Origin of the sequence: Burkholderia seminalis (genome assembly GCF_001718535.1) — a bacterium.
Lineage (GTDB): Bacteria > Pseudomonadota > Gammaproteobacteria > Burkholderiales > Burkholderiaceae > Burkholderia > Burkholderia seminalis.
Genome location: NZ_CP013399.1, coordinates 1,031,359 through 1,087,994 on the forward strand (window position 1 = coordinate 1,031,359; position 56,636 = coordinate 1,087,994).

Genomic DNA, 56,636 nt, shown 5'->3' on the forward strand with positions numbered 1-56,636 from the left:
GTCGGCGCTCAGGCGCGTGCTTCGTCCCACCGGCTACGACGTCCTGACCGCCGACAGCGGCGAGGCCGCACTCGCGATCCTGGCGTCGACGGAGATCGACCTGATCGTGTCCGACATGCGGATGCCGCACATGAGCGGCGCGGAATTTCTGGCGCGCGCACGGGCGTTGTACCCGGACACGATGCGCATCCTGCTGACCGGTTATGCGGAGATCGCGTCGGTCGTGCAGGCCGTCAACGAAGGCGGCGTGTACCGCTACCTGAACAAGCCGTGGGACGATCACGACCTGCTGCTGACCATCGAGCAGGCGTTGGAGCAGCGCAGTTTGCGCCGCGAAGCGGCCCGGCTGGCCGCGCTGACGGAAGCGCAGAACGACGCGCTGCGCCGGTTCAACACGGAACTCGAAACGCAGGTGCGTGCGCGCACCGAGGAGCTCGGCCAGACCGTGATGTTTCTCGAGGCCGCGCAACGCGACCTGAAAAGCAGCTTCACGGCGATGGTGCAGGTCTGCGCGAGCATGATCGAACTGCGTTGCGGCGCTGCCAGCGGCCACGCGATGCGGGTCGGCGAGATCGCGCGCCGGCTCGCGCTGGCGGCACAGATGAGCGAGCTGCACGCGCAGGACGTCTATTTCGCGGGGCTGCTGCACGGCATCGGCAAGCTGTCGCTGCCGGACGAATTGCTGCACAAGCCGCTCACGCGGATGACGACGGACGAGCAGCGGCTGTTCCACGAGCATCCGTTGCGGGCGCAGATGGTGCTGACGCCCGTCGCGCAATTGCACAAGGTCGCGTCGATCGTGCTGCACCAGTACGAGCGCTTCAACGGGCGCGGCACGCCGGACGGGCTGATCGGGGAAGTGATCCCGCCTGGCTCGCGGATCGTGGCGATCGCCCGCGATTTCGAAGGGCTGCGCCACGGCGAAATCGGCGCGCCGCATTCGATCGAGCAGGCGATCGACGTGTTGCGTTCGCAGGCCGGCGTGCGTTACGACCCACTACTGGTCGAGCGCTTCACCGAGCTGATGCGCGACCCCGCGAGTCTCGGCATCGCGGCATCCGTCGCCGAGATCCGGTCGGCGCAACTGCGCGAAGGCATGCGGCTCGCCGACGATCTGCGCACGCATCGCGGCGTGCTGCTGATGACGAAGGGCAGCGTGATGTCCGCGCATCAGATCGAACTCGTGCGGCGCTTCGAGACGCGCGAAGGGACGCCGTTCGACATCCTCGTGCTGGCCGGCCCGGCGGCGTCGGCGCAGGCGCCCGACGCAGGCGCGCCGCCGGCGTGACGGTCGCGGTGCGCGTTCGACCGCGCACCGCGACGATGCCTTCACCCAGCCTCGGACGCCCGACCATGCACGGCACCTACAACGTCCCGCTTGTCCTGCTGTCGCTCGCGATCGCGACGCTGGCCTCCTACACGACGCTCGACCTCGCGGCGTTCATTTCGCTGCTCGACAACCCGAAGCTGAAGCGGGCCTGGCTGGCGGGCGGCGCGGCGGCGATGGGCACCGGCATCTGGTCGATGCATTTCGTCGGCATGCTCGCGTTCTCGCTGCCGATCCCGCTCGGCTATGCATGGCAGGGCACGGGCATCTCGCTGGCGATCGCCGTGCTCGTGTCGTACTTCGCGCTGAACGTCGTCACGCGCGCGCGGCTCGGCTGGCGGCGGCTGTGCGCGGGCGGCGTGCTGATGGGCGGCGGGATTGCCGGCATGCATTACACGGGCATGGCCGCGATGCACATGCAGCCGGCCATTCGTTACGATGCCGCGCTGTTCGCCGCATCGATCGGCATCGCGGTGATCGCATCGACGGCCGCGTTATGGATCGCGCAGGCATTGCGCGCGCGGCAGGCGCGCCACGCGACCGTGCAGCGCATCGGCGCGGCCGTCGTCATGGGCGCGGCCATCACCGGCATGCACTACACGGCGATGGCCGCCGCGCATTTCGCGCCGGATGCACGGTGCGGCGCCGCGCAAGGGGTCGACGCGCCGTGGCTCGCGACGACGGTCGCGCTGTTTACGATGGCGACGCTGGTTGTCACGCTGATGCTGTGCCGTTTCGATGCGCGCACCACCTTCCTGCGCGGCATGACCGACACGCTCGAGCGGCTTGTGCGGTTGCGAACCGACGAACTCGAACGCGCGCTGCGCCGCTACGAGCAGACGACGCAGATGCTGCAGCGCACGCGCGAGAACATGGCGGCCGAGATCGACGAACGCAAGGCCGCGCACGCGCAGCTCGAACAGGAGAAGGACGAACAGCGGCGCCTGCTGCATGCGCTCGCGGAAACGCACGAGCAGTTGCTGCAGTCGGAAAAGCTCGCGTCGATCGGCCAGCTCGCGGCCGGTGTCGCGCACGAGATCAACAATCCGATCGGCTTCGTCAGCGCGAACCTCAATACGTTGAAGGCATGGGTGCGCAACCTGCTCGACGTGATCGCCGCGCACGAAGCCGTGCTGCCGCAGCTCGATCCGACCACCCGCGACACGCTGACAGCCGTGCGCCGGGCCGCGGATCTCGACTACGTTCGCGACGAGATCGTGACGCTGATCGACGAATCGATCGACGGCGCGCTGCGGGTGCGGCGCATCGTGCAGGACCTGCGCGATTTCTCGCGCCCGGCCAGCGACGAATGGCGCGTCGTCGATCTGCACGCGGGGCTCGAGAGCACGCTCAACGTCGTCCACAACGAACTCAAGTACAAGGCCGACGTCGTGCGCGACTACGGCGATATCCCGCCCGTCGAATGCCTGCCGTCGCAATTGAACCAGGTATTCATGAACCTGCTGGTCAACGCGGCGCAGGCGATTCCCGAGCATGGCGTGATCACGATCCGCACGTCGAGCGACGGCGACCAGGTGTCGATCGAAATCAGCGATACCGGCGCGGGCATGACGCCCGACGTCATGCGGCGGATCTTCGATCCGTTCTTCACCACGAAGCCGGTCGGGCAGGGCACGGGGCTCGGGCTGTCGGTGTCGCACGGGATCGTCGAGCGCCATCGCGGCACGATCGACGTGACGAGCGCGCCGGGGCGCGGGACCACCTTCCGGATCCGCTTGCCGGTCCGGCGTGCCGTCGACCGCGCGAGTGCGGCGGCGCTGGAGCAACGCGCGTGACGCGATCGCCGCCCGCCGCTCGCGTCGTGCGTCACGCCGGTCGCTTGCGGCGCTGACGACGAAAGAAATGCCAGAACATCGCGCTCGCGTCCGGCCCCGTCGCGGAATGGAACGGCTCGCGCGGGTCGCCGCCGCTCCATGCATGCGGCAGCCGGTGGACGATGCACACCCTGACGACGAGCCGCCCGGCCTTCAGATAATCGACGTAAGCGGCATCGTCCCGCGCGTAGCTGTGTTGTTCGCCGACGCGGATCGCGCCGTGTTCGTCGACGAGCCGGTTGAGCCGCGCGAATGCGATGCCGAGCTGCGTCGCGTTCCGGTCGGTGACGACCGTATCGAGCGCACCGTGCACGACGAGCGCCGGCATGCCCGGATAGGACGCGACGTCGGCGCAGGCGTCGAGCGCATCGAGCGGGTCGTCGCGGATGCCGCGTCGCATCAGGCTCATCGCGGCCATCGCCGACGACGGCGGGGCAATGGCCGGCCCCGAGTGCAGGCCCACCGCCGCGAAACGGTCGGGATACCGAATCGCCAGTGCCGCCGCGAGCCCCGCGCCGGCCGACAGGCCCGCCACGTAGATCCGGTCGCGATCGAAGCCATGGTGCCGCACGATCGCATCGACCAGCGACACGACGGCCGCGGCTTCGGACTGCGTCGCATCACCATGCCAGTGCCAGCAGCGGTGCGCATGCGCGGTCTTGGCCTGCTCGGGAAACAGCACGGCGAACCCCGCACGCTCGGCGAGGCGGCACATGCGCGTGCCCGCTGCAAACGATTCGGCGGTCTGCTTGCAGCCGTGCAGCATGACGACGACCGGCAGCGCGGCTGTCGCGGCCGGCGCGGCGGGAAGATAGAGCGCGTACGCCAGATGATTGACGAGGCGGCCGGCGCTCGGGCCGGCGGAGTGAAACGAGCGCAGCCACGTGCCGGGCGGCGTGTCGGACGCCGCGCGTGCAGCATGCGCGGTGCGCGTGCGCTTGGCGGAACGGACGCTGGCCGCCGGCGTGGAGGCCCGTCGAGTGATTTTCCCGGCGGCTTTTTGCGGCGTCTTGGCGGAAGCGACTTTCGGTGCGGCCTTTTTGGCGGCCGGCCGCGGCCTGCCGGCCACCTTCTTCGGCCGTGTACCGGTCGCGATTGAGAGGAGTTCGAGAGGCCGCAGCCAGAGGCTGGATCGTTTCCTGGGCATATGCAGTTTCGTGCCGGCTGCCGGCCGCGGCAGTGCGAGGCGGCCGGATTCGCCGTCGGGATGAAAGTCGACCGGCTGCGGAGCAAGGTTCGTGCTGCCGCCCGCGACCGCAGCGGAACCGGGCGGCCGAGCGCATGCAACGGAAAAACGCGATCCTGCGTCGCGGCGGCGATTCGACCCGGCCAAGCGGAATGGTAACCGTCCGATGTGACTTGTGTGCGAACCGCAATGCCGAAGTCCGCTTCCACCCTGCCGCGCGCAGCGCTACCGGCGATCCAGCAGCGTGTCGCTCAGTACCGCGAACGCCGCGCCCGGCAACGCATTCAGATGTTCGACCACGCGGCTGACCGGATAGAACGACTCGACCGCATCGTCGAGAATGCCGATGCCGATCAGTTCGACGCGCCGTGCGCGCAACGCGTCGACGCGTGCGTGCAGGTCGGTGCGCAGGATCGCCGGGTGGCCGTCGCCGGTGGCCGGGGAGCCGTCGGACAGCACCATCAGGATGCGCCGGCGTGCGCGCGTCGACAACAGCCGTTCCGCGGCCCAGCTCAATGCCTCGCCGTCGGGATTCTCGTGGCCGCATTCGAGGCACGCGATGCCGCTCGGGTTGTCGGAGTCGAACCGCTTGTAGACCCGCAGGTCGAGCCGTTCGACGAACCGGTTGTAGCCGAACGTGCTGTGACCGCCGTCGATCCAGCGCTGGTAGTGCGTGCGCATCGCCGTATCCTCGGCGGAACTGTAGCCAAGCACTTCGCACGCGAAGCCGAGCTGAATCAGCGCGTCGCACAGCGCGGCCGCGCAGAGCGTCGCGAGTTCGATCTTGCTGCCCGCCATCGAGCCGCTGCAGTCGATCAGCAGGCTGACCGCCGCGTCGCGCCCGGGCGTCGCACGCCTGACGCGAAACGGCGTGCGGTAGCCGGGGGACGTCGCGACGCGGGCGAGCGCCGCACGGTCGAGATCGCCGCGCTCCTGTTCGCGCTTCCAGCGGGTGTGCTCGTCCACCTTCAGCGCCCGTTCGAGCTGCCGCTTGAGCGCCCCGGTCTGGGCGCGGGCCGCGCCGAGCAGACGATGCCAGCGCGCCGGTTCGCCGCGGCCGGTGAAGTCCGCCACCGTGTCGAATGCGGTGGTCAGCGGGACCGACAGCAGCGGCCGGTTCTCCGTCGACAGGCGGATCGCGCCGGCGGACGCATCGCACGGCGTCGGCGGTTGCGCCGACGTTGCCGTGTCGGCGATCGTCGCGGCGCCGGATTCGGCGGCGGCAGGCGCGCGCGCATCGTCCGCCGCGCCCTGGCCGTCCGGGTCGAACTCGGCGGCGATCGCGTCGCTGCCGATCGTGCTGCCCGGATCGGCCGTGAACATCATGTTGTTGACGCCGGCCGACGCCAGCGCGCGCACACGTTCGACGATGCGCCGCGCCGCGCGGATGCTGTCGGCCGTCGACGTCGCGGCGCGCGCTTCGTCGACGACATCGTCGCAGGCGGCCAGCGTCGCGTCGAGCGACGGCAGGCGCTCGACGGCTGCGGGCCGCTCGTCCCACAACGCGCGCTCGATGCGCCACAGCAGCTTGTCGCGCCATGCGACGCGCGGCCACCGGCGCAGCGTATCGGCGCCGGTCACTGTCCGCATCCGGCGCAGGAACGCCTGCGCGCCGGGATAACGCGCGACGAGGCACGCGGCTGCGCGGCGGTCGTCGATCGCCTGCGCGAGCGCGCGCACGGCGGGCGATGCGAGCGCGGCCACGGTGTCGCTGGCGCCGAAGCGCAGGCGCGCCGCATGCAGGTCGACGAAGCCGGTGAGGGCAGCGTCGTCGATCTCGCCGGCGAGCCATCTGTCGGGCAGCACCAGCACGTCGTGCTCGACGGCCGGGCCGTGGCTCGCGAACCGCACGTCGATGCCGTGCCGTTGCGCGAGCGTGCGCGCGAGGCGGCCCAGACGCTGCGCGCGTGCGTCGTCGTCCCGGTTCATCGGCTTCACCCGTCCACGTCGATGTAGTGACGGATGATGGTGCGAATCAGGTCGGCGTCTTCCGTGTCGACTTTCGCGTAGATCGTCGGGCCGGCGGCGGCTTCGGGGTCGCCGGTACGCAGCATCAGTTCGGCCCAGTCGAGCAGGCGCCGTGTCGAGAACGCGCTCGCCAGATCCTCGCGAACGAACGCGGCGCGGCAGTCGGCCGCGATCGCGGCGAGCGTGTCGGCCATCGCGGGCGACATCGCCGCGCCGAAGGTCCGCCGCAGCACGTGCGCCTCGTCGGCCGGCGGCAGGTAGTCGAGGTGGTACACGCGCCAGCGGTCGAGGAACGCCTCGTTCATCACGTTGGCGCCCTGGTACAGGTGGCGGAACCGTCCCATCGCCCCCACCGCGTTGGCGGTCGCGAACAGCCGGAACGACGGATGCGGGGCGACGATCTCGTTGCCTTTCTCCTTCAGCAGCAGGCTGCCGCCCGGCTCGAGCACGGCGGTCAGCACCGCGAGGATCGCCGGTTCCGCGAAGTCGATCTCGTCGACGATGAGCCACAGGCCGTCGCGCATCGCCGTCGGCAGCACACCGTCGATCCAGACCGTCTCGCCGCCCTTGACGGTCCAGAAGCCGACGAAGTCGCCCACTGTCGTCTGGCCGTTCATGTTCGAGCGCAGCACGCCGTGGCCGGTCTGTGCGGCGGCCTGTTCGATCAGGCTCGTCTTGCCGGTGCCCGTATGGCCGATCAGCAGGACGCGGCGGTTCTCGACGACATCCTCGAGCGCGCTCGTCGCCCGCGCGGTAAACAGGTAGGCCGGATTCGGCGGCGGTACGAGCGGGCCGCCGGGGCCGCGCGGCATCGGCACGCCGCCGACGCGCACGAGGTGGGCCGCATCGGGGGCCGCGGCCGGTCGCGACGCATGCGCACGACGCAAGTCCTGCATGAATCCGTCGCGATGCGCGGGCGGTGCGCGGTCGTCGGACGCGCGCCGCACGAAGCCTTCCCGAAGCCACTTGTGCAGCTTCGCGTCGAGATTGTCGGCATCGACGACGGTGTCGACCGACGTGCTGCCGTCGGGCCGGTGATGCTGGATGCGGAACAGGTGCGCGCGCTCGGAGCGGCTGACGAGCCATTGTCCGGCGGACGGGTCGGCCGGGTGCCGGTAGACGCCGAGTACCGGCGGCGCGGAGGAGGGGGCGGCGGGTGCATTCATGGTGGCGGACGGGCGTGGTCGGTCAGCGCTTCATGGCTTCGATGCATCGTGCCGATTGTATAGGCTTGCCGAGCGAGAGGTCGTGCTGGCGTTGCCGGGTTTCCCGGGCTGGGGGCGATCGTCCGGACGACCGACCTGATCACGGCGTTGCCGCGTCATGTCGGCCAGACCCTGGCTCAGGCGAGCGGCCTGGCGGTTCATGCCTGCCCGGTCCCGGTCGAAGGCTTCGCGGTACGGCAGCATTGGCAGGCGCGTGATCACCACGAGGCCGGCGACCGGTGGCTGCGCGGCGTCGTGATTCGACCGTTCGGTGCGGCGCCCTGACCGGCGGCTTCGGCGTTCGGGATCGACGCAGGACGTCGCGCGGCGGTGGCGCGGCGGTTTCCGGGCGGTAGCCGTATCAGGCCCGATCCGTCGTTTCGGCGCCGAAGCGGTCCACCACGAATTCGGTGAAGCTGCGCAGCTTCGGTGATTTCCGCGTCTCTCGCAGATAAAGCAGCGTCATCGATCGTTCGGGAGCGGCGAAGTCCGGCAAGATCTCGATGAGGCGCTGCTCGCGAATGTCGTCGCGTATCAACATCGAAGGAAGCATCGCGATACCGAGCCCGCTCAATGCCGCCCGGCGCAACGCATCCGCACTGTCGGTCTTCAGTCTGCCGTCCACGGCGACGCTCATCGGCCCGTCCGGACCTTCGAGCATCCATCGCGATTGCGCCGCGTGCCACGCCGATCGAGGCGGATAGGCATACGTCAGGCATTGATGCTCGCCAAGCGTGTGCGGGGCGGTCGGTGCGCCATGTTCGGCAACGTACGCGGGCGATGCACAGAGCACCAGCCGGTACGGCGCGAGCGGACGCGCGACCACGTCCGCGCCGGCGAACGCGCCGATGCGAATGGCTGCCTCGAAACCTTCATCGAACAAATCGGCGAGCGAATCGGTGGCGACGATATCGAGCTTGATCTCGGGGTAGCGCCGGTAATAGTCCGGGAGCGCGGGAATCAGGCACTCGTTCGTAAACACCACGGGTGCCGTCACGCGCAAGCGCCCGCGCGGCTGCTGCAGATGATCGAGCGCCAGCCGCTCCGTATCGTCGACCAGACCGAGGACTTCGACGCATCGCGCGTAGTAGGCGTGGCCGAACGCGCTGACTTTCTGCTTGCGCGTCGTGCGGTGGACGAGGACCGTGCCCAGGCGGCTTTCCAGCGCCTGCAGGTAGTTGCCGACCATGGTCGGCGACAGATCGGACGCTTGCGCGGCCGCGGTCAGGCTACCCGTTTCCACGATACGGACGAATACGGCCATCGCCTTGAGGAGATCCATTGCGCAATGGTACTGGATTCTGTTTCAAGGCGACGCGCGTTGATCGGCCGCCGCTTCGGCCCGTACATTGCGACATCCACGCGAAAGGAGGGCAGCCATGCTGTATGAACTCACGACGTTGTCGTGTCCGCTTCCGGATCAGGATAGGGTGTCGCGCCGCGCGCATCGCTGGGTATCCGATGCCGGCGCGCCAGGGAGGCTACTGGGCGCATGGCGCACGGAGATTGGCGAGTTGTCGCGGATCGTCGTGCTGAGGGGCTTCGACACGACGGATGAATTGCAACACGAACGCAACCGGGCCTTGAGCGCCGGGCAACCTTTCGGGATTGAAAGCGCGTCCGTTCGATTGACGATGGAAAGCTATGCGCTGTTTCCTTTTCTACCCGAGATCGAACCGCGGGTATTCGGCGATTTCTACGAGATTCGCCGTTACTGGCTGAAAGCCGGCGGTATCGCGCCGACCATTTCCGCGTGGGAACGGGCGGTGGGCCCGGCCAAAGACTATACGTCGCATCTCGTTTGCAACATGTACGCGCTCGATGGACCGCCGCGTATCGTGCACATCTGGGGATTCCCGAGTCTGGAAGAGCGGATGGCGTTGAGAAAACGGCACTACGCGGCGGGTCTCTGGCCACCGGCCGGCGGCCCGGAACAGATCGAAAGGGCGACCTCGACGATCGCGTTGCCGGAGGCGTGGTCGCCGTTGCATTGAACGCGCCGCCGGCGCAGGCCGTTTTGGGGGCAGTGCGCCGATCGGTCACGCGCCGGCTGTATTGCCGCGATTTCCCGACCGGGCGATGAGCGCCGGCCACTCCGCTCGAGCTGGACGGATCGGGCGGAGAAGCGCGGTGCGACGGTGGGCGCCGCTCGCGCGAGCCTCGACGAGCGATGCTAGGCGATCGTGCCGGATACGGCATCGAGCAGCCAGCTTGCGACGCGCCGGCTCGCGTGGCTGCGGCTGCTCGCGCGTCGTTGGATCAACGATGTTTGCGCGAGACATGCGAGCGGCATCGCGTCGAATTTCACCAGCTCGCCGGCCGCCAGATGGTCCGCAACCAGCGACTGGCGCGCGAGCGCGACGCCGGCGCCGCGGCGGGCAGCCTCGATCATCAACCCTGCGTCGTTGAACACGATCCGCCTGCGCGGTTGCCGGATCTCGCATCCGTTGAGTTCATGCCACGTGTCCCACGACTGGTGGCGCGATCCGCCGAGACGGCTGCAGTCGTCCTCGAGCAACCTCATCCCCGCGAACGGCTCCGCGCGACACGCAGGGCTTGGCCGGCTGCCCGGCGCGTGGACCGGTACGAGCACGTCATCGGCTGCCGTCATCCGTTCTCCCGGCATGCCCGCCTTCGGATGCAGGCGGATCGCGAGATCGAATTCGCCGTCGTCGATCGCGACGATCTCGTCCGACACGTGCACCTCGAGACTGATGTCTTCGAATGACAGGGACAGCGCTTCGAGCCGGGGAGCGAGCCAGCAGTGCGCGAACGACGAAACGACGGACAGGCGGACCGTTTCCCGGCGATCGGCGAGCCGGCTGTCGGCCCTCGCGAGCGTTCGCAGCACGCCTTCCGCCGTGGCCAGATAGGCCAGGCCATCACGGGTGAGCGCGAAGCGGCCCTGCTCTCGATGGATCAGGCACGTCCCGAGGCGCGTTTCGAGCGCGGCCACGCGCTGGCTGATCGCACTCTGCGACACGCCTATTTCGACAGCCGCCTGCCTGAAGCTCTTCAGCCGGGCGACCGCCTCGAAGGCCCGAAGCAAGTGCGTTTGGGGCGGATCACGGCGTACGGGCATCATCAGACCTTATAGCTGATAAGAAAAACGCGATCGACAGCGACCATCCGGACCCATAGATTACCCGGACGGAATCAAAAGACAAGGGAACGGCGATGACGAATCAGTTCGAGATGCTGGCGCGCTGGACCGCCTGGGCGAATGAGCGCATGTATCAGGCATGCGCCGGCCTTTCATCGGATGAGTATTTTCTCCCACGCGCATGCGCGTTCGGCTCGATCCACCATACGCTCAATCATCTGCTTGCCACGGACCGCATCTGGCTCGGCCGGCTCTCCGGGGAGGGCCACGCCATCCCGGCCCTGGACTTTGTCGTCTGCGACGATTTCGACAGCCTGCGGACCGAACGGCGAGCCGAGGACGAGCGGCTCGCGCGCATCGTCGGCGTTGTCGCGCGCAACGACCTGAACGCCGACGTGAACTACACGAGCATGGACGGAACGCCGCAGCGCAAACCGCTCGGGCTGGTCCTTTCCCATCTTTTCCTTCATCACGCGCACCATCGCGGTCAGGTTCATGCGTTGCTGTCGCAAACGCCCGTTGCGCCGCCCGCGCTCGACATCACGTATTTTCCGCTTGGGTGATCCAAGCTCGAGTGGAAAGAGCGGCGCGTGCGGGCGGAAAGTGCGACGATCAGGTGTACTGGATGTGCCGCGCCGCTCACGCGATCGGCCACTGCAGGATCACGATCCCGTCGTTGTAGTCGCGGTCGGCGCCGTCTTCGGCGCCGAGCCAGCCGAGCCAGACGGTATCGCCGGCGGACAGCGGCGCGAGCCGCGCATCGGTCGCGGATGGCCGGCCGTTGGCCGACGCGTCGATCCGGATCCTGCCGCCGCGCGAGTTCAGCGTGAACTGCCTGACGCCGTCGTTGCCGTTGCCCGCGAATGACGCGGCCGGTTCCGGTGCGTCGTCGATGAACAGTTTCAGGTCCTGCCGGTCGGCGGCATTCGCGTAGAAGGTCGCCTTGAAATCGGTATTCGGCGGCAGCGTAAAGCTGCCGTTGCGGTCGGACGACGGCTTGAAACCGGGCTGCTTCGTGTCGGGCCGGCTGCCGGCGATCTCGATCGTCGTTTCCCAGCGGAAGTAACCGGACACCGCGCCGTCGCGATCGAGCACCGCGAAATCGGCCGTGCAGGCGGTGGTGCCGGCCGCCAGCACCTCGCTGCGCCACACGTGGTCTTTCATCGGCCGGCACGACGGATGAAGCAGGTCGTCGCCGTCCGGCACCGGCTTGGCGGCATCGCGCACTTCCGCTTCGATCGGCGCGACGATGCCGGCGTCCTTCAACGCGAACCGGATGAACAGCACGCTCAGCTCCGCGCGCAGCGCCAGCGCGGTTTCGCGCAGATGAAGCTCGTCGCCGGGCGACAGGCCGGCAAACAGCCGGTTGTCGTTGTGGCCGACCTGCCCGGCGTCGCCCGGGCTCAACACGTAGATGTGCCGGCCGTCGATCACGGTCGGCGCATCGGCGTTCCGGCTCGCATCGGGGTGGGCCGACAGCAGCGTGACGGCGTCGACGACCGCGAGCACATCGCAACGAAGACCAGACATGAGCACCTCCTGCGCAACAAGGGGGCGGCACGGGCAGCCGTCGCGCGGCCGCCCGCCTGCCGCGATCAGTTATGGATCGAGATGAACGGATCCCACGAGAAGCAGCCCTGGCTCTGGCAGTTGCGATCGATGATCTGGAACTGGAAGTGGTAGGTCACGCGGCCGACCTTCAGGCATTCCGACGACCAGTAGTAGTTCGCGACTTTCTGGCACGTCGGCACTTCCGGCTTGCTGGTGTTCGGCACCGGGATCGACGCTTCCGCCACCCGCGGCGTCGGCGTCGAGATCAGGTCGTTGCCGACGTTGCCGATGAACTTGTAGAACACCACCTGGTTCTCGAAGCCCAGCGACAGGCTCGTTTCACGCCAGCGGATCAGGTCGCCGACCTGCGCTTTCAGATCGAGCTCGCCGCCTGCCTGCCCGGAGATGACGTTGTCCTGGTTGGTCACCATATAAACATAACGCCAGTCGATCAGCGTCGGAGCGGCCGGGTTTTTGCTGGGATTCGGATATTTTTTGAGAATGGTTTCGGTATCGAACGAAACGAGCACATCGGTAACGCGTGACATGGAAGCTCCCGTTTGAAGTAATGGGACTTATCGTTGCGCGAATTGCTTCGTGCGGCCGCCATCGCCTTGTGCCGCAAGGATTTGCTCCGGAGGCGGCAGGTGCTGAAGCGACGGCGAATGCAGATTATCCCGTTCGGTTAATTATGGAAGCTGTAAAAGTAAACAGGTCGTTATGATTAAATCGATTAGTAATTTTAAAATCGGAATCAATCGATTCGATACGCCACATAAATATGGCGACATTGAATCTGTTAATCGTTTGACCGATTATCGGCGGGGAGGAGGAAACGCGGGCGGGCCGTTTACCGGTAGGTCCACAGCCGGTGCAGCACGAACGTCGTCGGCGGGATCAGCAGCGCGATCGTGACGATGCTCATCCCGCGCGACAGGTCGAGTGCTTCGGCGCCGCGCGCCAGCAGCATCGTCTCGACGAAGCCGACCAGCGTGACCGCGAGAAAGCGCACCAGGTTGCGCGTGCGCACCGTCGACGCGAAGCTCCACAGCGTATTCGCGAGATACGAGAACGCGGTCGCGCACAGGAAGGCGACCGCGTTCGCGGCCACCAGCGTCGCGTCGAACAGCGCGAACATCGCCGCGGCGATCAGCGTGTGGAGCGCGGTCGAGCACAGCCCGGACACGCCGAAGCGCACGAGCCGCGTGCGTTCGGCGTGGAGCAGGTCGATCATGGCGGCGCGCATGTGTCAGCGGGCGCCGATCCGCGCGCGGGTCGGCTGCGTGCGGCGGCGGGCGGCCTGGCGGCGCGCGTCGCGCGCCACCGGCAGCTCGATCACCTTGGCGTGCACCTGGTAGCGGCGGCGGATCAGGTAGACGGGCCGTTGCTTCGACTCGTCGTAGATTCGCCCGATGTATTCGCCGACGACACCGATCCCGATCAGTTCGATGCCGCCAATGAACAGCGTGACCGAGATCAGCGACGCGTAGCCGAGCACCGGATTGCCGAACAGCAGCGTGCGGAAGATGATGAACGTGCCGTACAGGAACGCGAGCGCGGCGATGCCGACGCCGATGTAGGTCCAGCTGCGCAGCGGCACCGTGCTGAAGCTGGTGATGCCTTCCAGCGCGAAATTCCACAGCTTCCAGCCGGAGAACTTCGAGTGCCCGGCGCTGCGCGGGTCGCGCTGGTACTCGACGATCACGGTCTTGTAGCCGACCCACGCGAACAGCCCCTTCATGAAACGGTGCCGCTCGGGCAGGCTGCGCAGCGCATTCACGACCCGGCGATCCATCAGCCGGAAATCGCCGACGTTCTCCGGCAGTTTCACGTCCGACAGCATGTTGTGCACACGATAGTAGATCGCGGCGGCGGTGCGCTTCGCGAACGAATCGCACGCGCGGTTGCTGCGTTTCGCCGCGACGACTTCCGCGCCGTCGCGCCAGTGCTCGATCATCACGGGGATCAGGCTCGGCGGATCCTGCAGGTCGGCGTCGAGCGGAATCACCGCGTCGCCGGTGGCTTCGTCGAGGCCGGCCGTCAACGCCGCTTCCTTGCCGAAGTTGCGGGTGAGGTCGATCACGCGCACGCGCGGCTCGGTGGTGCCGATCCGGACCAGGCGCTCGAGCGTGTCGTCGCGGCTGCCGTCGTTGACGCAGACGATCTCGAAGCGGATCGCGTCGATGGCCGTCAGCAACGGCATCACGACGTCGAAGAAGCGCTCGACGGCCTCGCCTTCGTTATAGAACGGCACAACCAGCGAAACGAGCGGTGTGTAGCGTGGTTCCCGCATGATGACTCCCCTTGTCATGTCGCGTCACCGGTCGGCGCCGATGGTCGGGCGGCCGGTGCGGCGCATTCCGTACGCCGGGCGGTGGTGCGGCCGGACCGGATGCGTGAATCCGGTATCGGTCGAGTGGTCGTGCGCGTCGGGCATCGACGGCACGTCGTGTCTTTCCTGAGCGATCCGGCCGACGAGCAGCGCGAGCGACGCCAGCGTGACGAGCGGCATGAACTGGAACGGCAGATGCGGCATGACCGCGAGGCCGGCGAACGGCATCAGCCACAGCAGCATCAGCCATTCGCGATCGAAGCGCCGCCAGCCGTGGGTCCATGCATAGCGGGCGTACCACGCGATCACGAGGCCATACCAGGTCAGGTCGTAGTCGTACAAATACGGGCTGACGAGCAGGCACGCGCATACGAGCGTCGCGGCACGCAGCGCATAGGAGCACGCGCCGCGCCATGCGTAGACGACGGCGATCGCGGCGGCCGCGGCCGACAGCAGTTGCAGGCCGCGCGCGACGAGCACGGGCCAGCCGGCCATCGTCGCGAGCGCGAACACGGACGGCATGCGCGCGAGCTTCGCGTGACCGGTGCCGACGACCGCGTAGACGTTGCCGATCACGTGCGCGAACGTGATCCACGGACCGATGCCGAACGCGAGTGTCGCGAGCGCGACGCTGCCGGCGATCGTCGCGGCCCACGCGGCCAGCGCGCGCCACTGGCCCGCGCACAGCAGCGCGAGCGGGAACAGCACCGCGAGCTGCGGCTTCATCGTCAGCAAGCCGAAGCAGATGCCCGCCACCGCAGGCCGGCGGTTCAGCGCGAGCAGGCCGACGCCGGCGAGCATCGCGGTGAAGAGGCTGGTCTGGCCGACGATCACGGTGAGGAATGCGCCCGGGAACGCGAGCGCGCACAGCCAGGCGGCATCGCGCTGGACGATCGCGTGGATCGTCGCGGCGAACAGCGCATACGTGACGGCGAGCCACAGCACGAGCGCAAGCGTGTACGGCAGCCAGCCGAGCGGCAGCACGAGCAGCAGCATCGTCGGCGGATAAAGCCACGGCAGCGCGCCGCCCGCGAGCGTCATCGTCGGGACGGCCAGCTTCTGGACCGCGAACAGCGCGGGGAAATGCCACGCGTCGGCGCCGTGGCCGTGCGCGGCGAGCCACGCGGCGCTCCAGATCGGCGAGAAGTCCTGCGACAGCGGTTCCAGCGCGCCGTTGTGCGACAGGAGCACGCGCGTCACGTAGATCGCGATGAACAGCAGTTCGGTCAGCAGCGCGGCGGCCGCGTAGAGGCGCACGCGGTCGCGATTGAGCCAGTGCGGGTAGCGGCGCGGGCCGGCGATCGGCAGCTCCGGATGCACGTCGACGGATGCATGCAGGTGGCGGGCGAACGCAGGCGTTTTCATCGTGCGCTCCCGGATGCGAGCGCCGTGCGGCGCACGACGACGAACAGCACCGCGAGCAGCACGATCGGCCCGATCTGCGGCAGCTTCATCAGCCGGTTCAGCATCTCGAAGATCGGCAGCAGCCACGCGAGCACGAGGATGCCCTGGTCGCCCGGCAGCCAGCCCTCGTCGAGACCATGCGCGATCAGGCAGAAGACCGCGATGCCGAGCCACGTCAGTTCGTAGTTCCACAGATACGGCGTGGTCAGCAGCGTGGCGACCGCCAGCACCGCGCCGCGCAGGCGCATGTCGCGCGTACGGCGCCACACGCCGACGGCCGCGGCGATCGCGAGCAGGGCTACCGCCGCCTGTGCCGCGAGCGCGGCGGCCACCGGTGCGCCCGCGAGCCGCAACGCGGCGAACGGCGTCGGCGACGCGAGCCAGTACGACGCGAGCATGAAGTGCTGCTCGCGTACCGTCGACATCGCATGCGACAACCCGTGCAGCGCGGCCGGGCCGGCCAGTGCGACACCGGCCGCCGCGAACAGCGCCGCGCTGATCGCCGCCGCCGCGAACGTGCGCCAGGCGCGCGTCGCGATCAGCACGAACGGGAACACCACGGCCAGTTGCGGCTTGATCGCGAGCAGGCCGATCAGCACGCCGGCCACGACGGGGCGCTTGCCGAGCAGGTGCAGCGCCAGCGCGGCGAGGCCGGCGGTCAGGATGCTGTTCTGCCCGAACAGCGCGGACATGCACACGGCCGAGTACGCGACCACGACGAGCGCCGCGGCGCGCGGCACGGGAAGGTGCGCGCGCAATCCCGACAGCCTCGAGACGGCGAACGCATAGCATAAAAGACTGCCCGCGAAAAAGAGGAAGTAAGCGGGCAGGAAAGGCACGAGGGCAACCGGCGCGATGAACAGCAGCATCGTCGGCGGATAGAGCCAGGGAAGCGGCCGGTGTTGAAGAAACGCACCGAAGTGCGCGAACTCGGCCTGCACGAATGACGAAGGGTCGTAGGCCGATGCGGCATGGCCTTGCAACACGAGATGGGAAGCAGTCCAGAAGACCGAGAAGTCGGTGCCCGGACGGGCGATGGCGCTCGACGTGAAGCCGTCGGTCACGACGCCCCACACCACCAGCAGCGCGGCGAAGAGCATCAGCATGATGCAGCTGTACGGAATGATCCGGTCCGCCGTCAGCCATTGAGCGCAGCGGACGGCGCGATCGCGCGTTTCACGATTGGCTGTGTACATGATGCCCCGTATGTCGTGGTGGCTGCGTGGTCTGTCGCGGCCGTCTGATGTTGTCGTGCCTGCGGATCGAATCGCGTTGAAACCGCGTTGTCCGGTGAATTCATTGTTGAAGAAAAAATCGCGCGATGCAAACCACGCACTGGCAGACGATATAGGGACTGTCGAATAATGGGCTTGAAAACCCCGTTTTCAGGTATGAGAAATCCACGCGATCGGGTTTCATGTTTCCGGCGTGAAACATTCCGCGATTTTTACCGGCGTTGCAGCCCGCCGAACGCGCGGCACGCGACCGGCTTACCGCGTCCGGGAAAGTCCCAACGAAATTTTTTCCGGCCTTTGTGCAGCGCGACGACCGACATTCGGATCAGCCGCACCGGCGTCCCCGGATCGTTCAAATTTGAAACATATCGGTCATCGAGCCTGGGTCAGGGGAAGGCCGACATCGCTGGAACCCTTGACACGCCTCGATTTCGTTGAGCATGGCCTGCTCTTTGCGTAAGCGTTGGCACGGCAGTCGACGATGTGGCGACCGGCGGTTCTGAAGGCAGACACATGGAACCGGCCTCGGCGCCACATGCGGAAAAAATGACCGGAGCGCGCAGGGGAATACACAGCGCTAGGTCGACGAACCGCGCAAACGATCGTCGATCGACTTATCAGACCCGGAATCTTCAGGGCAATAAGACATCGGCATGGCAGCAGACGGGGAATAAAAATGAAAGACCACAGCACATCGCGGCTCGCAATCCGCGTTAAAAACATATTGCGGATTTGCCGGGCATTCGTTTCCCGGTCAACTGGATTCCATGCGTCGAATGGCCGTCGTGCCGTTCCGGTCGCCCGGCCAGCCCGGTTCATCCGGATGGTCGCTCCATATCCGCCTCTCTCGCGCTCCGCTTCACTGATTCCCGTTCGCACGGACGACGGTGTGCATCCCCGTTCCCGCCGCTGAGCGTCGCGTTTCGATTTTCTTGTAGTGCCGGTGGTGCCCGTCCCCGACGTCGCGATCGACGAAGGGAATTCAATAGCAGTCCGAAAGGAGAGTACTCATGTCAAGAGTCATCGAAAAGATCGCGTGGTTGATCCGGGATCAGCGAGGCGTGACGGCCATCGAATACGGCCTGATCGCCGCGCTGATCGCGATCGGCATCGTCGTCGCGCTGACGACGATCGGTACGGATCTGAAGACGGTGTTCAGCACGGTCGCGGCGGATCTGGACTCGATAGTAGCGGGCATCTGATGGACGGTACGGCGAACGGCTCGTCCGCTTCGTTCGTCGGCACCACACGGCATCAACAACCTGCCTCGACGTATCGATGCACGGTCATCCGACCAGCCGGTGCTCGAGGGTTTTGAAAGTCACCACGAAAGGAGATTCACCATGTCCAAGTTCATTCAACAAGCCGGCCGTTTCGTTCGCGACGAGGACGGCGTGACCGCCATCGAATACGGCCTGATCGCCGCACTGATCGCCGTCGGCATCATCCTGGCGCTGTCGACCATCGGGAAGGACCTGAAGACCGTGTTCAGCACGATCGCGGCCGACCTGGATTCCGCGGTTGCCGGTATCTGATGGACCGTGCCGCGGACGGCTCGGCCGGTGCAGTGCTCGAGCCGTCCCCGGCCATTCAGTCAACCTGGAACCGGAGACCATCATGGCAGCCACGATGCGTGCCGTCCGTCGCTGGATCGTCGACGAGCAGGGCGTGACGTCGATCGAATACGCGTTGCTCGCGGCGATGTTCGCCACCGCGGTGCTCGGCAGCGTCGTCACGCTGAAAGGCTCGCTTGCCGATACGTACGAGGTGATTGCAGCGGCCGTGACGGCCGCGGTCACCACCGCGCTGGTTATGGTTTCCTGATTCGACGAATTCGACCCGAGAGGTTCGCCATGCTACCTGTTGCGCCGCCTTACCCGATTCCGTTGTGCGTGACGCTGCTCGCGGTGGCGGCGGCCAGCACGGATATCGCGTCTCGCCGCATTCCGAACCGTCTCGTCGCGGTCGGGCTCGTCGGCGCGCTGGTTGCGCAGTGCATGCTGCACGGCTTGCCGGCCGGCGCACTCGCGTGGCTCGCCGGTGCCGCGACCGGTTTCGGCCTGCTGCTGCCGTTCTACCTGTTGCGCGGAATGGCGGCCGGCGACGTGAAGCTGATGCTCGCGATCGGCGCGTGGGTCGGGGCGGAAATGACGTTCTACATCGTGCTGGCCACGTTCCTGGCCGGCGGGATCGGCGCCGTTGCGTTCGCGCTGTTGCGCGGCCGGATGCGCCAGATGTTGGCGAACGTCCGCGTGCTGATCGCGCGCCGTTCGCAGGGGGCGCACGCGGAGGCCGCCGGCGGCTCCGTGGAAATCGCCTCGGTCGGCACGCTGCCGTATGGCGTCGCGATCGCGGCCGGCACGCTGGGCATGTTGTTCGCGTCGTGCGCATAGTGCGACGCGCAGGCAACGAGGACGGAGCGATCATGAACACGAACCATACCGAACCGAGACGCGACGCGCAGGTGGCGCACCTGCCCGATCCGTTGCCGTCGCGGGAGGCCCATACGAAACTGGGCACGCAGTTGCCGGCGGCGCCGCGCACGCTCGAGGAAACCGGGCTGAGCATGACGTTCGTCGCCGGGCTCGTGCTGAAGTCGACGCTGGTACTCGGCCGCCCGTCGTACGGCGACCTGGTCGAGCGGCACTGCCTGCCGCTCGCGGTGCTCGACGAGGTCTTCGCGTTCCTGGTGCGCGAGCATCTCGTCGAGCTGACCCATCGCGGCGCGACCGATCTCGACGTGACGTTCCGCCTGACCGACGCGGGCCGCGTGCTCGCGCTCGAGGAACGGGCACGCAGCGGCTACAGCGGCCCCGCGCCGGTGACGCTCGACGCGTATCTCAAATGCGTGAGCGCGCATTCGGTCCGCAAGCTGCACATCGGCCAGAGCGATGTGTGGGCCGCGTTCGAAGGGATCGTGATCGACACGTCGGTGCTCGATGCGGCGGCCGCGGCGCTGAACGCCGGCCGTCCGCTGCTGATCTACGGCCCGGCCGGCAGCGGCAAGACCTTCCTCGCCGAGCGGCTCGGCTCGCTGATGCACGGCCGCGTGCCGGTGCCGCATGCGATCTGCGCGGCCGGCGAAGTGATCCAGGTCTACGACCCGCTCGTGCATGTCGAGGCGGGGCAGTCGCCCGGCAGCCGGTCGGTCGATCGTCGCTGGCGCCTGTGCGCGCGGCCGGTCGTGATGTCGGGCGGCGAGCTGACGCTCGACGAGCTCGACCTGCGCCGCGACGAGGCCGCCGGCTTCTACCAGGCGCCCCCGCACATGAAAGCCAACATGGGCATGTACGTTGTCGACGATCTCGGCCGCCAGCGCGTCGAGCCGCGCGACCTGCTCAATCGCTGGCTGCGCCCGCTCGACCGCGGCGTCGATTTCATGACGCTCGAATCCGGCAACCGCTTCGTGATGCCGTTCGACGTGTGGCCGGTGTTCTCGAGCAACCTGGCGCCGGAACAGTTCTGCGACGACGCGTTCCTGCGCCGCCTCGGATCGAAGCTGCATGTCGGCCCGATGTCGATCGACGACTACCGTGCCGTGTACGAAGCGGCCTGCGCGTCGCTCGGGCTGGTGTCGGCGAGCGATGCCTTCGATTACCTGCTGCATCGGCTGCACCTGCCGACCGGCAAGGCGTTTCTCGCCTGTTTCCCGGCGGACCTGCTGCGACTCGTGGCCGCCGGCGCGCGGTATCGCGGCGATCCGCCCGAAGTGACGCACGACGCGCTGTACGACGCCTGGGCGAGCTATTTCGGCGCGGCCCCCGAACGTGACGGCGGCCATCCGCCGCCCATCGAGCGCGGCGGCCGCACGTTCATTACCGGCTGAGCCGATCCTTTCACGATTCGTCGAGGAGCATTGCCATGAAAAACAGTCGAGCGGTCATGATGCTGGTCGTCGCGATGGTCGCGGGTCTTGCCGCGGTCGTCTTCGCGTCCCACTGGCTGGTGCAGACATCCACGAGTTCGGTCACGCCGGTCGCGGTGGCCACCACCGACCTGAACCTGGGCGAACCGCTCGGGCCGAACCAGATCCACATGGTCAGCTGGCCGGCGGGCAGCGTGCCGACCGGCGCGTTCACCGACACGAAGGCGCTCGAAGGGCGCGTCGTGCGCACCAGCCTCGCGCGCGGCGAGCCGGTGATCGAGTCGAAGCTCGCGCCCGTCGGCACCAAGGGCGGCCTGTCCGCGGTGATCGCCGACGGCAGCCGCGCGATCACGGTGCGCGTGAACGACGTGGTCGGCGTCGCGGGCTTCGCGCTGCCGGGCAACTACGTCGACGTGATCGTCAACACGCAGGAACAACAGGGCAAGACCGACGGGCAGAGCATCTCCAAGATCGTGCTCGAACACATCCTCGTGCTGGCCGTCGCGCAGCAGGTCAGCCGCGACGACACCGCACCGAAGGTCGTGAACGCGGTGACGCTGGAAGTCACGCCCGACCAGGCCGAACGGCTCGACCTCGCGCGCAGCGTCGGCACGCTGTCGCTCGTGCTGCGCAACCAGGTCGACCAGAAGACGCTGAACACCGGCGGCGCGACCAAGCTGACGCTGCTGGGCAAGGAACCCGTGCCCGACGCGCCGCCGCCTCCCGCCCACGTGCGGCCGGTGCGCGTGCACGTCGCATCGCACGCGGCGCCGGAAGCACGGCGCGACTGCGTCGGCGTGCTGACGGGCGTGAAGGGCAGCGTCGAGTGTTTCTGAAGCAGATCAAACCAGCCAGACCAACAGATTGGCCGCCGGCCACGCGCGGCGGCCTGGGAAGTCGATAACCGGCACGGCGCCGGCCTCTCGGGGGATCAGACGAAATGAAGATCAAACCGCAATGCACAGGTACCGGCCCACTGCGGACGCGCGTCGCACGGGGCACGATGATGGCCGCGATCCTCTGTTCGGGATGGCTGACCGTTTATGGCGCACTCGCGCAGGAAGGCGTCGAGTCGGCCGCGCTGACGAAGGGCGGCGCCAGCGCGCCGGCCGCGGTCGGCAAGGGGCCGATGCAGATGACGATCAGCATGGGGCCGGTGCCGGCCGCCGCGCCCGCCGCGTCGGCGGGGCCGCTGCGCGGGCCGAACTGCGTCGGCGCCGTGCGCGAGTCGACCAGCGTCAGCGTGCCGCTCGGCAAGTCGCTGCTGGTGCCGATGCCGGAGCCGGTCCGCAATCGGACGATCGGCAATCCGGCCGTTGCGCAGGCCACCATGGTGTCGCCGCAGACGCTGTACATCCTCGGGCTCGCGGTCGGCACGACCAACATGATCGTGCAGGGCAAGAGCGGCGCGTGCCGCGTGATCGACGTCGCGGTCGGCGCGGATGCGGGCGGCCTGCAGGCGTCGCTGCTGCAACTGATGCCGGGCGAGCGCGACATCCACGTCTCGACCGCGGCCGGCACGATCGTGCTGGCGGGCACCGTGTCGAGCTCGCAGGCCGCGCAGCAGGCCGTGCAGATTGCCCGCGCCTACGGCGACAGCGCCGGCGATCCCGCCGCGGGCGGCAAGGGCGGCGGCGGCGTGCTGAACATGCTGAACGTCACGTCCCCGCAGCAGGTGATGCTCGAGGTGAAGGTAGCCGAGGTGTCGAAGACGCTGATCAACCAGATGGGCAGCGCGTTCAACATCCAGGGCGGGTTCGGTTCGTGGAGCGGCGCGCTGGTCAGCAACCTGCTCGCGGGCGTCGCCAGCGGGGCCGTCTTCAACAAGGCGAACAACAAGCCGTTCAGCATCGCGGCCGACGCGCAGAACACCGACAACCTCGTCAAGATCCTCGCGGAGCCGAATCTCGTGACGATCAGCGGCCAGGAAGCGACGTTCCTCGCGGGCGGCAAGATCTTCATCCCGATCCCGCAAAGCAGCGGCAACGGCACGTCGTCGATCACGCTGCAGGAAGAGGAGTTCGGCGTCGCGCTGAAGTTCACGCCGACGGTGCTCGCGAACGGCCGGATCAGCCTGAAGGTCGCGCCGGAAGTGTCGGAGCTGTCGCAGACGGGCGTCACGCTGAGCGCGACCAACATCGGCGGCACGTCGATCCTGCCGCTGATCACGACGCGGCGCGCGTCGACGACGGTGCAGATGAGCGACGGCGAATCGTTCGCGATCGGCGGGCTGATCAAGGACAACGCGACCGGTGCGCTGAAGGCGATCCCGGGTGTCGGCGAAGTGCCGGTGCTCGGCGCGCTGTTCCGCAGCACGTCGTTCCAGCAGGATCGCACCGAGCTGATCTTCCTGATCACGCCGCACCTGGTGAAGCCGCTGCAGACCGCGGACGTCGCGCTGCCGACCGACAGCTTCTCGAAGCCGAACGAAGCCGACGTCTATGCGACCGGCAACATGGAAGGCCGCGGCGGGGTTCGCAAGGCAGGCACGCCACCCGCGAACGGCGCAGCCGCCGCACCGCAGTCACCGGCCCAGGCGCCGGCACCCGCACCGGCGCCGCAATCGGAAGCGCCCGCCGGTCCGGCCGCCGCGCTGCCCGCACCGCGCGCGCCGCAAGGCGCCGATGCGCAGCAGCCGGTGCTGGCCGAGCCGCAGCAGGTGCCCGCGCCGGTGGTGGCCGCCGCACCGTTGTCCGGCACGTCGGACGCCGCGCGCATCGCGCGCATCGAGGCCGCCGCCGCGCGTCTCGCGACGGCCGGCCCCGACACGCCGGCCCAGCCGGCGGCGCGGCCCAGGCACCGGATCCCGGCCGCAGCGCGGGCGCAGGTTGCGCGCGTGAGCGCGGCACCCGAGTCCACCGATCGTTGAAACCCGTCAAGGGGACACTCATGAAAACCGCCTACCTCGTATTCGTGCGCCGCGCGGCGCTCGCCGTCCCGCTCGCGTTCGCGCTTGCCGGCTGCATGTCGTCGACACCGGTGTGGGACAGCCGCTTCGGCGACTCGGTCCGCACCGTGATGCAGGCCCAGATCATCGATCCGCATGCCGCCGAACACGCGGCCTCGGCGTCGGGCGTCGACGGCAGCGCCGCCGCGGCCGCGCTCGACAACTACGACAGGTCGTTCAAGCAGACCGTGCCGCCCGCCAATGCGTTCGTGATCGGCATCGGCAAGGCCACCCAGTAACGACGGCATGCTCAGGGAGAACGCCATGAACAGCGCAGCACGTCATCCGAAAGTCACGCGTCGCGGCCCGCATCGCCAGCGCGGTGCCGTCGCGATCATCGTCGGTCTCGCGCTGGCGGTGATGATCGGGTTCGTCGGTCTCGCGCTGGATCTCGGCAAGCTGTACGTCACGCGCAGCGAGCTGCAGAACAGCGCCGATGCGTGCGCGCTGTCGGCTGCGCGTGACCTGACGTCGGCCATCAGCCTGTCGGTGGCCGAGGCCGACGGCATCGCCGCCGGCCACCTCAATCTGGTGTTCTTCCAGAACAACGCGGTGCAGATGTCGACGAACGCGAACGTCACGTTCAGCGATTCGCTGACCAACCCGTTCCTGACGAAGAACGCCGTCACGACGCCGGCGAACATGAAGTACGTGCAATGCACGGCCAAGCTGAGCAACATCGCGCACTGGTTCATCGAGGTGCTGAACGTGCTGCCGGGCATGAAGCTCGCGAACGCGGCGGAAGTCTCGGCGAGCGCGATCGCGACGGTCGGCGGCGGGCAGACCACCTGCGCGATTCCGGTGTTCGTGTGCCGCGGCCCGTCCGATCCGGCCTACAAGGTCGGCGACTGGATCTCGTCGCCGTCCGGTTCGTCGTCGACCTACGGGCCCGGCAACTTCGGCTGGGCGGCGCTCGACGGCTCGACGGACGAGCCGACGCTCGCGGGCGAGCTGTCGGGCAACACCTGCAACATCACGAGCCCGCCCGACCTGAGCACCACCGGCCTGAAGTCGGCGTCGCTGCGCGCGTGGAATACGCGCTTCGGGATCTACACGAACGGCGCGAACGGCTCGAGCGGCCAGCCGGACTTCACCGGCTACGCCTACGTCGGGCCGAACTACGGGCCGCCGGGAACGGCGGGCATCAAGGGTGACGCCTATACGCAGTTCGTCACCGACCGTACGAATTTCAAGTCCTACCAGGGCGATGGCGCGCCGCCGTCGGGAAGCGGGATTTCCACCAACGGCACGGCCACGGCGAGCAACTACCAGACCTACGGGGGCGACCGCCGCGTCGCGCTCGCACCGGAAGGCGACTGCTCGACGCTGAAGGGGAACAGCGGCAAGGTGCACGTCACGCAATGGGATTGCGTGCTGATGCTCGACCCGCTGCCGTTCAGTCCCGGCAAAGGCGGGGTCGTGGCGCACCTCGAATACCTCGGTTCGTCGGTGTCCGGCAACAATCCGTGCGCGACGCACGGATTGCCCGGCAGCGGCAGCGCATCGGGTACCCAGGTTCCGATGCTCGTTCAATAGCGAGGCGATCATGAACAAGCTCCCGTTGCGCCGTTCGCGTACCCGTGGCGTCGTTGCCGTCGAGTTCGCGCTCGTGCTGATGCCGATGGTCATGCTCGCGACCGGCGTGGCCGAGTTCGGCCGCGCGATCTACCAGTACGAGACGCTGACCAAGGCGACGCGCGACGCGGCGCGCTACCTGTCGGTCTGGCTGCCGACCGACAGCGCGTATCCGGTGTCGCAGGCGCAGTGCCTCGTCGTCTACGGCAGCACGACGTGCGGTTCGTCGGGCACCGAGCTGGTGCCGGGGCTCACGACGTCGATGGTGACCATCTGCGACGCGCAGCGCACGACCGGCTGCGGCGACGCGTCCGATCCGGCGCAGTTCGCGAACCTGCCGACCTACGACTCGAACAACAACGCGGCAAGCGGGACGGCGACGGGCGCGATCAACGTCGTCGAAGTGAAGATCAAGGGCTACCGTTACCGGCCGATTCCCGCGTACCCGTGGCTGCCGTCGATCACCTTCAACAACATCGTCACCGTGATGAGGCAAGTGTCATGAACGCGCGCCATGTTCCGCCGTCGCGCCGGCGCGGTCAACGCGGCTCGGCGATCGTCGAGTTCGGGCTCATCGCGTCGGTCCTGATCATGCTGCTGATCGGCATCTTCGAATTCGGCCGCGTGCTGTTCTACTGGAACACCGCGAGCGAGGCCGTGCGTCTGGGCGCGCGCACGGCGGTGGTGTGCGACGTGAACGCGGCCGGCGTCACGAAGCGCGTGAGGTCGTTGATGCCGCTGCTGTCGAACGCGAACGTGTCGGTGAATTACTCGCCGGCGAGCTGCGACGTGAACTCGTGCGCGTTCGTGACCGTCAGCGTCACGAACGTCACCGTCAAGACCATGATCCCGTTCGTGAACGTCACGGTCAGGATGCCGCCGTTCACGACGACGCTGCCGCGCGAGAGCCTGACCTCCTCGACGGGCGGCGCCGCCTGCAACTGATCGAACACACGAGGCACACGACATGATCAACATCCTCGTAGCTTCCGACGATACCGCGCGGCTCACGCAGATCGCGCGTCTCGTGGCCGACTGCGGACGCTATCGCGCGACGCGCGCGACCGGGCGCCCGTCCCAGATCGAGCATCGCACCGACGGGCTCGACGCGTTCGACATCCTGCTGGTCGACGGCACGTTGCTCGATCCGTCGGAGCTGGCGGCGATCGAGCGGATCTGCCGCGCGCACGCGAACCTGACCTGCATCCTGGTGACGGCCGATGCGTCGCCGCACGTGCTGCTCGACGCGATGCGCGCCGGCGCGCGCGACGTGCTGCAATGGCCGATCGATCCTCAGGCGCTCGGCAACGCGCTCGAACGCGCCGCCGCGCAAAGCACGCGGTGCGACAGCGACGATACGCGGATCGTGTCGTTCATGTCGTGCAAGGGCGGGGCCGGCACGAGCTTCGCGGCCAGCAACGTCGCGTTCGAGATCGCCGAGGGCTTCAAGCGCCGCGTGCTGCTGATCGACCTGAACCAGCAGTTCGCCGATGCGGCTTTCCTCGTCAGCGACGAAACCCCGCCGTCGACGCTGCCGCAGCTATGCGCGCAGATCGAGCGGCTCGACAGCGCGTTTCTCGACGCGAGCGTCGCGCACGTGACGGAGAACTTTCACGTGCTCGCGGGCGCCGGCGACCCGGTCAAGGCCGCCGAGATGCGCGAGGATGCACTCGAATGGATCCTCGGCGTCGCCGCGCCGCGCTACGACTTCGTGATCTTCGACGTCGGGGTCGGCATCAATCCGTTGTCGATGGTCGCGCTGGATCGCAGCGACCAGATCCAGATCGTGCTGCAGCCCGCGATGCCGCACGTGCGCGCCGGCCGCCGGCTGCTGGAGATCCTCGTGTCGCTCGGCTACTCGACCGACCAGTTGCGCCTGATCGTGAACCGCGCGACGCGCGCGAGCGACCGGACCCGCACGGCGCTCGAGGAAGTGCTCGGCCTGCATGCCGCCTGCACGATTCCGGACGACGCCGATACCGTGCTCGAAGCGATCAACCAGGGCCATCCGGTGTCGCGGCTCGCGCGCGGCACGGCGGTCGCGCGCGCGTTGCAGGCCTGCGCGAAACAACTCGTCGACGGCGAAACGCGCGCGGGACGCAGCGTGGCGCCCAGCGAACCGCTGATGTCCCGGCTGTTCGGCCGCAAGGCCACGCCGAAGCTCAAGTCCATGTAATTCTTCCGGGGAACCATCATGTCATTGCGCGAACAGATGTCCTTGCACCGGGCCCAGCCGCTGTCGGCAGGCAGCGAACCGGCCGGTCCGGCTCATTCGTCGGTACGCGACGCCTACCAGAAGCTGCGCCGCGAAATTCACCTGACCGTGCTCGAGCGCGTCGAACTCGAACGCCTGTCGCGGATGCCGCAGGATCAGGTCCGCATGGAGATCGGCGCGCTGATCGCGCGCATCCTCGACGAGGAGCGGCTGCCCGCGAACGACATCGAGCGCCGGCAGCTCGCGATCGACGTGTATGACGAAATGTTCGGTTTCGGCCCGCTCGAAGCGCTGCTGCGCGACCCCGGGATCTCCGACATCCTCGTGAACACGTACCGCCAGGTGTATGTCGAGCGCTGCGGCCAGCTCGAGCTGACCGACGTGACGTTCTACGACGACGCGCACCTGATGAAGGTGATCGAGAAGATCGTGTCGCGCGTCGGGCGCCGCATCGACGAATCGAGCCCGATGGTCGACGCGCGGCTGCCCGACGGCTCGCGCGTGAACGCGATCATCCCGCCGTCCGCGATCGACGGGCCGCTGATGTCGATTCGGCGCTTCGCGGTCAATCCGCTGAAGATGGACGATCTGGTGCGCTTCCACAGCCTGACGCCGCCGATGGCCGAGCTGCTCGACGCGCTGTCGCGCGCGAAGGTGAACGTGCTCGTGTCGGGCGGCACCGGCAGCGGCAAGACGACGCTGCTCAACATCCTGTCCGGCTACATTCCGCGCAACGAGCGGATCGTGACGATCGAGGACGCGGCCGAGCTGCAACTCCAGCAGCCGCACGTGCTGCGGCTCGAAACGCGCCCGCCGAACATCGAGGGCAAGGGCGAGATCACGCAGCGCACGCTGGTGCGCAACGCGCTGCGGATGCGGCCCGACCGGATCATCCTCGGCGAAGTGCGCGGCGCCGAAGCGCTCGACATGCTCAACGCGATGAATACCGGCCACGAAGGTTCGCTCGCGACGATCCACGCGAACACGCCGCGCGACGCGCTGACGCGGCTCGAGAACATGATCAGCGTCGCGGGGCTGTCGCTGCCGCCGAAGACGATGCGCCAGCAGATCGCGTCGGCGATCTCGGTGGTCGTGCAAGCCGCGCGGCTGCCCGACGGCAAGCGCAAGATCGTCAGCATCCAGGAACTGACCGGGATGGAAGGCGACATCATCAACATGCAGGAGATTTTCACGTTCAAGCGCACGGGCGTGGACCGCGACGGTTCGGTACGCGGCCACTTCTGCGCGACCGGGGTGCGGCCGAAGTTCGTCGAGCGGCTGCAGGCGTTCGGCATCAACCTGCCGGATTCGCTTTACGACCCGTCCCAGCGGTACGAGACGAACTGATCACAGCGCGCCGTTTGCTGCCGGGGAGGCTTCATGAACACGATCTTTTACGGTTTTGTGATTCTCACCTTCGTCGCGGTCGTGCTGACCATCGAAGGGGCGTATCAATGGTGGAACGCGCGGCACGGCTCCGCCGCGCGCCGGATCGAATCGCGCATTCGCGCGATGTCGGCCGGCGGCAACGTGCAGCAGGAGCGGCTGTCGATCCTGAAGAAGCGGATGCTCGACGAGTCGAGGCCGTTCGACCGGATGCTGCTGCGCGTGCCGCGCGTGCACGCGCTCGATCTCGTGATCCAGCAATCGGGCCTCGACTGGACGCTGCCGAAGCTGATCGTGCTCAGTGCCGTGTTCGCGGCGTTCGCATGGTTCACGACGAGCGTCGCCACGCGCATGCAGCTCGCCGCGCTGCCGGTCGCGCTGTTGGCCGGCTGCCTGCCGCTGATGTACGTGATGCGCTGCCGCGGGCGCCGGTTGCGCAAGCTCGAGCGGCAGTTGCCGGACATCTGCGACATGATCTCGCGCGCGCTGCGTTCCGGCCACTCGTTCACGAGCACGCTCGGGATGGTCGGCGACGAGTTTCCCGATCCGATGGGCGGCGAATTCCGCGTCACGTTCGACGAGGTCAACTACGGCGTGTCGCTGCACGACGCGCTGATGAACCTCGCCACGCGCGTGCCGGTGCAGGACCTGCGCTATTTCGTGATCGCGGTGCTGATCCAGCGCGAGACGGGCGGCAACCTGGCCGAGCTGCTCGACAGCATCGGCGCGCTGATCCGCGAACGCTTCAAGCTGTTCGACAAGGTGCGGGTGCTGTCGGCGGAAGGGCGGTTGTCCGCGTGGATTCTCGGGCTGCTGCCGTTCGGGACCGCCGCGGTGATGGCGCTGCTGAACCGCGAATTCCTGTCGGTGCTCTGGGAGGATCCGGCCGGGATCCGGATGGTCGGCACGATGCTGGTGTCGATGGCGTTCGGCCTGTTCTGGATTCGCCGCATCGTCCGCATTCGCGTCTGACGCGCGAGCCGAATAACGAACCGTAGCGAGGCTGTCATGCAAAACCTGAGCGTGGTCCAGGCCGTGATGCTGGGCGGCTTGTTCATCTTCGTAGCCGGCGGTGTGCTCGTCGCGATGCTGCTGTTCGCGCCGCGCAACCTGCAGCGCCGGATCCAGCAGGCCGGCGGCGCCGGTGCGGGCGCCGTCGCAGGCCCAGGTACAGGCACGGGCGGCGACGACGACCTGACGTCGCGCTGGGTCGCGAAGCTGGTCGAGCTGTCCACCCCGATCTCGAAGCTGTCGGTGCCGAAGGAGGGCTGGGAGAATTCGCCGCTGCGCATCCGGCTGATGAATGCCGGCTGGCGCAACCCCGGTGCGGCCGCGCTGTATTTCACCGCGAAGACGGTGGCGGCGCTCGCGCTGCCGTGCGCGGTGCTGCCGGTGCTGATCACGACGTCGCTCGGCGACGAGCGCGCGTTGCTGTCGGCCATCCTCGTGGTGCTCGCCTGTATCGCCTACTACATACCGAACATCGTGCTGTCACAGCGGATCAAGGTGCGCCAGCAGAAGATCTTCGAGGATTTCCCCGATGCGCTCGACCTGCTGACCGTGTGCGTCGAAGCGGGGCTCGGGCTCGACGCGGCGCTGATGAAGGTGAGCGAGGAGCTGCGGTTCAGCAGCGAGGTGGTCGCGAGCGAACTCGAACTGCTGCTGCTCGAGATGCGCTCCGGATTTACGAAGGAAACCGCGCTGCGCAATCTCGCGCTGCGCACCGGCGTGGAAGACATCGAGTCGTTCTGCGCGATGCTGATCCAGGCCGATCGCTTCGGCACGAGCATCAGCGAATCGCTGCGCGTGCTGTCGGACATGCTGCGCACGCGGCGGCGCATGCGCGCGGAGGAGCGGGCCGCGAAGATCGCGCTGAAGCTGCTGTTTCCGCTGATCTTCTGCATCTTCCCCGCGCTGATGCTGGTGCTGCTCGGGCCGGCGATGATCCATGTCTATCGCGTGCTGCTGCCGACGTTCGTGGGCATCGCGCAGTGAGCGGCGAGCCGGCATGACGCCGGCCGCGCTGCACAGGATGAACGTGCCGGCCCCGACACCGCCGTCGGCCGGCACGGCAACAGGCTTCATGGAGGCTCCCTCCCCAGGCGCCGCCGCGAGACAGGTCGACCATAGCGGCGTCAACGCATCCTGGACCCATGGTCGGCCATGGAACAAGCCGTAGTCCACCGCCTTCACGGTTGCCCCCTACTGCTAACCATTGAAGCGGCGTGTCGCGCATCGACGCGCCGGGGCGCCCGACGTCACTGGAAGTGATGCACGTAGCGCAGCACCAGCCGCGTCCCCTGCGGCCGGTTGCGCGCATGGGTCTCGAAGTACGTGTTGAACAGCAGGTGGTCGTGCGGCGAGAAGCTATACATCGCGCCCGGCCCGATCGCGAACACGGCTTCCCGCGTGCCGGGCACGTCCTGTCCGTTTGCCTGCATGTCGGTGGTCTGGCGCAGCCAGTAGCCGTTGAGCCCGAGTCGCAGGCCCGGACGCACTTCATACTCGGTCGCGAAGTTCACGTGGATCGCCTGGCCGGCCCGCGTCGACGTCACGTCGGGGCCGAGCGACGCGGCCGGCCGATGGTTGGTCGCATTCCACAGATAGTGCAGCCGCCACGACACGGTCCATTTCGGCGTGAGCCACAGCGTGGCCGCCCAGTACGGATCGAACGACCAGAAATGACTGCCCGGGTTGATCGCGCGCGCCGGATCGTACGCGCCGGTCGGCGCGATGAACTGGAACTCGACGCGCTGCGCGAAACGCGGGCCCTGCGCGCCCATCACCGGGTCGAACTGGATGAACGGGCCGATCAGCAGGTCGCCGAACCCGGCGCGCGCATTCAGCGCGACGTTGCCGATGCCGTCGTCGGTCCGCGCGGATGCGATCCACGGCAGGATCACGTCGAGCCCCGGGTGCATGCCCGCGAACGTCAGCGGCGACTGGTAGACGAGCTGGCTCAGCCCCGCGAACAGGTCGATGTCCTGCTTCGGCAGCCCGACCTTGTTGCCCGCATTGTCGTTGACGCGGCCGGCCGTGTAGTACTGCAGGTACTGCGTGCCGTACCAGCCGGAGCCGGCCGGCGGCATGCCGTCGAGGAAACTGGTCATGCCGAGGTTGACCGACGGCAGGTCGGCCGCGTGGGCCGGCGCGCTGCCGGCGATGCCGGCGATCGCGAGGCCTGCGACGACGAGCAGGCGAGAGCCGAGTTTCATGTTCACCACCTCCTGGGTATTTTTATGGATGACTAATCAAATAGTGCGTAAAAGATCGGGATGATCGGCGATCGCGCGATACTGGCCCGCATGGAACACGAGCGGCGCCTTGCCGAATGCGTCGAACTGCTCGATCTCGCCGATGAAGAGCAGGTGATCGCCGCCTTCGTAGTGGCCGACGTTGCGGCACACGAAGCGCGCGCTCGCGCCATCGAGGCAGGGCACGCCGCCGCTGTCCGATTCGGCATGCGGCACGCCGTCGAACTTGTCGGCGCTCGGCGTCGCGAAACGGCGCGACAGGTCGATCTGGTCGTGCGCGAGGATGTTGATCGCGAAGTGGGTGGCCGCGACGAAATCCGGCCGGCTCGGCGCGACCTTGCGAAGACTCCACAGCACGAGCGGCGGATCGAGCGACAGCGACGAGAACGAATTGGCGGTGAGGCCCACCTTGCGCCCGTCGGGCCCGCAGGTGGTGATCACGGTGACGCCGGTCGGGAATTGCCCGAACGCGGCGCGCAGTTGCATCGGGTCGAGGACGGAACGGTCGGTCATGAGCGTTTCCATGTCGTTCATGCCGCCCGCACGCTGTGTTCGCGGATCGTCGCCGCGCAGGCCGACGGCTCGAACCACCACGGCGAGAACCGGCGCGGATCGTCGAAGCCGTCGACGATCGCCTTCGCGAGCGACGGCAGCTGGCCGGCCGCGCCGAGCAGTTCGAGGATGTGCGGCGGCGGCGGCGTGAGCAGCGAGTTGGTCCAGCGCACCACATGCTGCGCGTACGCCCAGTAGCCGTCGAACGTCTGCTGCATCCAGTCTTCGCCGAACGGCGCGGCGCCGCGCGCGACGATCGCGCCGGCATACGCGTGCGCGCACTTCGCGGCGTTGTTCGATCCCTGGCCCGTGATCGGATCGTTGACGACCACCGCATCGGCCATCCCGAACACCGTGCGGCCCGACGGCAGCCGGAAGAACGGCTTGCGCACCGTCGGCGCGAAGCGCCCGGCCAGCGTGCCGTTCGGATCGGTCAGCTCGACGTCGCGGCAGCGCTCGAATTCCCACGGCACGTATTGCCGCAGGAACGACAGGCTCCGGTCCAGATGCTGCTCGGGCGTCTTCACGTCGGCCCAGCAGTCGAGCGGGCCGCCCGGAATCCCTTCGAACACCATGATTTCGCACGGGCCCGTCGTGGTCAGCGCGGGAAACACGAAATACTCGCCGATGCCGGGCAGCAGGTTGAAGCGCACGCGCGAATACGGCTGGCTCGGCGCCATGCCCTTCACGTAGGTGAGCGCCAGCGCGCGTTGCGGGCGGTCGAACGCGCTGCGCGCGTCGTCGCGGCCCAGCAGGTTGACGATGTCGCCCTTGCCGGCCGCGAGCAGCACGAGATCGTGGCTGCGCGCGAGTGCCTCGAGCTCGGGTACGCCGACGTCGCCGATCCGCACGTCCGCGCCGCGGCGCCGGACGCCGTCGAGCCAGTCGGCCATCTTCACGCGCTGATCGACCGACTGCGCATAACGCGTCAGCCGCGACGACCAGTCGATCGCCTTGCGGCCATTGCCGTCGGGATGCGGCACCGCGATGCCGATGCCTTCGACGGCCGGGCACGCTTCCTCCCATGCATTCAGACCGAGGTCGCGCTCGATCTGCAGCGACGTGTGGAACATGCACTGGCTCGACATGACCTTGCCCGTGCGGATCTGCTCGGCGTCGCGGTTGGTCGAGAGCGTGACGTGATAGCCCTGGTCGAGCAGGGCGAAAGCGAGTTGCAGGCCGGACTGGCCGGCGCCGACGATAGCGATGCGTCTCATGGAATGTCCTTGGTTGGCCGGGTGACGGCCGGAAGGTTGCGGGAAGCGGTGGCGACGCGCGGTCACTCCGCCAGGCGCGGAATGGCCGGCACCGCCTGTTCGGGGCCCATCGCGGCGTAGCCGCCGTCCACCGCGTAGTCGGCGCCGGTGACGAAGCTCGCCGCGTCGCTGCACAGGAACGTGACGACCTGCGCGACCTCGGACGGATCGCCGACGCGGCCGAGCAGGTGGAACGGCGCGGCGACGCGGTCGGTCTTCGCGCGGTCGCCGTGCGTCATCTCGTCCATCACGCGCGACCACGTCCACCCCGGCGACACCGAGTTGACGCGAATGCGGTCGGGCGCGAGATCCATCGCCATGCTGCGCGTGAGCTGGCGGATCGCCGCCTTGGAGGTCGGATACAGCCAGCGGCCCGTCTGCGCGCACTGCGCCGAGATCGAGCTGAAGTTCACGATCGCGCCGCCGCCGCGCCGGGCCATGTGCGGATGGACGGCCTTCGCCAGCATCGCGGCCGACACGACGTTGACGTCCATCGCGGCCAGCCAGTCGTTGCGGGTCGCCTGGATGCCGTTGTCGACGTAGCTGCATGCGAGGTTGACGAGCACGTCGATCGCGCCGAACCGTTCGACGATGGCCGATACCGCATGCGCGATCGCGCGGTCGTCGGTGATGTCGAGCGCGACGAACAGCGCCTGCTCGCCGAGCGAATCGGCCACGCGCGCGCCGTTCCGCGCATCGAGATCGAGGATCGCGACGTGCGCGCCGGCGCGGATCAGGTCCTGCGCGACCGCGGCGCCGATCAGCGTGGCGCCGCCGGTGACGATCGCGACTTTGCCTGCAAGGGCGGTCATGGGGTGTCTCCCGGAATCGTTGAGTGAGTGGGGGGCGGGCCGCGTCAGCGCGCACCCGCCGACGGTTCGCTGTCCTGCCAGCGGCGCATCAGGCCGTTCGACGGCACGGTTTCGTCGAGCAGCTTGCGGGCCGTTTCGACGCCGGCCACCGGCAGTCCGGCCGGTTCGAGCAGGCCGACCTGTACGAGCACGCTCGCCTGGTCCCAGTAGATGTGTTCGTGATACAGCTTGTCGCCGCGGAACTTGACGATCGCGACGAGCGGGATCTCGACGCGCCTGCCGGTCGGCGCGACGCCCGGCAGCATCCAGTCGATCTCGGTCGTGTGCGTGAAGCAGAACAGCAGTTCGTCGACGATCTGGCTCGCGCCGATCGTGCGCGAGATCGGCGTGATCGTCGTGTCGGGCGGATTCGCATGCACGAAATGGTGGGTGTAGAAGCGTTTCAGCTCGTCGTGGCCGACGCCGCCCGTCAGCGTCGGGATGTGGTTGACGTACGGCTCGGCGACCATCGTGGCCATCGTCGCGTCGACGTTGCGCGTGTCGAATTCGTGCTTCAGATGGGTTTCCCACAGGGTGGACAGGTCGTAGTGCGGGCCGAGCGCGGCGCGGAACGCGGCGATCGCGCGCTGGTGGGCCATGATCGCGGCGGCCTTGTCGAAATGATCGCCGCCGGGGCGGGCGAACGCGTGATCGACACCCGGATACACGTAGACCTCGACGCCGTCGCGCGCGGACAGCGCGTCGGCGATGCGCTGCTGCGCGTCGGGCGGACAGAAGCGATCCTGCCCCGCGATCTGCAGTACGAGCCGCCCGCGCAGCGCCGCGGCCTCGTCCAGCGCGTGCTCGATGCCGACGCCGTAGTAGCTGACCGCCGCGGCCACGCCCGGCAGCCGGCACGCGGCGAGGTACGCGAGCTTGCCGCCGAGGCAGTAGCCGAGCACGCCGGCCTCGCCCGTGCATTCCGGCCGTTGCCGGAGCGCGTCCAGCGCGACGCCGACGTCCTCGACGCCCTTGTCCTCGTCGTATTCGCGGTACAGCGCCATCGCACGCTCGACATCGGCCGCCGCGTAACCGAGCTCGAGCCCCGGCGCCTGGCGCCAGAACAGGTCGGGCACGAGCACCGTATAGCCTTCCTCCGCGTAGTAGTCGGCGGTTTCGCGCATCGTCGCGTTCGCGCCGAAGATCTCGTGGCACAGCACGATGCCCGGCCCCGCGCCGCCGGCCGGCGTGCTCAGGTACGCGCGAAACGCGCCGCCGTCCGGCGACGGAATCTCGATGTGACGTCCTTTCATGTGTCCCTCCATTCGGTTCATCTCGGTGACGGGCCCAGTATTGGCGGACGAAACGGGCGCTTCTATCCGCTTTCTTCGGCCGGTATCCGCGAATTCCGGAAACCTGTTGCACCGGCCGCCGCGCGTGGGCAGGCGCGCGGCTGACTGCGGGTATGTGCGGATGCGGAATCCCCGCACAGTTTTCTACGATGCGCGGACGGTCCGCTTCTTGCGTCGTTTGCGCGGGACTTGCGTGTCTTGACGGCCGGACTGTCCGGATACTCCGGGCGCTGTCCGGATCGTGCGGCGGATTCCCCGATCCGGGGAACGGATGCACGGCGCGAGTGCGATCGAGCATGACGGGAGAACTTCGATGGCGCAATTTTCCGAAACCGGCTGGCTGGCCGACGCCGCCTGTTTCAATCACGACAACCTGATGCTGCAGTCGAACGACGTCGACGAGGTGCGCGCACGCGTCGCCGACGTGTTCAAGCCGCACCGGCTCACGCCGACCGGCGAATCGCGTGCGCTGCACAGCTGCATGCATCACGCGCGCTGGGGCAACCTGTCGCTGAACCTGCTCGATTATGGCGGCGGCGTCAGCATCGAGCCCGGGCCGCTCGAACATTTCTTCCTGTTGCAGATCCCGCTGCGCGGCGACGCCGAGATCGAGTGCGGTTCGACGCGCTTCGTGTCGGCGCCCGGCATCGCGTCGCTGATCTCGCCGACGCTGCCGCTGAAGATGCGGTGGGGCGATGCCTGTCCGCAGGTGATCCTGCGCATCGAGCGCGAAGTGATGGAGCGTCATGCGCAGCGGCATTTCGGCGACGACCGGCGTGCGCCGGTCGAATTCGAGCCGGCGTTCAGCCTGTCGTCTTCGCAGGGGACGTGCCTCGCGCAGTTGCTGCCGATCCTCGCCGGCGCGATCTCGACCGACGCGCATCCGCTGCGTCATCCGCTCGCGTTCGAGCAGCTCGAATCGACGCTGCTCAACCTGCTGCTGCACGGCCACCCGAACAGCGCGCGCGCCGGCACGCGGCACGTGCCGGTGGTGCTCGCGCCGTTCTACGTGCGGCGCGTCGAGGAATACATCCGCGCGCATCTCGACGAGCCGCTGACGATCGAGCGGCTCGCCGAACTCGCCGGCGTCAGCCCGAGCACGCTGTTCGCCGGGTTCCGGAATCGCCACGGGATCACGCCGATGGGCTTCGTGCGGCAGTTGCGGCTGCAGCATGTGCGCGAGGAACTGCTGGCCGACGAGACGCCGGGGCTCGCGTCGGTGACGGACATCGCGCTGAAATGGGGTTTCGCGCATCTCGGGCGGTTCGCGATCGAGTACAAGCGGGCGTTCGGCGAATCGCCGTCGGCGACGCTCAGGATGCGGCGCGTGCGGGGGTGACGAAAACGGCGGGACGCGCGCCCGCCGTTGCGTCGATTCGCGTTCCGTCACCGTGCCTTTCTTCGGCGCGTCGATGCAGGGGATGCCGGCACGCCGTTTCGTGCCGCAGGAATGTCGGCGCGGCGGGCGCCTGCCCGACACCGGCCTGACTCGGGTCGAGCCGGGGCTTCTCCGCGACGGGCCGCGCGTTGCGCGGCATCCGGCAACCGCCGGCAGGCAGATCGCCATGCGACTCGTCGACGGCCGCCGCGGAGGCCGCCGGCATCGCGGGCGCGGGTGCTTCCGTTCCGCAAGCAGCCCGGCGTTCTCATCATTCGTTCCTCTTTCCCCCTGACGAATATCGACGCCATGGTCGGCGAGCGATGCGCGCATGATCCGTGGTTCGAAAGCAGTCCCGTGCGGCGCGTTCAGAACAATTCAGTTCGCCGCCATGACTTTCAGATCCCCGTTCCCTAGTCTTGCTTCCGAACCGCCGCACGGGCCGGGCGCCATTCGGCCGCGCCGGGCCGCACGGCGCAACCGGAACGGACCATGCCTTATCTGATCTCGATGGGGGCCGGCATCGCCGTCGGCCTGCTGTACTACCTCGTGCGCGTGCAGTCGCCCGCGCCGCCGCTGATCGCGCTGGCGGGGCTGCTCGGCATCGTCGTCGGCGAGCACGCGATCCCGTTCGTGCAGGCGCAGATGCGCCCGCCCGCCGCGCAGGTGCAGGACGCGAGCGCCGCCAACCCCGCGCAGGACCCCGCGTCATGCAACCGGGGCAAGTGACGGGGAGCGGCGCGGCCGCGCCCGGCGCCGCGTGGAGCGAGGACGTACTGCTCGCATCGATCGCCGGCTACGTCGACACGCTCGGCTTCGTCGCGCTGTTCGGCCTGTTCACCGCGCACGTCACCGGCAACTTCATCCTGATCGGCTCCGGCCTGGCCGGGGTCGGGCAAGGGCTCGCGATCAAGTTGCTCGCGTTTCCGGCGTTCATCGCGGGGATCGTGGCGGCGCGCGTGCTGGATCACCGGATCCGTGCATACGGGCACGGCACGCGGGCGTGTTCGCTGTATGCGCTGCAGGCGGTGCTGCTGGGCGGATTCATGCTCGCCGGCGTGATCGCGTCGCCGATCGCCGACGCCGATGCGCCGGCGACGATCGTCTGCGGCCTGCTCGGCGCCGCGGCGATGGGCGTTCAGAACGCGCACGGGCGCCTGACGGCACGCGCGGTCGTCGCGAACACGGTCATGACCGGCAACGTCACGCAGGCCGTGATCGACGCGTTCGACTGGCTCGTGCCGATCGCCGCACCCGCCGAACGGGAAGCCGCGCGTGCGCGGCTGCGCCGCACGCTGCCGCCGGTCGCGAGTTTCGCGCTCGGGGCGGGCGCCGGCGCGACCGCCTATCTGTACGCCGCGTTCTGGGCGCTGGCGCTGCCGCTCGCGGTGCTGGGCTTCCTCGCGTTTCGCTCCGGCCGCCGCGCCGGGCAACCGGCCTGACGCCGAACGCTGCATCCGGGCGCGGCGTGCCGCCGTGCCCGCCACCCTCAATGAAGGAGAATCCGATGAATGCATTGAACCTGCGCCAGGTGCTGCGCATGACGGCCGCGTCGACGGCCGTGCTGGCCGCGCTGCTGGCCGCCGCGCCGTCGCGCGCCGACGAGACGCACCTGGACGATACGGCGCGCCAGACCGCCGCCGCGCGCTCGCCGAACGTCTCGGTCGGCCCGCAGTACGACACGACGCACGTGTGCGTGGCGCCCGAGGACTTCGACCGCTTCACCGACAGCTTCGTCGCGACCTTCGGCGGCAAGAAGTCGAAGCAGGGCGTGTTCCAGGTCACGCCCACGCCGAGCCAGACGATGTCGCAACTCGTGCTCACGCCGGTCGGCACGATCTCGGTGTTCGGTTTCAAGACGCCGATCCCGTATCCGTTCTGCGCGGAGCGCACCGGTTATCTCGTCACCGATCTCGACGTCGCGATGAAGTCGGCGCGCGCGCACGGCGCGGACGTGGTGGTCGACACGTTCCCCGACCCGATCGGCCGCGACGCGATCGTCCGCTGGCCGGGCGGCGTGAACATGCAGCTGTACTGGCACAACGAGCCGCCGCACTACGACGCGCTGCAGACGGTGCCGGAAAACCGCGTGTACGTGTCGCCGCAAAGCGCGAGCAAGCTCGCGCGCGACTTCGTCGCGTTCTCGCACGGCAAGATCGTGTCCGACGTGCGCCGCGCGCCGGGCATCGAGATCGGCCGGCCGAACGACACGTACCGGCGCATCCGCATCGAATCGGGCTTCGGCAAGATGACGGTGCTCGCCACCGACGGCCATTTGCCTTACCCGTTCGGCCGTGAGATGACCGGCTATGAAGTGGCCGATCTCGCCGCGACGCTGAAGCAGGCAGAGGCCGCGGGCGTGACCGTGCTCGTGCCGCCGTTCGCGTCGGACGGCCGCGATGCGGCGCTCGTGCAGTTCCCGGGCGGCTACGTCGCCGAGATCCACGCGCGGTCGAAATGAGCGTGCGGCGATCGATCGGTCGATCGTGGCGCAACGCGTTGCCGTCCGTCGTGCTTGCCGGCGGCATCGCGACGTGCGCGGGCGCGGCGTCCGGCGCTCAGGCGCCCGCGACGACGGACGCCGCCGGCACGTCGTGCGGCGCGAAGCGGCCGGCCGTGCTGTTCAACCGCTGGCAGGAGGACTGGTCGGCGCTCGCGGCGCCGTGCGTGCCGCGCAAGCCGTTCGACGCGCTGAAGTACCTGCCGATCGGCGGCGACCCGTCGACCTATCTGTCGCTCGGCGCGAACCTGCGCGAGCGTTTCGAGCTGAACAACGCGCCGCTGTTCGGCCTCGGCGCCGCGCACGACGACCACTACGTGATCGAGCGGGCGACGGTGCATGCGGACCTGCGTTACCGCGAGCATCTGCAGGCATTCGTGCAGTTCGCGGATGCGCGTCCGTTCGGCAAGGACACGGTCGGCACGGTCGACCGCAACCTGCTCGATATCGAGCAGGCGTTCGTCGCGTACGTCGGCCAGTTCGGCACCGGCACGTTCAAGGCGCGGGTCGGCCGGCAGGAGATGGCGTTCGACCTGCAGCGCTTCGTGTCGGTGCGCGACGGCCCGAACGTGCGCCAGGCGTTCGATGCGGTATGGGCCGATTACGAAATCGGCCCATGGCGGCTGATCGGCTATGCGACGCGCCCGGTGCAATACCGCGACGACGCGGTGTTCGACGACGTGTCGAACCGGCACCTGCGATTCGACGGCGTGCGCATCGAGCGCAACGGCACCGGACCAGGCGATCTGTCCGCGTACTGGTCGCGCTATACGCGCGACAACGCGCGTTATGCCGGCGCGTCCGGCACCGAGCGGCGCGACGTGTTCGACATGCGCTACGCGGGCAAGGCCGCCGGATTCGACTGGGACGCGGAGGCGATGCTGCAGACCGGGCACGTCGGGCAGGCGACGATCGGCGCGTGGGCGTTCGGCATGCTCGGCGGCTATACGTTCGCGAAGACGGCCGGCACGCCGCGTATCGGCATCCAGATCGACGGCGCGTCGGGCGACACGCACTCCGGCGACGGCCGCGTGGGCACCTTCAACCCGCTGTTTCCGAACGGGTACTACTTCACGCTGGCCGGTTATACCGGGTACAGCAACCTGGTTCACGTGAAGCCGTCGCTGACGTTCAAGCCGGCCAGCAGCGTCACGGTGCTGACGGCGCTCGGCTTCCAGTGGCGCGCGACGACGGCCGACGCGATCTACGGGCAGGGCATGGCCGCGGTGCCGGGCACGGCCGGCCGCGGCGATGCGTGGACCGGCATGTACGCGCAGGCGCGCGTGGACTGGCTCGTTAACGCGAACGTCGCGCTGGCGGTGGAAGCCGTGCATTTCCAGCTCGGTCGCTCGATCCGTGCGCTCGGCGGCCGCAATGCCGACTACGTCGGGATGGAGGCGAAGTTCGGGTGGTGACGCGCCGGGCGCGGCGGCGCGCGTCAGCGCGGTTCGCGCGCCAGCGCGGCGACGAAATCGATGAACGCGGCCACGCGTTTCGAGCCGCGCTGGTTCGGCAGGTAAAGCGCGGTGACGACCGAGCGGGCCGTGCCCGGCGTGACGTCGTGGCGATCGAACAGCCGGCACAGCCGACCCGACTCGACATCCGCGCCGATCAGCCAGTCGGGCAGCAGCGCGATGCCGGCGCCGTCCAGCGCGGCCTCGCGCAGCACCTCGCTGTGATTCGATTTCAGCCGCCCGGTGACGATCACCCGCGTCGTGCGCTGCGCGTCGGCAAACGTCCAGGTCTGCTGGTCGACGCCGAAGTGAAAGCGCAGGCACGCATGGTCGACGAGCTCGCCCGGCGTCGACGGCGTGCCGTGCGCCTCGAGGTAGGCGCGGCTCGCGACGACGTAGCGGCGGAACGTGCCGAGCGGCCGCGCGACGACGTCCGCGGACGGCGCCGCGTCGCCGAGGCGGATCGCCACGTCGATCCGGTTCGCGACGAGGTCGACCCGCTCGTCGGTCAGTTGCAGGTCGACATCGAGTTTCGGGTGGGCCGCGACGAACGCGGCGATGTGCGGCGCAATGCAGCGCAGCCCGTAGGCGACCGGGACCGACACGCGCAACGGCCCGGACGGCGTGTCGCCGCGATCGGCGACGAGCGCGTCGGCCTCGGCGAGTTCCTCGAGCACGCGCCGGGCGCGCGCGTAGTACACGGCTCCCGCGTCGGACAGCGTCACCTGCCGCGTCGTGCGGTTCAGCAGCACGGTGCCGAGCGACGCCTCGAGCGCGTCCACGGCGCGCACGACGGACGACGCCGCGAGCGACAGGCGCCGCCCGGCGCTCGAGAAGCCGCCGGCTTCCGCCACTTCCACGAACGCGCGCAGCGCGGAGAGCTTGTCCATGTCATCGCCTCGTATGCGGGATGCAACGTCGCGTTGCATGCCGTGCGCATTCTAGCGCCGGGCGGCGCGCCCGCCGGCGCGCGGGCCGGGCTTTCAGGACGATTTCAGAACGATTCAGGCGATGCCCCGCGAGCGCGGCTTCACCTGTCAGCGCGACCGTGCGCGCCGCCAGGCGCCGGGCGGATGGCCGACGATCCTGACGAAGACGCGGCTGAGATGGCTTTGGTCCGAGAAACCGCACGCCATCGCGATGTCGGCGAGCGTCATGTCGGACGTTTCGATCAGGTCCCGCGCGCGCATCACGCGCTGTTCGAGCAGCCACTGGTGCGGCGTGCGGCCGGTGGTGCGCGAGAACGCGCGGATGAAATACCCGCGCGACAGCTCGCACTCGGCCGCCACTTCCTCGATCGACACGCCGAGATCGGCCTTTTCCATCAGGAGTTCCTGCGCGCGCGCGACTTTCGCCGGCGACAGGTTCCCCGTGCGCTGCAGGTCGCGTGCGCGCAGATTGCCGTAGCGGCGCACGACGTGGGTGCCGATCGCGAGCCCGACCTGCTCGACGAACAGCGTGTTCAACGGCCCCGTCGCGTCGAGGCCCTCGGCCACCGCGAGCGCGAGGTGGCCGAGCACCGGGTCGCACGCGTCCGGGCGGCAGCGCAGGCCGCCGGTCGCGCTGCCGTCGTGCTCGGGGCCGAGGCCGGCGAGATACGTGTGCGGCAGCTCGACCAGCAGGAAGTCGAACCGGCCGTGCAGGTCCGCCCGGAAATTCCGCGAGAAATCGCGGATGTAGATCGAATGGGGCTGGAACCGGCGCTCGGAGGCGCCCGTGCGGCTGTAAATGGTGCGCGAGTGCCCGCCGTTCAGCGAGACGCCGACCAGGAAGCCGCGGTCGCACGCGGGCATGTCGATGTGCTCGACGAACGCGTCGCGCATGCACTTGCGATGCAGCCGCAGGCCGCCGACGGTCTGCTCGATATCCTTCGACAGCAGGCTCGACACGCATCCGAGCGTGTCTTTCGGGATGGGCGCCGGCGACGGGGCGGGCGGCGCGAGGGCGGGCTCTGGCATGAAGCTTTCCTGGAGGGACTCGGCACGCGAGATGTCGGGTCCAGTTTAGAGGGGCGCGCGATCGTTCAAAAATGATTTTGCACAAACGTCCGCTGCCGCCCGGGGGCGAAGCGACCGCACGCGGTCGTTGCACGCCCCGTTGCAACGCCTGTACACGCGGCCCGGCGGAGTATAGCGCGTCGCCGGCGGCCGGCCGCACGGGGTCCGGCGGCAGTCGCCGGACAGCGCATTATCTTTCAAGATTTTCGTGACACGTGTGTCTACACTCGATCCCGAATTCGACATTTTTCGTCCGGCGCGCCCAGCGGGCCGGACGCGGACTTCCTGCCCGGTGAGCTGCCGCGTTCACCGGGCTGTCATCCCGAGGTACCCGGAGGCGGCCATGATCCAGATCGGAACGTTGTCGGTGGATTTCGAGCAGCGCGACATACGCAGCCAGGGCGCGTCGCTGCGCATCGGCGCGCGTGCGCTCGACATTCTGGAGGTCCTGCATCGCGCGGGCGGTTCGGTCGTGTCGAAAGACGACATCATGGACGCGGTCTGGCCGGGCCTGATCGTGGAGGAGAACCGCCTTCAGGTGCATGTGGCGACGCTGCGCAAGGCGCTCGGCGCGAGTCGCGACCTGATCAAGACGGTCCCCGGCCGCGGTTATCTGCTGGTGGCGGGCGCGGCGCACGCGCCGGCGGCCGAGCCGCCGCCCGCCGCGGCGGCACCCGACGCAGGGGCGGCCGCGGCGTCCCTGCCGGCCCGCCTGATCGGGCGCGAGGCCGACATCGCGCAGATCGTCGACATGCTCGACGGGACGGCGGTCGTCACGCTCGTCGGCGCCGGCGGCATCGGCAAGACGAGTCTCGCCGCGCGGGTCGCGCACGACGTCCGCAGCCGGTCGCGCGAGCGTGTCCTGTTCGTCGAGCTGGCGCGCACGTCGACGCGCGGCGACGTGCTCGCCGCGCTCGCCGCCGGGCTCGGGATCGCGCCCGGCGTCGACACGTACCGGGCGCCCGCCGTCGAGCGCATCGGCGAAGCGCTCGCCGATGCGCGCTGCCTGCTCGTGCTCGACAACGCCGAACATATCGTCGACGTGGTCGCGGATCTCGCCGACACGCTGACCGCGGGCGCGGGTTCGCTGCGGGTGCTGGCGACCAGCCGCGAGCCGCTGCATATTTCGGCCGAAGCCGTGGTGCGCGTGAGCCCGCTCGCGGTGCCGGACAGCGGCGCGGCGGACGACGCGATCGTCCGCAGCCCGGCGGTCGAACTGTTTCTGGAACGGGTGCGCGCGGCCGCGCCCGATTGCCGGATCGACGCCGCCGGCATGCGGCTGATCGCCGACATCTGCCGGCGCCTCGACGGGCTGCCGCTCGCGATCGAGCTGGCGGCCGCGCGGGTGGCGACGCTCGGCCTCGCGGTCGTCGCGTCGCGCCTCGACGACCGCCTGAACCTGCTGACGGGCGGGCTGCGGTCGGCGCTGCCGCGTCACCAGACGCTGCGCGCGACGTTCGACTGGAGCTACGTGCTGCTGGAGCCGGCGGCACGCGCACTGTTTCGGCGCATGGGGTGCTTCGTCGGCCCGTTCACGTTCGATGCGGCGCGCGCCGTCGCGGCCGAGCCCGGTTCGTCGGCCGCCGACATGATCGCCGTGCTCGGCGAACTGGTCGCGAAATCGCTCGTGACGGTCGAATTCCACGGCGCTTCCGCGCGCTACCGGCTGACCGAATCGACACGCGCGTATGCGCTCGAAAAACTCCGCAACGAGGGCGAGTTCGACCTCGTCGCCGAACGCCACGCGCACTACGAACGCGCGCAGACGCAAGCGCAAGCCCACGTGCCGGCTGCGTCGCCGGCGGCGGTCGCGGTGAGTCCGCCGGCCGCCGGCGAGCCGGCGGGCACCGCGCCGGACGTGGCCGGGCCGGACGCGCTGGCGCGCGCGCTGCTCGAGCCGGCGCGGATGCGCGAAAGTACCGTGCAGGCGCGACGGATGCTCGGCGACATCGACGCCGGGACGGCCGGGCCGGTCGATGCGGGCGGCGAGATGCGGCTGCGCTCGGCGTATGCGTCCGCGCTGCTGCACACGGACGGCGACGCGCTCGCCGCCGCCGCGATGTGGGACCGGACGCTCGACCTCGCGGCGCGCGCCGGCGACGACGCGTACGACGCGCGCGCGCTGATGGGGCTGTGGCACACGATGCTGGCGCTGTCCGACATTCACGAATCGCTGCGCTACGCGACGCGCTTCGAGCGGGCCGCCGAGCGGCGCGGCGACCGCGCGCAGTGCCTGCTGGCGAACGCGATGGTCGCGACGTCGCTGCATTACTTCGGCGAGCACGCGCAGGCGCGCGAGCGGCTCGAGGCCGCGACGGCCGAACTGGCCGGCGCGGGCGAGCCGCCGTGCGCGCAGGCGGCGCTGGGTGTCGACATGGCGACGTTCGGCGGCACGATGCTCACGCGGCTCGCGTGGCTGCAGGGCGACCCCGAGCACGCGATGCGGCTGGCCGCGCAAGCGGTGGAGGGCGCGCGCCGCGGCCCGTCGGCCCTGGCGCTGTGCTTCGTGCTCGGCACGGCTGCCGTGCCGATCGCCATGCGCTACGGCGACCACGATGCGACGACCGACTATCTCGCGACGCTGCGATCGGTATCCGACACGCACGGGTTCGACATCTGGCGTACCCATGCGGAATGCCTGACGGGACAGTTCGATATTCAGACCGGCCATCCGGGCGCGGGGCTCGCGCGGCTCGAACCCGCGTTGCGGCGCCTCGAGGCAAGCGGCTTCCGGCGCCTGCTCGCGCCGTTGACCGCCGCGCATGCGGAAGGACTCGCGCGCACCGGCCGCGCGGCCGAGGCGCGCACCCGGCTCGACGCGACGCTCGCGCGCTGCCGCGCGCACGGCGAACATCTGTTCGTGCCCGAACTGCTGCGCGTCAGGGGCGTGGCGACGCTCGAACAGGCGCGCACCGCCACCGCGAGTCTCGCGGCGGCATACGAAGCGGACGGCCATCGTCATCTGCAGCTGGCCATCCAGACCGCGAACGCGCAGGGCGCCGCGATGTGGGCGCTGCGCAGCACGCTCGATCTCGCCGATCACCTGATCGAGCGCGGACGTACCGGGCAGGCATCGACGCTGGTCGCGGGCCTCACGCGGCACTTCGATCCGCATTCGCGCGCGAACGACGTGCGCCGCTTGCTGCGCGTGCAGAATTTCGTCCGCCCGGACGCGATGCCCGCGGCAAGCCGGGCGCGCGTGCGGCGCGATGCCGTCGACGCGGCGCAGCCGGTGGCATGACGATGCGCGAGAACGGCAGGGCGGACAGGCCGCGCACGCACGCGGCACGCAACGGCGCATTCGACGGGGGCGCGGCGCCCGCGTGCCGGCATACGGACGCGCGACGTCGGGCTCGCCGCGTGCCGCCGGACGGCATGCCGGGGGGCGGCCGCCGCGCGCCCGCCGAGCCGCTCGGGAGGGCGCAGGGTGCTTAGGGCCGTGGACTTCGCACGTGCGGCGGACCTCGTCGTCTTCAACGGCAAGATCGCGACCCAGGACGACACGCGTTCGTTCGTCAGCGCGATCGCGGTCGCGGGCGGGCGCATCGTCGCGACCGGCAGCGATCGCGACGTGTTGCGTCACGCGGGTGCCGGCACGACCCGCATCGACCTGAACGGGCGCACCGCGATCCCCGGCCTGAACGACGCGCATCTGGGCGCGATCGGCGGCGGCCTGAGCTTCAACATGGAATTGCGCTGGGACGGCGTGACCTCGCTCGCCGATGCGCTCGACCTGCTGCGCCGCCAGGTGCAGCGCACGCCCGCGCCGCAGTGGGCGCGCGTCGCGGCGGGCTGGACCGCCTTCCAGTTCGCGGAAAAGCGCGGCCCGACGGTGGCCGAACTGAACGCGATCGCGCCCGATACGCCGGTGTTCATCCAGCATCTGGACGACAGCGCGTGGCTGAATGCGGCCGCGGTGCGCGCGCTCGGCTACGGGCGCGATACGCCCGATCCGCCCGGCGGCGAGCTTCGGCGCGACCGCCACGGGCGGCCGACCGGCCTGCTGCTGGCACGCCCGGACCCCGCCGTGCTGCAGGCGGCGCTCGCGCAAGGCCCGACGCTCGGCGGCGGCGACCGGCTGAATTCCACGCGGCAGCTCTTGCATGCGCTGAATCGCGTCGGCGTGACGAGCGTGATCGATGCCGGTGGCGACGGGCTGGCCTATCCGGACGACTACGCGGCGATCGTCGAGCTCGCGCGGCGCGGCGAACTGACGGCGCGCATCGCCTACAGTGTCGGCGCGCAACGCGCGGGACGGGAGCTCGACGACTTCGCGCAGTGGATCGCGCAAATGACGCCCGGCGGCGGCGACGCGTTCCTGCGCACGAACGGCGCGGGTGCGCGGCTCGTATTCTCGGCCGTGGATCTGGGCAATTTCCTCGACCTGCGCCGCGATCTGCCGGCGTCGCTCGAAGCCGAACTCGCCCCGGTCGTCCGGCTGCTCGTGCGTCACCGCTGGCCGTTCCGCCTGCATGCGATCCACGACGAGTCGATCGGCCGCTTCCTGGACGTGTTCGAGGCCGTCGACCGCGAGACGCCGTTCGACGGGCTGCGCTGGTGCTTCGACCGCTGCGAGCGGATCGCGGACGCGAACATCGCGCGGATCGCGGCGCTGGGCGGCGGCGTGACGATTCAGCCGCGGATGGCGTTCCAGGGCGAGGCCTTCGTGGCCCGCTACGGCGCCGGCGCCGCCACGCGCGCGCCGCCAATCCGCGCGATGCTGGACGCCGGCCTGCCGGTCGGCGCGGGGACCGGCGCGACGTGCGCGGCGAGCTACAACCCGTTCGTGGCGCTGTACTGGATGGTATCGGGACGTACCGTCGGCGGCACCGCGCTCTATCCGGCGCGCAACCGGCTCGGCCGGATGGAGGCGCTGCGCCGCTTTACGGTGGGCAGTGCATGGTTCTCGAACGAAGACGCGTGCAAGGGCGCGCTGATGCCCGGCCAGTACGCGGATTTCGCGGTGCTCACCGACGATTACTTCACGATCGATGCGCCGCGCATCCCGTCGCTTGCGTCGGTGCTGACGGTGGTCGACGGCCGGATCGTGCATGCGGATGCGGAATTTCTGCCGCTCGCGCCGCCGCCGCTGCCGGTCAGCCCGGGATGGTCGCCGGTGGCCGGGGCCGCGGCGGGCAGCCGCGACCGCACGGGGGCGGCGGGCTGCGACGAAGCGTGCGCCGACGTCGGCGCGGATGCGTGCCGCGCACGCGGCGCCGCGCGGCGCTTCGCGCGGTCGCGTTATCCGGCGGCGTCCGGCGCGGCCGATCGCTGCGCGGCGTTTGGGCGCCGCTGCGTCGTTTTCTAGCCTGCGCGTGCCGGCGCGCAGGAAACGCCGACGCGCAGGCGCCGCGCGAAACGATCGTTTTTCGGCCCCCGGCGCGGGGCCTGGAGGAGGCAGGATGAAGGTTGCGCGTACGCGCGCTCAGGCAGCGGGCGACGAAGTGGCGGGCGTCGGCATTCCGCGCACGCCGGTTGCGATCGAGGCGGCCGATGCGGCACGCGCCGCGTTGCCGGCCGCGCTCGCCGATCATGCGGGACGCGTGTTCGTCCTCGCGTCGCTCGCCGCGCGTCGCGCGGGCGAACCGTGCGACGCCGATGCGCTGTTCGTGGCCGCGATGTACGCCAACATGGGGTTGAGTTACGCGTACTGCCGTTCGACCGCGCGATACGAAGTCGACGGCGCGGATGCAGCGCGCGCGCTGCTGCTTCGGCATCGCCGGCCGCGGCGCATGCGCGACGACGTGTGGTATGCGATCGCGCTGCATACCACGCCGGGCGTGGCCGCCCGCGTATCGCCGCTCTCGCGCGCGCTGGCGGCGGCCGTCTCGACGGACCTGATGGCAACCGATTTCGACGCGTACACGCTGCAGGAGCGCGACGCGCTGCTCGCCGCTTACCCGCGCGACGGCGGTTTCGCGGAAGCCTTCCTCGAAGCGGTCGCGCGCGGCGTCGAACATCGGGCGCCGTCGACGTTCGGCACATGGAGCGCGGACGTGCTCGAACGCTTCGATGCGGAATTTTACCGGCCGAATTTCTGCGGGCGCGTGCTCGGCGCGCGCTGGAACGACGGTTGACGGCGGGCGGCCGGCGCCGTGCCGGCCGCCTGCGCGGGCCGCGGTGCGGGCGCGGCGGCCGATACGCCGCTCATGCGTGCGCGCCTGCCGCGTCGTACCGTGCGTAATCGACATATCCGGCGCGATCGCCGCCGTACCAGCCGGCCGCTTTCGGCTCGGCGAGCGGTGCGCGCGCGGCAATGCGTTCGACGAGATCCGGATTCGCGATGTAGGCACGCGCGAACGCGACGAGATCGGCGTCGCCCGCGTCGATCAGCGCCTGCGCGGCATCGGGCGCAATGCCGCCGTTGACGATCAACGTGCCGCCGAACGACTGGCGCGCATGCTCGACGATCCGCGGTAGGTCGGGCTCGCCGCTCCAGCCGTTGGTGTCGGCCGCGTGCAGATAGGCCACGCCGGCTTCGTCGAGCATGCGGCCGACGTAGGCCAGCGTCGCATCCGGGTCGGCATCGCGCACGTTGTTGTACTTCGCGTACGGCGAGATGCGCACGCCGACACGCGCGAGCGGCATCACGCCGCCGACCGCCGCGACGATTTCCTCCAGAAAGCGCGCGCGGTTCGCGACCGACCCGCCGTAACGATCGTCGCGGCGGTTCAGCGTCGACGACAGGAACTGGTGCGGCAGATAACCGTTCGCCGCATGGATCTCGACGCCGTCGAAGCCGGCCGCCATCGCGCGCGCCGCCGCGCGGCGGAATTCGTCCACGGCGTCGACGACCTCGGCGGTCGTCATCGCGCGCGACGGCGTCGCGTGAATCTTCGTGTAATAGCCGTTCTGCAACTGCGCCCAGACCTGCAACTGTTCGAGATCGTCGTTGACGCCGGACGGCGACAACGGCGCGGCACCGCCGAGCAGCGTCAGCGAGCTGACCCGGCCGCCGTGCCACAGCTGCGCGAAGATGCGTCCGCCGTTCGCATGGACCGCGTCGGTGATCTTTTTCCAGCCGGCGGCCTGCGCGTCGTCGACGAGCCCCGGCGTCAGCTCGAATGCCGCGGATGCGGCGCTGACGTTGGTCGCCTCGGTCACGATCAGGCCGGCGGACGCGCGCTGCGCGTAGTACTCGGCCATCAGTTCGGTCGGCAGGCCGCGCGACGGCGCGCGCGAGCGCGTCATCGGGCCCATCACGACGCGGTTGGGCAGCGCGAGGCCGCGCAGGTCGTACGGAGCGAGCAGGGAAGACATGAGGACTCCTTCATGGGTGAGGATGGGCGCGGTCAGGACCGCGCGGCAACGATGCCGTGTGACAGGCCGACCGCGCGGTGCCGCGCCGTCGGCGGCGGTTCACGCGTGCGCGTGACGTCGCGCGTGCGGGCGGCCGATCGCGACGTAGTGGGCGAGCGCGACGAGCGGGAACGCCGCCGCGACGGCCGCGACGAGCGGCCAGCCGCCATGCTCGTACAGCGGGCTCGCGAGCGCGGAGCCGGCCGCGCCGCCGACGAAGATGCTCGTCATGTAGAGCGCGTTCAGCCGGTTGCGGCTCGCCGCGTGCAGTGCGTAGATCTCGCGCTGGCCGAGCACCATGTTCATCTGCACCGCGAAGTCGAGCACGATGCCGGTGACGACGAGGCCGTACACGCCGGCGCCATGAACCGGTGCGCTCGCATACGCCAGCGTGCCGGCGACCAGCGCGATCAGCGTGGCGCGCACGGTATGGCCGGCGTCCGCGAGACGGCCCGCGACGGGCGCCGACGTCGCGCCGATCGCGCCGACGAGCGCGAACAGGCCGATCGCGGATTGCGACAGTCCGTAGTGACGCGTCAGCTCGACCGGCACGGCGGTCCAGAACAGGCTGAACGACGCGAACATCAGGCCCTGGTAGAACGCGCGATGGCGCAGCACCGGCATCGTGCGCACGAGATGCAGCAGCGAGCCGATCAGCGCGAAATAGGTGGCGCGATGGTCGGGCTGGCGTGACGGCATCGTCAGCGCGAGCACGGCCGTGACGAGCGTCATCACCACGGCGGCGCCCGCGAACACGACGCGCCAGCCGAACGCGTCGGCCACGACGCTCGACAGCGGCCGGGCGAGCAGGATGCCGAGCAGCAGCCCGCTCATGATCGTGCCGACGACGCGGCCGCGCGAGTGGTCCGGTGCCAGATGCGCGGCGAGCGGTACGAGGATCTGCACCGCCACCGAGCTGAAGCCGATCAGCAGCGAGACCGCGAGGAACAGCCCCGGCGTGCGGACGACCGCGGCGGCCGCGAGGCTCGCGATCGACACGACGGCCGTGACGATCATCAGCTTGCGGTTTTCGAGCAGATCGCCGAGCGGCACGATGAAGAACAGCCCGAACGCATAGCCGATCTGCGTCAGCGACACGATCAGGCTCGCCGCGCCGCTCGACATGTGCAGGCCGGGGGCGATGAGTTCGGTGATCGGTTGCGCGTAGTACAGGTTCGCGACGATCGCGCCGCAACTGAACGCGAACAGCAGGATGAGCGCCTGCGTGAGCTTGACCGCGGGTGCGGGCGAGGCGAGCGTGGGGGTATCCGTTGACATGGTCGGCTCCGGGAAGGAAACAGGGCGGCGACGTAACCGGCCGCGATACCGTGAATGCTATTGACCGGGCGGCCGGCGCGGAATGGGTCCGGCACGCAATCGAGCATTGCGTGCCGCGCAAAGGTGCCGGAACGCGTGCGTTCAGCCGCGCTGGCCCTGCAGCGTCGGAATCTGCGCGAACAGGCCGGCCAGCCAGTCGACGAACACCTTGAGCTTGACCGGGACGTGCCGGTTGGGCGGATACAGCACCGAGATCGGGCGCGGCGGCGCGTTGAAGTCGGTCAGCACTTCGCGCAGCCGGCCCGACTGCAGGTACGGCTCGACCAGGTACAGCGACGTCTTGATCAGCCCGATGCCCGCGACGCCGCACGCGATGTAGTTGTCCGCATCGTTGACCGCGACCGTGCCGCACATCTGCATGACGCGCGGCTCGCCGTCGACGACGTAGTCCCACGGGCGCGGCCGCCCGGTGTCGGCCGAGATGTGGCTGACCGCGACGTGCTGCGCGAGATCGTCGACGGTGGCGGGCTCGCCGAACTGCGCGAGATAGGCGGGCGACGCGCACGTGCAGGTGGTCAGGCTGCCGATCCGCCGGGCGATCATCCCCGAATCGTCGAGCGCGCCGATGCGCACCACGCAGTCGACGCCTTCGCCGACGAGATCGATCTGGCGGTCGGTCACGCCGAGTTCGATCATGATGCCCGGATGGGCGGCGAGAAACGCCGGCAGCGCGGGCACCATGATCTGCTTGGCCATGGCCGGCGGCAGGTTCACCTTCAGCCGGCCGCGCGGCACGTTGCGGGCCTGCGATACCGAGGCCTCCATGTCGTCGATCTCGCGGAGCACCGCGACCGAGCGTTCGTAGTACGCCTGGCCGTCCTCGGTCAGCGAGATCCGGCGCGTGGTGCGGTTCAGCAGCCGGCAGCCGAGATGCTGCTCGAGCCCGCTCAGCAGCGCGGACACGCGCGGCGTCGTGAGGCCGGTGGTGTCGGATGCGCGCGTGAAGCTGCCGGTTTCGACGATGCGCGTGAAGACGCGCATCGAAAGCAAGGTGTCCATCGTCGAGGTTCTCCAGCCTGTCGGCTTGCGGCGCCGGGGCGTGCCGGCGCTGTGTCGTTGATCGGGCCGTCAGGCGTCGATGCGCTTGCGCAGCGCGTCGCCGGCAAACGGCATTTCCCGCAGGCGCTGGCCGGTCGCGTCGAAGATCGCGTTGGCCAGTGCGCCGGCGGTCGGCCCCATCGACGCCTCGGCCGCGCCGAGAAACGGCGCGCCGGGACGATTGACCAGATGAACCTTCACGCTTTGCGGCGCGGCCGAAAAGCGCAGGATCGGGTAGCTGCTCCAGTCGAAGCTGCGGATGCGCTCGGTGTCGTACTTCAGCGCCTCGTACAGCGTCCAGCTCGCGGCCTGCACGATGCCGCCCTCGATCTGGTTGCGGATGCCGTCCGGCGATACGATCTGGCCTGCGTCGACGGCTGCTTCCGCGTGTTCGAGCGTCACCTGGCCCGTTTCCGGGACGACCGACACCTCGACCGCGATCGCGACGTATGCCATCAGGTTCTTGTACTTGCCGAACGCGAAGCCGACGCCGCGATTGCGCGCACGCGGCGGCCTGGGCCAGCCGAAGTGCTTCGCGGCGAGCTGGATCACTTGTCGCGCGCGATGGTCTTCCATGTGACGAAGCCGGAATTCGACCGGATCGACGCCGGCCGCGTGCGCGAGTTCGTCCATGAAGCTTTCGATCGCCCAGACATTGGTGTGCGCGCCGAGCGAACGCATCGCGGACGTCTGCAGCGGCATCGTCGGCGAGAAATTGTTGACGATGTGCTGGTTCGGCAGCGCATACAGCGGGATCACGTTGCGGTCGCCGCCGCCCTCCGGTTGCAGCATCGGCGTCGACGGCGCCGGCACGAACGGCGGCTCGAGCATGCGCGCGGGCAGCAGCCGGCCCGCGTTGACGATCCGTTCGTTGTGCGAGCTGCTCCACAACGCATAGTTCCAGTCGACGATGCGGCCGCCCGCATCGAGCGATGCACTGACCTCCGTCACCATCGCCGGCGTGAAGTGGTCCCACGTGTGTTCCTGTTCGCGCATCCATTGCACGCGAATCGGCTTGCCCGGCATCGCGGCCGCGATCAGCGCGGCGTGCGCCGCCGCGTCGTCCGCGCCGTTGTGCCCGTAGCAGCCGGACCCTTCGGTGTGAATGCAGCGCACGCTCGCCTTCGGCATCGACAGCATCTCGGCGAGTGCGTCGCGCAGCGGATAGACGCCCTGCGAGTGGGTCCACACCGTCATCATCCCGTTATCGAGATGCGCGACCGAACACGACGGTCCGATCGACCCGTGCATCAGGTAATTCTTGAGGAACGTCGCGTTCAGCGTCTTCACGGCCGGCGCGGTTGGCGCATGCGTGTTCGCGATTTCGATGCGCTGCGTCGAAATCCGTTTGAGCTCCTGATGGACGGTGCCGCGCTCGGGCAGCTGGCGGCCCGGCGACCAGCGGCAGGCGGCCGCGAGCGCGCGCTGCGCGACCACCGCCTGCCACTCGCCCTGTGCGACCACCGCAAGCATGCTGCCGTTGCGCACGATGCGCACGACGCCGGGCAGCTTCAGGATCGCGGCTTCGTCGAACGACAGCAGCTTCGCGTCGTACACCGGCGGCATCACGACGCGCGCGTGCAGCATGCCGGGCAACTGCATGTCCTGCACGTAGCTGATGCCGCCCGTGACCTTGTTCGGGATGTCGACGCGCGGCAGCGACGTGCCGATCACGGCGAACGTCGCCGGGTTCTTCAGCGGCGACGTGGGGGCCGCGTTGCGGTGCAGGTCGACCGTGCGGATCGCGTCGCCGTAGGTCATCGTGCGGCCGTCGGGCGCCTTGATCACCGCGTCGGCGGTCGTCAGCACGCGCGGATCGACGCCGAAGCGTTTCGCGGCGCCTTCCACCAGCAGCGCGCGCACCTGCGCGGTCGCGTTCAGCAGCGCGGAACCGCTGTCGGCCATGGTATGGCTGCCGGCGGTCAGTCCTTCGTCCGGCGACGCGCCGGTGTCGGCCGTCAGGAACGTGATCAGCGACGGCTTCATGTCGAGTTCCTCGGCGGCCACCTGCAGCAGCGCGGTGCGCACGCCGGTGCCGAGCTCGACCTTGCCGGTAAACACGGTGACCTTGCCGTCGGGCGCGATCTTGACCCACGCGTCGAGCAGCGGATTGGTCTTCAGGCTGCCGGCGAGCGCCTGGGTGGCTTTCGCCACGTGGACGGCCGCGCCTTCGTCGGCGATCACCAACTGCGCGGCCGCGCGCGACGCGGGCGCGAGACTGAACGCGACGAACAGCGCGCCGGAGACGATGAAGTGCCGGCGGCCTTCGTCGATGTCGTCGTGGGAATTCATCACAGCCCCTTGCTGATCGTGACGGGAGCGGACGCGGGTTCGGGGGCCGGCAGCCCCGCGACCGAGCGCACCGCCGCGAGAATCCGCATGTGCGTGCCGCAGCGGCACAGGTTCGGTTCCATGTGCGTGCGCAGTTCCTGTTCGGTCGGCTTCGGATTGCGTTCGAGCAGTGCCTGCGCGCGCATGATCATCCCGGCGATGCAGTAGCCGCACTGCGCGGCCTGGTGCTCGATGAACGCGCGTTGCAGCGGGCCCGGATGCTCGGCGGTGCCGAGGCTTTCGATGGTGCGCACGCCGCGCGCGCCGACCGCGGCCACCGGCATCAGGCACGAGAAGGTCGGCTTGCCGTCGACGATCACGGTGCAGGCGCCGCATTGTCCGAGGCCGCAGCCGAATTTCGCGCCGTGCAGGTGCAGGTCGTTGCGCAGCGCGTACAGCAGCGGCGTGGACGGATCGATGTCCAGCGTGTGCCGCACGCCGTTGACGGTGAGGGTAATCATCGTGCGGTGTCCTCTTTTCTGAGCTTCGCGGCCATCGCGTCGACGCCCGACCAGGCGGGACGGTCGGTATAGGTCTCGCGCACGTACGCGGCGAGATCGGCGATCTGCGCGTCGTCGTACTGGTCGATGAACGACGGCATGTAGTTCAGCGTATCCTCGCCGTGCCAGCCGATCCCGTTGAACATCATCTGGATCGCGTTGCGCGGCGTATCGGCGTTGACGGCCGTGCTGAACGCGAGCGTCGGCCGTTCGCCGATCGACTGCATCGGCGCGGCCGGCCCGTGACACTGCGCGCACGACGCCTGGAACAGTACCGCGCCGCGCCGCGCGGCCGGCGTCGTCGCGGCGCGTTCGACCGGGTTCGCGGCCGCACGCGCATTCGCCGGCTTCTGGATCGACAGGATGTACGCGGCGATCGCCTCCACGTCCTCCACCGGCACCGTCGCGAGGTCGCGCGTGACCGGCAGCATCGGCCCGGCCGCCGCGCCATGCTCGCTCGCG

General features: G+C 69.1%; 51 protein-coding genes and 1 pseudogene (2 of these 52 only partly in view). 28 read left to right on the forward strand and 24 right to left on the reverse strand.

Annotated features, from left to right (window positions below; all coding sequences use genetic code 11):
• Together nosR and WJ12_RS20360 are read left to right on the forward strand one after the other, a co-directional pair.
• On the forward strand, positions 1-1,288 hold the 3' portion of the coding sequence (gene nosR / locus WJ12_RS20355; protein ID WP_069245792.1) for a response regulator c-di-GMP phosphodiesterase, NosR family. Its footprint begins 125 nt before the window's first position; only the last 1,288 of its 1,413 coding nucleotides appear in the window; the start codon falls outside the window, past its left edge; its stop codon occupies positions 1,286-1,288.
• 65 nt (positions 1,289-1,353) lie between these two features.
• Positions 1,354-3,123 (forward strand): histidine kinase, encoded by a 1,770-nt coding sequence (locus WJ12_RS20360; protein ID WP_059560770.1) that lies wholly within the window; start codon positions 1,354-1,356, stop codon positions 3,121-3,123.
• 31 nt (positions 3,124-3,154) lie between these two features.
• Here WJ12_RS20360 and WJ12_RS20365 read toward each other — a convergent pair whose 3' ends face one another.
• From WJ12_RS20365 to WJ12_RS20375, 3 genes are all read right to left on the reverse strand, one after another.
• On the reverse strand, positions 3,155-4,309 hold the full coding sequence (locus tag WJ12_RS20365) for an extracellular catalytic domain type 1 short-chain-length polyhydroxyalkanoate depolymerase (protein ID WP_059561333.1): 1,155 nt from the start codon (positions 4,307-4,309) through the stop codon (positions 3,155-3,157).
• 264 nt (positions 4,310-4,573) lie between these two features.
• Positions 4,574-6,277, reverse strand: a complete 1,704-nt coding sequence (locus WJ12_RS20370; RefSeq protein WP_059561336.1) for a cobaltochelatase CobT-related protein — start codon at positions 6,275-6,277, stop codon at positions 4,574-4,576.
• 5 nt (positions 6,278-6,282) lie between these two features.
• Positions 6,283-7,482 (reverse strand): AAA family ATPase, encoded by a 1,200-nt coding sequence (locus tag WJ12_RS20375; protein ID WP_059560772.1) that lies wholly within the window; start codon positions 7,480-7,482, stop codon positions 6,283-6,285.
• 70 nt (positions 7,483-7,552) lie between these two features.
• Here WJ12_RS20375 and WJ12_RS36850 point away from each other — a divergent pair.
• Positions 7,553-7,806: pseudogene (locus WJ12_RS36850) on the forward strand (type 2 periplasmic-binding domain-containing protein); the annotation flags it as partial.
• A gap of 76 nt (positions 7,807-7,882) precedes the next feature.
• On the opposite strand, the gene WJ12_RS20385 reads toward WJ12_RS36850, so the two are convergent.
• Positions 7,883-8,803 carry a LysR family transcriptional regulator gene (locus WJ12_RS20385; RefSeq protein WP_059560775.1) on the reverse strand — a complete coding sequence of 307 codons (921 nt, stop codon included), beginning with the start codon at positions 8,801-8,803 and terminating at the stop codon, positions 7,883-7,885.
• Positions 8,804-8,900: 97 nt separating this feature from the next.
• On the opposite strand from WJ12_RS20385, the gene WJ12_RS20390 reads away from it, so the two are divergent.
• Entirely contained in the window at positions 8,901-9,515 is a 615-nt protein-coding gene (locus tag WJ12_RS20390) for an NIPSNAP family protein (RefSeq protein WP_059560777.1), read from the forward strand.
• A 179-nt stretch (positions 9,516-9,694) separates the two neighbouring features.
• Here WJ12_RS20390 and WJ12_RS20395 read toward each other — a convergent pair whose 3' ends face one another.
• On the reverse strand, positions 9,695-10,606 hold the full coding sequence (locus WJ12_RS20395; RefSeq protein ID WP_083262750.1) for a LysR family transcriptional regulator: 912 nt from the start codon (positions 10,604-10,606) through the stop codon (positions 9,695-9,697).
• 92 nt (positions 10,607-10,698) lie between these two features.
• Between WJ12_RS20395 and WJ12_RS20400 the strand changes: the two genes are divergently transcribed.
• Complete coding sequence (locus tag WJ12_RS20400; protein WP_069245794.1) at positions 10,699-11,187, forward strand: DinB family protein; 489 nt, start codon at positions 10,699-10,701, stop codon at positions 11,185-11,187.
• Between the two features lie 76 nt (positions 11,188-11,263).
• Here the strand turns inward: WJ12_RS20400 and WJ12_RS36855 are convergent, their stop codons facing one another.
• The 6 genes from WJ12_RS36855 to WJ12_RS20435 all read right to left on the reverse strand — a co-directional run bounded on the left by WJ12_RS36855 (position 11,264) and on the right by WJ12_RS20435 (position 17,107).
• Positions 11,264-12,154 carry an AidA/PixA family protein gene (locus tag WJ12_RS36855; RefSeq protein ID WP_080288022.1) on the reverse strand — a complete coding sequence of 297 codons (891 nt, stop codon included), beginning with the start codon at positions 12,152-12,154 and terminating at the stop codon, positions 11,264-11,266.
• Positions 12,155-12,219: 65 nt separating this feature from the next.
• Entirely contained in the window at positions 12,220-12,723 is a 504-nt protein-coding gene (locus tag WJ12_RS20415; RefSeq protein WP_006483191.1) for an inclusion body family protein, read from the reverse strand.
• A gap of 302 nt (positions 12,724-13,025) precedes the next feature.
• The gene (locus WJ12_RS20420) at positions 13,026-13,409 is read right to left on the reverse strand and encodes a GtrA family protein (protein ID WP_069245807.1); all 384 of its coding nucleotides are present in this window, start codon (positions 13,407-13,409) and stop codon (positions 13,026-13,028) included.
• A 15-nt stretch (positions 13,410-13,424) separates the two neighbouring features.
• On the reverse strand, positions 13,425-14,468 hold the full coding sequence (locus WJ12_RS20425) for a glycosyltransferase family 2 protein (protein WP_059560781.1): 1,044 nt from the start codon (positions 14,466-14,468) through the stop codon (positions 13,425-13,427).
• Positions 14,469-14,492: 24 nt separating this feature from the next.
• On the reverse strand, positions 14,493-15,872 hold the full coding sequence (locus WJ12_RS20430) for a glycosyltransferase family 87 protein (RefSeq protein ID WP_069245795.1): 1,380 nt from the start codon (positions 15,870-15,872) through the stop codon (positions 14,493-14,495).
• The gene (locus WJ12_RS20435; protein WP_034191770.1) at positions 15,869-17,107 is read right to left on the reverse strand and encodes a glycosyltransferase family 87 protein; all 1,239 of its coding nucleotides are present in this window, start codon (positions 17,105-17,107) and stop codon (positions 15,869-15,871) included. The genes WJ12_RS20430 and WJ12_RS20435 overlap by 4 nt, the downstream gene beginning before the upstream one ends.
• 1,049 nt (positions 17,108-18,156) lie before the next feature.
• On the opposite strand from WJ12_RS20435, the gene WJ12_RS20440 reads away from it, so the two are divergent.
• The 15 genes from WJ12_RS20440 (at position 18,157) to WJ12_RS20510 (ending at position 31,129) form a co-directional block, all read left to right on the forward strand.
• The gene (locus WJ12_RS20440) at positions 18,157-18,348 is read left to right on the forward strand and encodes a Flp family type IVb pilin (protein ID WP_034191769.1); all 192 of its coding nucleotides are present in this window, start codon (positions 18,157-18,159) and stop codon (positions 18,346-18,348) included.
• A gap of 141 nt (positions 18,349-18,489) precedes the next feature.
• Positions 18,490-18,681, forward strand: coding sequence for a Flp family type IVb pilin (locus tag WJ12_RS20445; protein WP_034191768.1), 192 nt, complete (start codon positions 18,490-18,492; stop codon positions 18,679-18,681).
• A gap of 82 nt (positions 18,682-18,763) precedes the next feature.
• Complete coding sequence (locus tag WJ12_RS20450; RefSeq protein ID WP_059560787.1) at positions 18,764-18,970, forward strand: Flp family type IVb pilin; 207 nt, start codon at positions 18,764-18,766, stop codon at positions 18,968-18,970.
• A 29-nt stretch (positions 18,971-18,999) separates the two neighbouring features.
• Positions 19,000-19,539 carry an A24 family peptidase gene (locus WJ12_RS20455; RefSeq protein WP_059560790.1) on the forward strand — a complete coding sequence of 180 codons (540 nt, stop codon included), beginning with the start codon at positions 19,000-19,002 and terminating at the stop codon, positions 19,537-19,539.
• Between the two features lie 32 nt (positions 19,540-19,571).
• Positions 19,572-20,972, forward strand: a complete 1,401-nt coding sequence (locus WJ12_RS20460; RefSeq protein WP_034191765.1) for a P-loop NTPase family protein — start codon at positions 19,572-19,574, stop codon at positions 20,970-20,972.
• 35 nt (positions 20,973-21,007) lie between these two features.
• The gene (cpaB, locus tag WJ12_RS20465) at positions 21,008-21,847 is read left to right on the forward strand and encodes a Flp pilus assembly protein CpaB (protein ID WP_034191764.1); all 840 of its coding nucleotides are present in this window, start codon (positions 21,008-21,010) and stop codon (positions 21,845-21,847) included.
• 104 nt (positions 21,848-21,951) lie between these two features.
• On the forward strand, positions 21,952-23,880 hold the full coding sequence (locus WJ12_RS20470) for a type II and III secretion system protein family protein (RefSeq protein ID WP_059560793.1): 1,929 nt from the start codon (positions 21,952-21,954) through the stop codon (positions 23,878-23,880).
• Positions 23,881-23,900: 20 nt separating this feature from the next.
• Positions 23,901-24,197 (forward strand): hypothetical protein, encoded by a 297-nt coding sequence (locus WJ12_RS20475; protein ID WP_034191762.1) that lies wholly within the window; start codon positions 23,901-23,903, stop codon positions 24,195-24,197.
• 25 nt (positions 24,198-24,222) lie between these two features.
• On the forward strand, positions 24,223-25,494 hold the full coding sequence (locus tag WJ12_RS20480) for a pilus assembly protein TadG-related protein (RefSeq protein ID WP_059560796.1): 1,272 nt from the start codon (positions 24,223-24,225) through the stop codon (positions 25,492-25,494).
• A 10-nt stretch (positions 25,495-25,504) separates the two neighbouring features.
• A complete protein-coding gene (locus tag WJ12_RS20485) occupies positions 25,505-26,038 on the forward strand; it encodes a TadE/TadG family type IV pilus assembly protein (RefSeq protein WP_059560799.1) in 534 nt (177 codons plus the stop codon).
• A complete protein-coding gene (locus WJ12_RS20490) occupies positions 26,035-26,478 on the forward strand; it encodes a TadE/TadG family type IV pilus assembly protein (RefSeq protein WP_069245796.1) in 444 nt (147 codons plus the stop codon). Before WJ12_RS20485 ends, WJ12_RS20490 begins: the two co-directional genes overlap by 4 nt.
• Before the next feature lie 22 nt (positions 26,479-26,500).
• Entirely contained in the window at positions 26,501-27,709 is a 1,209-nt protein-coding gene (locus tag WJ12_RS20495; RefSeq protein WP_059560805.1) for a CpaE/TadZ family protein, read from the forward strand.
• A gap of 18 nt (positions 27,710-27,727) precedes the next feature.
• Positions 27,728-29,095 (forward strand): CpaF family protein, encoded by a 1,368-nt coding sequence (locus tag WJ12_RS20500; RefSeq protein ID WP_069245797.1) that lies wholly within the window; start codon positions 27,728-27,730, stop codon positions 29,093-29,095.
• A gap of 33 nt (positions 29,096-29,128) precedes the next feature.
• Positions 29,129-30,106: a type II secretion system F family protein gene (locus tag WJ12_RS20505; protein ID WP_069245798.1), complete on the forward strand. Its 978-nt coding sequence runs from the start codon at positions 29,129-29,131 to the stop codon at positions 30,104-30,106.
• Between the two features lie 36 nt (positions 30,107-30,142).
• Entirely contained in the window at positions 30,143-31,129 is a 987-nt protein-coding gene (locus WJ12_RS20510) for a type II secretion system F family protein (RefSeq protein ID WP_059560814.1), read from the forward strand.
• Positions 31,130-31,392: 263 nt separating this feature from the next.
• On the opposite strand, the gene WJ12_RS20515 is transcribed toward WJ12_RS20510, so the two are convergent.
• The 5 genes from WJ12_RS20515 to WJ12_RS20535 form a co-directional block, all read right to left on the reverse strand.
• Complete coding sequence (locus WJ12_RS20515) at positions 31,393-32,349, reverse strand: SphA family protein (RefSeq protein WP_034192010.1); 957 nt, start codon at positions 32,347-32,349, stop codon at positions 31,393-31,395.
• A gap of 36 nt (positions 32,350-32,385) precedes the next feature.
• Entirely contained in the window at positions 32,386-32,913 is a 528-nt protein-coding gene (locus WJ12_RS36005) for a flavin reductase family protein (RefSeq protein WP_059561338.1), read from the reverse strand.
• A gap of 5 nt (positions 32,914-32,918) precedes the next feature.
• The gene (locus WJ12_RS20525; protein WP_059560817.1) at positions 32,919-34,157 is read right to left on the reverse strand and encodes a styrene monooxygenase/indole monooxygenase family protein; all 1,239 of its coding nucleotides are present in this window, start codon (positions 34,155-34,157) and stop codon (positions 32,919-32,921) included.
• Between the two features lie 62 nt (positions 34,158-34,219).
• Positions 34,220-35,008, reverse strand: coding sequence for an SDR family oxidoreductase (locus tag WJ12_RS20530; protein WP_059560820.1), 789 nt, complete (start codon positions 35,006-35,008; stop codon positions 34,220-34,222).
• 44 nt (positions 35,009-35,052) lie between these two features.
• The gene (locus WJ12_RS20535) at positions 35,053-36,300 is read right to left on the reverse strand and encodes a dienelactone hydrolase family protein (RefSeq protein ID WP_059560822.1); all 1,248 of its coding nucleotides are present in this window, start codon (positions 36,298-36,300) and stop codon (positions 35,053-35,055) included.
• Positions 36,301-36,652: 352 nt separating this feature from the next.
• On the opposite strand from WJ12_RS20535, the gene WJ12_RS20540 reads away from it, so the two are divergent.
• The 5 genes from WJ12_RS20540 to WJ12_RS20565 all read left to right on the forward strand — a co-directional run bounded on the left by WJ12_RS20540 (position 36,653) and on the right by WJ12_RS20565 (position 41,632).
• Entirely contained in the window at positions 36,653-37,678 is a 1,026-nt protein-coding gene (locus WJ12_RS20540) for an AraC family transcriptional regulator (protein WP_059560825.1), read from the forward strand.
• 531 nt (positions 37,679-38,209) lie between these two features.
• Entirely contained in the window at positions 38,210-38,446 is a 237-nt protein-coding gene (locus tag WJ12_RS20550; RefSeq protein ID WP_034191750.1) for a DUF1427 family protein, read from the forward strand.
• Positions 38,428-39,159 (forward strand): YoaK family protein, encoded by a 732-nt coding sequence (locus WJ12_RS20555; RefSeq protein WP_069245800.1) that lies wholly within the window; start codon positions 38,428-38,430, stop codon positions 39,157-39,159. Before WJ12_RS20550 ends, WJ12_RS20555 begins: the two co-directional genes overlap by 19 nt.
• A 65-nt stretch (positions 39,160-39,224) precedes the next feature.
• Entirely contained in the window at positions 39,225-40,178 is a 954-nt protein-coding gene (locus WJ12_RS20560) for a VOC family protein (protein ID WP_059560829.1), read from the forward strand.
• A complete protein-coding gene (locus WJ12_RS20565; protein WP_069245801.1) occupies positions 40,175-41,632 on the forward strand; it encodes an alginate export family protein in 1,458 nt (485 codons plus the stop codon). Before WJ12_RS20560 ends, WJ12_RS20565 begins: the two co-directional genes overlap by 4 nt.
• Before the next feature lie 23 nt (positions 41,633-41,655).
• On the opposite strand, the gene WJ12_RS20570 is transcribed toward WJ12_RS20565, so the two are convergent.
• Complete coding sequence (locus WJ12_RS20570) at positions 41,656-42,561, reverse strand: LysR family transcriptional regulator (protein ID WP_059560835.1); 906 nt, start codon at positions 42,559-42,561, stop codon at positions 41,656-41,658.
• A gap of 147 nt (positions 42,562-42,708) precedes the next feature.
• Complete coding sequence (locus WJ12_RS20575; RefSeq protein ID WP_069245802.1) at positions 42,709-43,629, reverse strand: AraC family transcriptional regulator; 921 nt, start codon at positions 43,627-43,629, stop codon at positions 42,709-42,711.
• Positions 43,630-44,011: 382 nt separating this feature from the next.
• Between WJ12_RS20575 and WJ12_RS20580 the strand changes: the two genes are divergently transcribed.
• The 3 genes from WJ12_RS20580 to WJ12_RS20590 all read left to right on the forward strand — a co-directional run bounded on the left by WJ12_RS20580 (position 44,012) and on the right by WJ12_RS20590 (position 49,745).
• Positions 44,012-46,909: an ATP-binding protein gene (locus tag WJ12_RS20580; RefSeq protein ID WP_059560838.1), complete on the forward strand. Its 2,898-nt coding sequence runs from the start codon at positions 44,012-44,014 to the stop codon at positions 46,907-46,909.
• Between the two features lie 186 nt (positions 46,910-47,095).
• On the forward strand, positions 47,096-48,976 hold the full coding sequence (locus WJ12_RS20585) for an amidohydrolase (protein ID WP_059560841.1): 1,881 nt from the start codon (positions 47,096-47,098) through the stop codon (positions 48,974-48,976).
• Positions 48,977-49,070: 94 nt separating this feature from the next.
• Entirely contained in the window at positions 49,071-49,745 is a 675-nt protein-coding gene (locus tag WJ12_RS20590; protein WP_059560844.1) for a hypothetical protein, read from the forward strand.
• 70 nt (positions 49,746-49,815) lie between these two features.
• Here the strand turns inward: WJ12_RS20590 and WJ12_RS20595 are convergent, their stop codons facing one another.
• The 6 genes from WJ12_RS20595 to WJ12_RS20620 all read right to left on the reverse strand — a co-directional run.
• Positions 49,816-50,928 (reverse strand): alkene reductase, encoded by a 1,113-nt coding sequence (locus WJ12_RS20595; RefSeq protein WP_059560847.1) that lies wholly within the window; start codon positions 50,926-50,928, stop codon positions 49,816-49,818.
• A gap of 99 nt (positions 50,929-51,027) precedes the next feature.
• Complete coding sequence (locus WJ12_RS20600; RefSeq protein ID WP_059560849.1) at positions 51,028-52,245, reverse strand: MFS transporter; 1,218 nt, start codon at positions 52,243-52,245, stop codon at positions 51,028-51,030.
• Between the two features lie 141 nt (positions 52,246-52,386).
• Positions 52,387-53,304, reverse strand: coding sequence for a LysR family transcriptional regulator (locus WJ12_RS20605; RefSeq protein WP_034192060.1), 918 nt, complete (start codon positions 53,302-53,304; stop codon positions 52,387-52,389).
• Between the two features lie 69 nt (positions 53,305-53,373).
• A complete protein-coding gene (locus WJ12_RS20610; RefSeq protein WP_059560852.1) occupies positions 53,374-55,635 on the reverse strand; it encodes a xanthine dehydrogenase family protein molybdopterin-binding subunit in 2,262 nt (753 codons plus the stop codon).
• Positions 55,635-56,135, reverse strand: a complete 501-nt coding sequence (locus tag WJ12_RS20615; RefSeq protein ID WP_034192062.1) for a (2Fe-2S)-binding protein — start codon at positions 56,133-56,135, stop codon at positions 55,635-55,637. The genes WJ12_RS20610 and WJ12_RS20615 overlap by 1 nt, the downstream gene beginning before the upstream one ends.
• A protein-coding gene (locus WJ12_RS20620; protein ID WP_069245803.1) for a c-type cytochrome crosses the window boundary here: on the reverse strand, positions 56,132-56,636 show its 3' end. 776 nt of this gene lie beyond the right edge of the window; only the last 505 of its 1,281 coding nucleotides appear in the window; the start codon falls outside the window, past its right edge — the gene reads right to left on this strand; it ends in the stop codon at positions 56,132-56,134. The genes WJ12_RS20615 and WJ12_RS20620 overlap by 4 nt, the downstream gene beginning before the upstream one ends.

Excerpts from the sequence above, each read along its gene's own strand:
- WJ12_RS20385 (WP_059560775.1), bottom strand. The coding sequence starts at position 8,803 with ATGGATCTCCTCAAGGCGATGGCCGTATTCGTCCGTATCGTGGAAACG.
- WJ12_RS20450 (WP_059560787.1), top strand. The coding sequence starts at position 18,764 with ATGGCAGCCACGATGCGTGCCGTCCGTCGCTGGATCGTCGACGAGCAG.
- WJ12_RS20455 (WP_059560790.1), top strand. The coding sequence starts at position 19,000 with ATGCTACCTGTTGCGCCGCCTTACCCGATTCCGTTGTGCGTGACGCTG.
- WJ12_RS20430 (WP_069245795.1), bottom strand. The coding sequence starts at position 15,872 with ATGAAAACGCCTGCGTTCGCCCGCCACCTGCATGCATCCGTCGACGTG.
- WJ12_RS20445 (WP_034191768.1), top strand. The coding sequence starts at position 18,490 with ATGTCCAAGTTCATTCAACAAGCCGGCCGTTTCGTTCGCGACGAGGAC.
- WJ12_RS20425 (WP_059560781.1), bottom strand. The coding sequence starts at position 14,468 with ATGCGGGAACCACGCTACACACCGCTCGTTTCGCTGGTTGTGCCGTTC.
- WJ12_RS20615 (WP_034192062.1), bottom strand. The coding sequence starts at position 56,135 with ATGATTACCCTCACCGTCAACGGCGTGCGGCACACGCTGGACATCGAT.
- WJ12_RS20575 (WP_069245802.1), bottom strand. The coding sequence starts at position 43,629 with ATGCCAGAGCCCGCCCTCGCGCCGCCCGCCCCGTCGCCGGCGCCCATC.
- WJ12_RS20530 (WP_059560820.1), bottom strand. The coding sequence starts at position 35,008 with ATGACCGCCCTTGCAGGCAAAGTCGCGATCGTCACCGGCGGCGCCACG.
- WJ12_RS20555 (WP_069245800.1), top strand. The coding sequence starts at position 38,428 with ATGCAACCGGGGCAAGTGACGGGGAGCGGCGCGGCCGCGCCCGGCGCC.
- WJ12_RS20360 (WP_059560770.1), top strand. The coding sequence starts at position 1,354 with ATGCACGGCACCTACAACGTCCCGCTTGTCCTGCTGTCGCTCGCGATC.
- WJ12_RS20560 (WP_059560829.1), top strand. The coding sequence starts at position 39,225 with ATGAATGCATTGAACCTGCGCCAGGTGCTGCGCATGACGGCCGCGTCG.
- WJ12_RS20515 (WP_034192010.1), bottom strand. The coding sequence starts at position 32,349 with ATGAAACTCGGCTCTCGCCTGCTCGTCGTCGCAGGCCTCGCGATCGCC.
- WJ12_RS20460 (WP_034191765.1), top strand. The coding sequence starts at position 19,572 with ATGAACACGAACCATACCGAACCGAGACGCGACGCGCAGGTGGCGCAC.
- WJ12_RS20600 (WP_059560849.1), bottom strand. The coding sequence starts at position 52,245 with ATGTCAACGGATACCCCCACGCTCGCCTCGCCCGCACCCGCGGTCAAG.
- WJ12_RS20435 (WP_034191770.1), bottom strand. The coding sequence starts at position 17,107 with ATGTACACAGCCAATCGTGAAACGCGCGATCGCGCCGTCCGCTGCGCT.
- WJ12_RS20510 (WP_059560814.1), top strand. The coding sequence starts at position 30,143 with ATGCAAAACCTGAGCGTGGTCCAGGCCGTGATGCTGGGCGGCTTGTTC.
- WJ12_RS20400 (WP_069245794.1), top strand. The coding sequence starts at position 10,699 with ATGACGAATCAGTTCGAGATGCTGGCGCGCTGGACCGCCTGGGCGAAT.
- WJ12_RS20480 (WP_059560796.1), top strand. The coding sequence starts at position 24,223 with ATGAACAGCGCAGCACGTCATCCGAAAGTCACGCGTCGCGGCCCGCAT.
- WJ12_RS20565 (WP_069245801.1), top strand. The coding sequence starts at position 40,175 with ATGAGCGTGCGGCGATCGATCGGTCGATCGTGGCGCAACGCGTTGCCG.
- WJ12_RS20375 (WP_059560772.1), bottom strand. The coding sequence starts at position 7,482 with ATGAATGCACCCGCCGCCCCCTCCTCCGCGCCGCCGGTACTCGGCGTC.
- WJ12_RS20570 (WP_059560835.1), bottom strand. The coding sequence starts at position 42,561 with ATGGACAAGCTCTCCGCGCTGCGCGCGTTCGTGGAAGTGGCGGAAGCC.
- WJ12_RS20495 (WP_059560805.1), top strand. The coding sequence starts at position 26,501 with ATGATCAACATCCTCGTAGCTTCCGACGATACCGCGCGGCTCACGCAG.
- WJ12_RS20485 (WP_059560799.1), top strand. The coding sequence starts at position 25,505 with ATGAACAAGCTCCCGTTGCGCCGTTCGCGTACCCGTGGCGTCGTTGCC.
- WJ12_RS20550 (WP_034191750.1), top strand. The coding sequence starts at position 38,210 with ATGCCTTATCTGATCTCGATGGGGGCCGGCATCGCCGTCGGCCTGCTG.
- WJ12_RS20535 (WP_059560822.1), bottom strand. The coding sequence starts at position 36,300 with ATGAAAGGACGTCACATCGAGATTCCGTCGCCGGACGGCGGCGCGTTT.
- WJ12_RS20610 (WP_059560852.1), bottom strand. The coding sequence starts at position 55,635 with ATGAATTCCCACGACGACATCGACGAAGGCCGCCGGCACTTCATCGTC.
- WJ12_RS20475 (WP_034191762.1), top strand. The coding sequence starts at position 23,901 with ATGAAAACCGCCTACCTCGTATTCGTGCGCCGCGCGGCGCTCGCCGTC.
- WJ12_RS20605 (WP_034192060.1), bottom strand. The coding sequence starts at position 53,304 with ATGGACACCTTGCTTTCGATGCGCGTCTTCACGCGCATCGTCGAAACC.
- WJ12_RS20440 (WP_034191769.1), top strand. The coding sequence starts at position 18,157 with ATGTCAAGAGTCATCGAAAAGATCGCGTGGTTGATCCGGGATCAGCGA.
- WJ12_RS20365 (WP_059561333.1), bottom strand. The coding sequence starts at position 4,309 with ATGCCCAGGAAACGATCCAGCCTCTGGCTGCGGCCTCTCGAACTCCTC.
- WJ12_RS20595 (WP_059560847.1), bottom strand. The coding sequence starts at position 50,928 with ATGTCTTCCCTGCTCGCTCCGTACGACCTGCGCGGCCTCGCGCTGCCC.
- WJ12_RS20470 (WP_059560793.1), top strand. The coding sequence starts at position 21,952 with ATGAAGATCAAACCGCAATGCACAGGTACCGGCCCACTGCGGACGCGC.
- WJ12_RS20390 (WP_059560777.1), top strand. The coding sequence starts at position 8,901 with ATGCTGTATGAACTCACGACGTTGTCGTGTCCGCTTCCGGATCAGGAT.
- WJ12_RS20590 (WP_059560844.1), top strand. The coding sequence starts at position 49,071 with ATGAAGGTTGCGCGTACGCGCGCTCAGGCAGCGGGCGACGAAGTGGCG.
- WJ12_RS20580 (WP_059560838.1), top strand. The coding sequence starts at position 44,012 with ATGATCCAGATCGGAACGTTGTCGGTGGATTTCGAGCAGCGCGACATA.
- WJ12_RS20525 (WP_059560817.1), bottom strand. The coding sequence starts at position 34,157 with ATGAGACGCATCGCTATCGTCGGCGCCGGCCAGTCCGGCCTGCAACTC.
- cpaB (WP_034191764.1), top strand. The coding sequence starts at position 21,008 with ATGAAAAACAGTCGAGCGGTCATGATGCTGGTCGTCGCGATGGTCGCG.
- WJ12_RS36005 (WP_059561338.1), bottom strand. The coding sequence starts at position 32,913 with ATGGAAACGCTCATGACCGACCGTTCCGTCCTCGACCCGATGCAACTG.
- WJ12_RS20370 (WP_059561336.1), bottom strand. The coding sequence starts at position 6,277 with ATGAACCGGGACGACGACGCACGCGCGCAGCGTCTGGGCCGCCTCGCG.
- WJ12_RS20395 (WP_083262750.1), bottom strand. The coding sequence starts at position 10,606 with ATGATGCCCGTACGCCGTGATCCGCCCCAAACGCACTTGCTTCGGGCC.
- WJ12_RS20500 (WP_069245797.1), top strand. The coding sequence starts at position 27,728 with ATGTCATTGCGCGAACAGATGTCCTTGCACCGGGCCCAGCCGCTGTCG.
- WJ12_RS20415 (WP_006483191.1), bottom strand. The coding sequence starts at position 12,723 with ATGTCACGCGTTACCGATGTGCTCGTTTCGTTCGATACCGAAACCATT.
- WJ12_RS20505 (WP_069245798.1), top strand. The coding sequence starts at position 29,129 with ATGAACACGATCTTTTACGGTTTTGTGATTCTCACCTTCGTCGCGGTC.
- WJ12_RS20540 (WP_059560825.1), top strand. The coding sequence starts at position 36,653 with ATGGCGCAATTTTCCGAAACCGGCTGGCTGGCCGACGCCGCCTGTTTC.
- WJ12_RS20420 (WP_069245807.1), bottom strand. The coding sequence starts at position 13,409 with ATGATCGACCTGCTCCACGCCGAACGCACGCGGCTCGTGCGCTTCGGC.
- WJ12_RS20490 (WP_069245796.1), top strand. The coding sequence starts at position 26,035 with ATGAACGCGCGCCATGTTCCGCCGTCGCGCCGGCGCGGTCAACGCGGC.
- WJ12_RS36855 (WP_080288022.1), bottom strand. The coding sequence starts at position 12,154 with ATGTCTGGTCTTCGTTGCGATGTGCTCGCGGTCGTCGACGCCGTCACG.